Origin of the sequence: Roseiconus lacunae (genome assembly GCF_008312935.1) — a bacterium.
Taxonomy (GTDB): domain Bacteria; phylum Planctomycetota; class Planctomycetia; order Pirellulales; family Pirellulaceae; genus Stieleria; species Stieleria lacunae.
On record NZ_VSZO01000079.1, the window covers coordinates 346029 to 403699 of the forward strand.

Sequence of the window (57671 nt, forward strand, 5' to 3'; positions counted from 1 at the left end):
GCGAAGGGCGATGAACAGACTCTCCCTTTAGATCCTTACGACGAAGCGACGTTGTCTCTTTCCCCCCCAGCTAGCACACCGGTCGAAATCGCTCGCTCGCAGGCGCGGTGGGCGTTGGATCGTTTGCGGCGGCAGTTGCTTGAGGCACGACAGGAGGACGGTCACTGGACGGGGACGTTATCACCGAGTGCCCTGTCGACCGCGACGGCAGTTAGCGCGATGTGCGCGGTACTTGCGGATCGCGAAACTCACCCCAAAGCATCCGTCGACCGATCAAGCGTGTCGCTTCGGCAATTGATTCGTCGTGGGATGGACTATCTGCGCCGCCAACAAAACACCGATGGCGGTTTCGGCGATACCGATCGCAGCCATTCGAACATTGCGACAAGCTACCTCGTGCTTGCCGCGTCCACGCTCGCTGACAAGCGGGGATTCGATGCACTCGACCCTGGACAACTCGAACGCTTGAATGGGTACCTCGATCGGAGCGGGCGACTGAATGGCTTGCGCGCACGCTATGGCAAAGACAAGACGTTCGTCGTCCCCATCATGAACAACATGGCGATCGCGGGACTGATCTCCTGGGACGATGTCGCGGCACTTCCTTTTGAAGCGGCGATCTTCCCGCAGTCAATGTACCGTTTTCTGCAGATGCCGGTCGTTAGTTACGCGATTCCGGCGCTCGTCGCGATCGGACAAGCGAGGCATTTCCTAGGCCGAAAAACGGTGTTCCCGCTGCGGTTGCTCCGATCGATGTCAATCGGTCGAACCCTGCGTGTCCTGCGACGAATGCAACCCGAAAGTGGCGGCTATCTCGAAGCGACCCCTCTAACCGCGTTTGTGGTGATGAGTCTTGCGGCGACAGGTCGTAGTGGTTTGCAAGTGGTCGACGAAGGGCTGAAGTTTTTGCAAGCCTCGATTCTGGACGACGGAAGCTGGCCGATCGATACCAACTTAGCAACTTGGGTCACATCACTTTCGGTTCACGCGCTTGCATCCGATCCCGAAGACAATGGCGATTGGTACAGCGACGAGCTGTTGGATTGGCATTTGGGTTGTCAGCACCAAGAGCGTCACCCGTTCACCGGGGCCGAGCCGGGGGGCTGGGGCTGGACTGATTTGACAGGCGCGGTGCCCGACAGTGATGACACGCCGGCTGCGATCCTTGCTTTGGGGTGTATGCGTCGCTTTGCCGATGCCGCTCGAATCGAAAAATTGGATCAGGCGGTCCGTCAGGGTGAATCATGGCTGCGACGTCTGCAAAATCGAAATGGTGGTTGGCCGACGTTTTGCCGAGGCTGGGGAAAGCTGCCTTTCGATCGTAGCAGCACCGATTTAACGGCCCACGCGATTCGTGCGATTCGCTCGATCGATCACCAAGCGGCGGCCGACAAGGATCGCGTCGCGATTCGATCCGGCATTCGTTTTCTCGAACGCGAGCAACAGGTCAGCGGAGCCTGGTTACCGCTGTGGTTTGGCAACCAGGACCGCGAAGACGAATCCAATCCAATCTATGGTACGGCCAAGGTTTTAGTCGCCGGTGCGGTCTGTTCGAGCCGCCGAGACAAGGGGGTCGACTTTCTAATCCGCCAGCAAAACGCCGATGGTGGTTGGGGGGGCGGCCAATCGCTCTCCGAAAAGATCGCCAAGCTTGCCAAATCGGATCCAGAAATGCGAGAAATCGATCCAAAGTTTTCGCACGAAATCACCAGCAGCGTCGAAGAAACAGCGCTCGCGGTGGAAGCGTTGGCTGCGGTGTTGTTGCAACTAAGATCTGTCGAAAACGACGGCGAACAACCGTTTCAACGGTCCAATTCCGGGGCTCAGGTGTTAGAAAAGGGCGTATCGTCCAGTAATCGAGTCGTTGAAGTGACTGGCGGTGAGCTTCCTGGCAAGCGAAACAACCTTGTCGGCGGGCAAGTGGTTGCCGCTGGGAACGAGCCGGTGATCGAGGCTATACTACGTGGAGTCGAATTCTTGGTGCAAAGTGTTCGCGACCGACGGCACGAGGTTGCTTGGCCGATTGGATTTTATTTCGCGAAGCTTTGGTACCACGAGCGGCTGTACCCATTGATTTTTGCGACGACCGCATTGGGGAAATTCCTGCGGGCAACGGAAACAGAAATCAATCATCACTGGCCAAAGTGAACGAACGCCCGACTTGATCGGCAGGCCAATGGCCAGTCCTACCTCAATGATCCCACACCTCCGCCCATCTACCTTTGACCAGGGGATTCGGTTTGTCGACAGGATTTAGCTCCACCGAAACCAACGCCGGCCAGGATAGCGCGCCGACCGCTGGCAATCAGACAACTGGCAACAAAAGCCGTCGTCGCAAGACCAGTCATTTGAAGGACGTTCCCGAGTCGCTCGCCTTGCGGGAAAGCCTGCGCGATCGCTGCGAACAAGTTGCCGATCGCATCGATCGATCCGTCCCGATGACCAAGGACGAACTCGAACAGGTTGCCCGGCGTACCCTCGAAGAAGCCGACCTGCCCGAAGCCTACTTGGGCTGGATGATGGTGATGATCAGCTCGGCATTCTGGCGCCATGAGCTGAAGTCGATCCCCCCGGAACGACGACTGTTTCTGTTGCCGCATTGTCTAAAACATGCCGAGGGTTGCCCCGCCGACTATGACGAATTCGGCATGAACTGCAAAGAGTGTGGTGCGTGTAGCATCGCAGACTTTCGTGGCATCGCCGAGGAAATGGGCTACCGTGTTTTGGTTGCCGAAGGCTCGCCGGTGGTCCTAAAAATCATCGTCGGTGGCTACGTCGATGCCGTCGTCGGAGTCGCCTGTTTAAATGTGCTTGAAAAGGCGATTGATAAAGTCTTGTTGGCGGGCATTCCCTGCATGGCGGTGCCGCTGCTGAGCAGCGATTGCCGGAACACGCGGGTCGACGAACCATGGGTCGACCAAATGATTCGCACGCCGTATGAACCGGCGCAACAGCAGACTCGCAGTTACGTTCACTTGATGCGTGCCGCGGGGGACTTGTTTGAATCGGAGCGTCTGGAATCAGTCGTCCCACGCACCCGTGGGACCGCGCCGTTCGGCGATGGCCAATTGAATGCCGCCAAGGTAGCCGCAATGGACGCGATCGAAGCGACCGAACACATCGCGTATGACTTCCTGACCCGTGGCGGAAAGCACTCACGACCGTTCATCACAATGGCGGCTTATGACGCGATGACCGGCGGTGATTGCACCAGCACGGCCGGAGCAGAAGCGGTCAAAAACATTCCACCGGCGGTGTTACGATCGGCACTCAGTATCGAAACCTTTCACAAAGCAAGCCTCGTTCACGATGACATCGAAGACGACGACGGCTTCCGCTACGGACAACCGGCGCTGCACAAAGAATTCGGTATCCCGACGGCGATCAACGTTGGCGACTACCTGGTTGGCATGGGCTACCGATTGATCAGTGATCGATCGGCGATGAAGGGGGCCGACGCCTCGGCGCAACTCGACGTACTCGATTGTTTGGCCGCGGCCCACACGCGTCTCGGTGAAGGCCAAGGCGCCGAGCTGATTTGGCGCGACGCCGCGGATCGAAAACTCTCGCCTCTCGACGCACTGAAGATCTACGCCTTGAAGACGTCGCCGGCCTTCGAAGCGGCACTCTTCAGCGGAGTGCGTCTGGGAATGCAAAAGGATGGAGAAAGCGTCAGCGAGGAATCGGTCGAAGAATATCGTCAGGCAATTCGGACGTTCAGTCGAAACCTGGGCGTCGCCTTTCAGATCCTAAACGACCTCGGTGATTTCGCAGGCGATGACGACAATAAGCTCGCCGCCGGTGGAGATACATTCGGCGGTCGGCCCACGCTGCTTTGGGCGCTCGCATTACAAACGCTCGATGACGACGCGAAAGCACGTTTAATGCACTTGGCCGATCCCGACTGTGGTGTCAGCAACCAAGCGAGGCTTTCCGAAGTCCGACGTTTGTACGAACAAGCCGGCGTCTTCGAGACCGCTTTCCGCTTGGTCGACAAGCACCAGGAGCGTGCCGAAGCGGTCGCCGATTCGCTGCAACCAGACGCTTTCAGGCGTTTGCTGTATTTCTTGGTCGACACCGTTTTGGAACGTCCCGAAATCAAAACACCTTCGGTCGTGTCGCTCGGCATTGTCGCCCCGACCGCGTAGGGCCATAAGAAAATTAGTTCAGCGTCGATCGCTAGGATTCGTATTCGTCTGATGATGCGATCGAACGTTATCCGCTAAATCGTTACTTCTCCCAGACCAGCTCCGACCATGACTACCGATTTGTCACAAGAAGACGCCGACGTCAAAATCGAAACGCTTCTCGCGGAGTTCTACGATGCAGAGACGGGGTTTGAAGATCTCGGGCGGTGCAAGGCGGCGAGTGATCTACCGTCGCCCTACAACGAACTGCTCAATCACAACGAACACATGACCGTGACGGTTGAGTCACATCATGGTGAAAGTGTCGACGTCGTGGTTCATCGCTATCACCGGACTACGAACGTTGATGGTGATTGGTACAGCCGTGAAATTACGTTGAAGACATCGAAGTCAGGCAAGGTCGTCCAGTACGGTATCGTTCGATTAAATATTCAAACGCTCGATCCCGAAGTTTGGCGACAGATCGAATCACGCACGATCCCCCTGGGCCGGGTCTTGATTGAGCACAATGTTCTCCGGGAAGTCCAGCTTTGTGGACTTTGGGAAATCACCGCAGGTCCCGCATTGGCGTCACTGCTCGATGCAAGCGAAGGCCAGACTCTCTACGGACGAACCGCACTGATCTACTGTGATGGTGAACCCGCGATTGAGCTTTTAGAAGTTGTCGCCCCTTAGCAGCCTGTTGATTTTCTATTGTCGACTTTCACTCCGTGAACGTAGCGTTCGTTCCGGCGAATACTGCGAAGCGGTTCCAGGGGAATTGCATCCGAAGTTTTCGTCGTACCGATGCCTTCGTCTGACTCGCTGCCATTTGGGAGTATCATGATGGGTACAAAGTTGGGGCTGTTTGTCTTATTGGTTCTTTTCGTCGGCGTGTCAGTATTTGCCCAGCCGCCGACGGAAGATCAAACTCGCTTAGCCGAAGAGGCTTTCGAAGCCCTCCGCGAGCTGAAGTTCGATGAAGCGGCCAGTGCCGCCGAAAAATTAGCCGCGTCCCAACCGAAGTCCATGCAGCAAACAAGCTATGCGGCCGACGTGCTACTGCGAAGCGGAAGAATCGAACCGGCGATTGAGCTGTTCGACGAAACGATCAAGATGCGGCCCTTCATCAAGCCTCATCTTTGGCAACGGGGGATCGCCTTGTACTTTGACAAAAAATTTGACGAAGGTGCCGAGCAGTTTGAAATCCATCGAGAGGTGAATCCGAACGACGTCGAAAACGCAGCTTGGCATTTTCTTTGTGTGGCGAAATCCAAGTCGCCGCAAGAAGCAAAAAAGCTATTGCTTCCCGCACCCGGTGACCCGCGAATCCCAATGAAAGAAATCTTGCAGTTGCTTGATGACGGGGATATGGACCCGGTGATTGAACGAATGGAGTCCGTCGATGTTAAAACTTCGGGTGGGCGTTCGGCTCGGTTCTATGGTCATCTCTACCTGGGGCTCTATGCCGATGCCGTTGGCGATCTACCCAAAGCTCGCCAACACTTAAAGCAGTCCGTTGAATTTGCCCCTAAGAATTACATGGGCGATGTCGCCCGGGTTTATTCAAACCATCTTGCTCCAACGCCAGGGCCGTCAGAACCAAACGCGTCCAAAGAAGATCCCGAAAACGAATAGCGCGATGGGCGGCGGATCTTAGAATTTTGGTCGCCCTATCCGCCGATGGGCATTCGCGTGGCTGTTGCAAGGAAAACGCGACGAACGCCATGCGGCAATCCAAAGACCAGGCATTGCCAGAGCAGCCTGGACTTTCTTGAAACGCTATTGAGCGGTCGCTTGTGGGGCATAACCGAGATCGGCGAGGTGCTTCGCAGTCCGCTCGACCGTCAAACGAATTTGTTCGTCGGTATGCTCGCTGGTAATAAAGAACCGCAGCCGCGCGGCGGATTCATCGACCGCAGGATACAGGATTGGCTGGACGTTGATTCCGTCACCTTTCAAACGATTGCTCAAGCGTAACGCAACGAGCGAGTTGCCCGTGATGACTGGAACGACCGGTGTCTTTTCACTGACGCCGGTGTCCAATCCTGCGTCTTGGCAAAGTTTCAAAAATAGTTCGCTGTTATGACGTAAACGCTCGACGCGTTCGGGTTCCTTTTCCAAAGTCTTCAGCGCCTCCAAGGCCGCCGCTACTTGGGCCGGAGGCATTCCAACGCTGAAGACAAACCCGGGCGCGGTGTATCGCAGGTATTCCACCAGTGCGTGACTGCCCGCGATGTAGCCGCCGCAAGAAGCGGCCGACTTGGAGAGTGTGCCCATCCAAATGTCGACGTCCCGAGCGTCACAGTTCCAGAACTCAGCCATCCCATGGCCGGTTTGGCCCATCGTGCCAAAACTGTGCGCCTCGTCGACCATCAGCATCGCGTTGTGGCGTTTTTTGACGGTGATGAATTCAGGCAGGTTGCTGAAGTCACCATCCATGCTGTAAACGCCTTCGATGATGATCAGCACCCGGCGGTACTGCGACCGAACTTCTTGCAACGTTCGATCAAGTGCCTTGAAATCGTTGTGCGGGAACGGGCGCCGACGCGCACCCGACAAAAGCGCACCTTGAACAATGCTGTTGTGCGACAAAGAGTCGTGCAGAATCAAGTCATCTTCGCCAACCAAATGGCCGATCGTTGTTTCGTTCGTTGCGTGTCCACCGACCATCAAGATCGAGTTATCGACACCGACAAAATCCGCGATGGTTTGTTCGAGCTGACGGTGGATTGGTTTTTCACCGGAAACCAGCCGGCTTGCCGAAACGCTAGTCCCGTATTTTTTCACCGCATCGGCGGCCGCGGCGGAGACTGCCGGGTGCCCGCTTAAGCCGAGATAGTTGTACGTCGCAAAACTGATGAGCTTGGTCCCGTCGACTACGGTGGTGTCCGATGCGATCCCGTCGTGGACGGTGAAGTACGGGTTGGGAACACCCGTCATCTTCATCTGTTCCATCGTGGCTTTCAGACGACGGTACTCGGCAAAATCTTCGACGCGGCTTTCCGGTTCGACGGCGATCGTTGGCGAAGCGACGGGAGCGGTAGCCGGAGCGGAATTTTGCTGGTGGTTGCCGGAGACATTCCCCGCCAGCATCGCTTCGGCGCGGGCGTCCGCACCGGCAGGCAGGTAGCGACTGATCGCGATCGCGGTTTCTCCGATTGTTTCGATTTCGTCCAGCACCTGCTCGGGGAATCGACCGCCGAACGTTCGTTCCAAGTTGCGTGCGATTTCAAGTCGTTCGAGACTATCCAGTCCGAGATCTAGTACGATGTTGGTCCCTAGCGTCAATTGCTTGGCACGTTCGCCAGCGACCGATCGAACGTGATACTGGATCGCTTGGACGATCAATGGGTTCACGTCGGCTTCGCTGACCGAGGAGGCTGAAGCCGACGCGGCTTGCATCATCGGACGGGCATCTGCCGATGCGAACGAACCGCCAGAGGATTCTTCCCAGCGTACCCATTTGGCAATGAGCTTAAGCTCGTTATCACGAACGGCATGCAAGCACGCGTGACGCTGGATCTTTCCGCTACTGGTTTTCGGAACGCTGCTGTTACGAACCAAGAACACCGCGTCTGGCGGAAGCTCGTGTTCATCGGTCACGGCACGACGGATCGCTTGAATTTGCGAGTCCCAGTCGATATCTCGCAGCCGCGCGACTTCGGCGACAATTGCTAACTGTTCGCGGCCGTCCTGATCCATTGCAAAGGCGGCGACGGCACCGGCTTGAACGACGTCGCTCGCCCGTTCGACGGTTTCTTCGATATCTTGCGGGTAACGATTGACGCCGCGAACGACAATCATGTCCTTCAAACGGCCGGACACGTAAAGTTGGCCGTTATAAAGAAAGCCCAGGTCACCGGTTCGCAGGTAAGGTCCCTCGCCTGCCGAAGTCATTGCGTGGAACGTTCGTTCGGTGGCTTCTTTTCGGCCGTAGTAGCCGGCGCCGACCGAGGGGCTGCTGACCCAGATTTCGCCGATCTCATCGGGGGCCAAGACGTCACGCGTTTCCGGATCGACGATCAGCACGGTTTCCGATGGCAAGACTTCACCGCAGCCGACCAGTTTGCGTGCCGCCGCGTCGCCATCTTTCAGTGGAACGACGCGTTTGTGATCCAATTCACTTCGATCGAACGACTCAAGAATCGGCCGCGGGTTCGTCGGTCCACCGGTGACGATCAGCGTCGTTTCCGCCATCCCGTAACACGGCAAACTTGCCGCGGGGTCAAACCCGTACGGTTCGAACTTGCGGCGGAAGGCGTCCAGCGTCGCCGCCCGAATCGGCTCGGCACCGTTGAACGCGATTTGTAACGAACTGAGGTCCAAGCCTTCCATTTCGCTTTCAGAAATTTTGTCCACGCAGAGCTGGTAGGCAAAGTTCGGTCCGCCGGTGATCGTGCCGCCGTACTTTGAGATCGCCCGCAGCCACCGGGAAGGACGTTGCAAGAACGTCATCGGGCTGAGCAACACGTTGTTACAGCCGATGAACAAAGGAACCAAGATTCCGCCGACCAACCCCATGTCGTGATACGTCGGCAACCAAGAGATCCCGATTGACTTGGCCCGAGGTTCGAAAGCGTGCCAAATCAGTTCGGCGTTTGCCAGCAAATTCCGTTGCGTCAACATGACGCCCTTGGGCGAACCAGTCGAGCCAGAGGTGTATTGCAGCACCGCAAGGGTATCGCCGTCGATCGTCGGCCGGCGATACGCATCCAGGTTGCGGCACGCCGGATCGTCGGTGCCGAGAATTTGGACGCCCATCAAGTCGTCCGGGCGATCATTCCCCCCGATTTGCTCGGCTTGTAGATTTGTCGTCAGGGCCCATTTGGCCCCGGCGTCAACGACGATTGAACGAATCCGCGAAGCCTTGCGATTCCGACGCGGCGGGAACGCCGGCACGGCGACGGCGCCGGCTGCGTGGCACGCAAAAAAGCCGACAATAAAGTCTAAGCCGGGCGGATACAGCAGCAACACTCGATCGCCGGGGCGAATTCGACAGCGGCTTTGCAAGTGCCCGGCGAGCGCGCGGACCTCACGCCACAGTTGCGCATGCGTGATTTTCACCTCGAATTCTTCGACGTCCGTAAAAATGAACGCGACTGAATCGGGTCTCAGACCGGCCCAATGCTCGAGAATCGAGACATAGTGGTCGGTGGGGGGAATCTCGTTACCGAAGTACTGCTGGAAATCCACGAAGCTAACCAACGCGATGGAATAAAACGCCGATCGGGCAACTCACATCCTGCGTTATCTGTGATCCCTGTCCGTTCGGGGACCGACGTTTAGAACGGTCGACCTTCGAACGGAATCGGACAGTCCGGTGGCCGAGAACATCGCCCGCTTCGTCAGCCGGGCACATCGGCGTGTTTCGGGTCCGGAAATATGGACTAGGTCGATTGTGACGAAGTCCTACAGGATAGCCGCAAACGGGGTCACTTTACGACGCCCCCTCATCATAAAACTCGATCAAGCCGTGGGGGCAGAAGGCCCCCGTGAGAAGAAACGCCCAAGACAAGCGTCCAGCCGGCGTTCTGGTTCATTTGTACGAACCGCGAAGACTCTCCGGCGTTCCTCCCCCAATGAGGTCGTGCAGTTTTAGGTTATCACCCTCCTGGCAGAAGGGTCGAGTGCAGCGAGGGGAGGTCGAACGGTGAATCGCCGAACAAACTTTCGTCTCTCGGTCGCATCGAATCACGAATCACCCCTCCCCGCGTCGTCGCAAGCTCCTCCGCGACCTTCCTGGAGGGAGGATGAAGCCGTAAGCGCCTGCTAAGTCAGTGGTTAAAAACTGCACGACCTTCAATGAGTGGGCGATGGTCCCAGCGTTAAACCTATCGGCTGCGATTCACTATTGTGCTTGAAACGTGGGCAGCGATGGTACTGCCTGATTGGGATCGGGGTGTGTTGGAATCGCAAGTCGCGTCGGAGCTGGATAGCTTGATGACGAGGAAAGCTCTGGCCGCGTGAACAGGAAAGTCGCGCCGCCGACATCAATCCCGTCGGCTTTCATCTTGTCCAAGGTAATCTTGGCATCCACCCACTTTTCGACCGCCGCCTCACGCCGTTCAATTTCCTCACGCAGCTTCTTTGCCCGGGTTTCAATCTCACTGACTTTCAAATCCTGATAGGCGGTGTCGAGATCAAACCGCAGTTGATACAGAAATCGCAAGTCGTCGAGGATCACCGATTGCTCGTCGGTGCGTTTGTCATCGAGGAGTTCTTTTTTAACGTCCGTGAGCTGTTGCTCGATCTTTTGAATGATCTGGATTCGAACAGTCTCGACGGAGTGCTTTACTGCGAAGCGAGCTGTTTGCGGGGCGAGTGTTGTCACAATCGCTGGGGCTCCTGACTCGTCTCGTCCTCGCATCTGAACAAACCGTCGAAGACTCGTCCCATTGACCTCCAGTTGAATCTCGCCATTGAGAATCTGCTGCAACGTTTCGATGGGCCAACTCGGCAGCGATTTTCCGTCTTCGTCTTTAGGAAGCTTTTCGCGATTCAACAACGTCTCGAAGTCCATCTTCTTTGATTCATCTTCCGCGTCTTCTTCTGCGGAACTTGGTTCCGGCGGAAGGCTTGGTGGCGCGGCCGGCTTTGCCGGCTCTTCGTCTGCCGGTTCGAATTGTTGTCCGCTGACCGAAGAGACTCCGCACGGCAAGCAGAGTATCCCGACAGCGAGCAACCGACGAAATTGAGCGTTCATGATCATGACCTTTGAAGACAAGGAAACGTTGTAGTGGAACCGATCGTGGATGGATTGATAGTCGCCTTTCGCTCCGCCGAAAGTAGCGAAACGCGACGCTACTTTCGACGGAGCGAAAGGCGACGATTGGGCAACATCAGGCGAACACTCTTTACGTGGGAGAGTGAAAAGACTTAAGCCGAATCATTCGTGTTCAACGGATCAGTAGCTCACCGACGGTGGTGCAGCCGGTGCGGTCGATCGCATGAAGCGTTCGGTGTCACGCAACAACGCCTCAACGGCTTCGATTTCTTGCAGCGTCGGGTCCGTTGGTGGCGTGTGACTCAAGCCTCCTGCGAATGCGTGGGGCGGCAATGCCATGCCACGGAGTTCGCTGTCTGTGTTGTCAGTACGCTCCAACTTGGCTGGCGATCGGTCATTCGGCTTCGCGGACGGAGCCCATTTGATTGGCGGAGGTGCCCATTCGGTTGGTGAAGGTGCACTTGCAGTTAAGAGTTCCTGCGACGGAGCCGGTTTACTGATCGTCGGCTCTGAATAAGTCATCGCTTTCGGGACTTGGGGAAACGATTGGTCGTATTCATTTCGCGTTTCAAACGTCGTGTTCGAACTTGCCGCGTATTGGGACACCGGCTCCTGTAAAAGTTCAAACGGGACCGTAGCGTTCGCCGTCTGTTTGATTTTCGGAGCGTCCGGTAAACGCCCCAGCCCTAGCAGCAGACAAGCGGCCACCGTCACGAGCGACGTGATCGGGGCGACGAACCACGGGCGACCGTACCAGGCCGTCTGACGCAATGCCGTTTGACTGTCGCCGGTCAACGGTGGCTTGGTGTCGGCGGGATAGGATTCGGGATTTTGCATTTCGCTGAGCACCCGTTCGAGTTCAGTTTGAACGTCCGCGGCCGAAGCCGGGCGGTCGGAAACATTTTTGGAGAGCAAGCGATCGACCAGATCGCTGACTCGGCGCGGGATCTGGGCGTTGTATTTCCAGAGCGGGCGATGGGGCTGGCTGACGATTCGGTGCAGCACGGCTAGCGAACGCTCGGCACGCCAAGGTGGCCGTCCCGTGAACATGAAGTACATCACCGCACCCAGGCTGAACAAATCGCTTCGCGGTCCGATGTCACCGCCGCGTGCCTGTTCGGGTGACATGTAGTGCGGCGTGCCGGCGATAAAACCGGTCCGCGTCAGGCTGGCATCGTCAACGGCGCGGGCGAGCCCGAAATCGCTGATCCACGTCCGGCTGCAGGTGTGGTTGATCAAAATATTCGCCGGCTTTACATCGCGATGAATGATGCCTTGACGATGAGCCGCTGCCAGGCCCGTCGCCGCTTGTGACGCAATCCGCAATGCATCAAACACCGAGAGCGGACCATAAAGATCAACATGCCGCTGAAGCGAAATTCCATCGACGTAACGCATCACCAAATACGGCAGCGTGGCCGTCGTGTCGACCTCGTGAATCGCGACCACATTTTCATGAACGACGGCGGCGGCCGCACGGCCTTCGCGAATGAAGCGTTGCTTTGCCGTCCCGCTTCGCGCCAAGTGCGGCGCGAGCACTTTGATCGCCACCATTCGATTCAGTTCCGAATCATGCGCTTTCACGACGACGCCCATCCCGCCGGCACCGATTTCACGTTCGATGGTGTAGCGCCCGAGCTGCCCCAACATTTCGGGATGCCCGGCCGGTTCGATCGCACCGATAGACCGAAGCTGTGACATGGGATCGTCATCGTCGAACAGTCTTGCATCACATGACGACGAGTCGGACGCATCACATTGCGGGTCGGAGAGAACGCTTTCGTCTAAAAATCTTGATGCGTCGTTCCACCAATCCCGGCTCGCGGTTTGTTCCTGCAGACGTCGGCGACACGTTTCGCACTGGGAAAGGTGTGCCGCAAGCGATGCCTCATGTTTTTCAACGAGCTGGTCTTCGGCAGCCGCATCGACCCAATCGATCGGACACTTCATCGCAGTTCTCCTTCAATCGCTTCAAAGCCATCGCCGCTGACTTCTTGGACCAAACGTTTCAATCGACTCATCACGCGACTGCGAGCCAAATAGACCGATCCAATTTCGACGCCCAAATCCTCCGCCACGTCGCCGGCCGATTGACAGTCGACGGCGGTTCGCGAAAACGCTTCCCAAGTCGTCGGCTGGACCGACTGACGCACTCGCCGTGCAGCCCAGCGGAAAGCGCGACGGCGAAACGCGGTCGTGAATTCCTGCTCGAGCGACGTGGGGGCGGCGACTTGGTCGAGCTGCTTGAATGCTTCGCTGCCGCCGGCCGGCTGTGGTTGCCCGCGAAGCGAACGAAGCTTATTCAGCGAGTGGTTTCGTGCGACACCGAAGAGCCAACTGCGAAACCGTCCCCGCTGCTGATCGGGCTTGAATCGTTCGATCGACTGGGCGACCGCCAGCAGGACTTCCTGGACCAAGTCGGTCGCATCGGTCGGCTGCAGTCCGTGTCGCCGACCGATGCCGTAGATCAATGGCTCGTAAAGCTGCACAAACTCCAGCCACGCCGTCGTGTTGGCATGGTCGGGCAGTCGGGCAATCAAGCTTTCGCGGGTTTCCGGTTCCATCATTCTGATTCCTCTTCATGCGTTGACTAACGCGAGCGATCAGAATCTATCACGAGAGGGATAAAATTTTTGCCGTGAAACTGATCTTGACGCAAAATCCCAAGATCGTGAAACTCCTCCAGCTCGAATGCGAAACACCATTTGACCTGCACCCAGTGGCGCCCGCGTCGCTGATAATTGCAATCAAATGTGTTACGCTGCAAAGGAGTGCGTGTGATCGAAATTTGCTCGACTGTCCTCTGGGAGAGGACGTTGCCGGCCGCTCGGGGAATCTCAGCGAAAGGCACGGGTTGACCGATCCGGATGGTTTCGCAGGCCCCTGCGCGATGACCTTCCCGTGCGTTTGCTTTCCGTCAGCTCAGCCGACGGTTAACGACGCTCGTGGGACCATCAAGCGGGTTTATTTCAGCGAGTCGCTGCGTCCGCAATGTTGGACCTAGATCTCAAAGAACGTGTGCGTGCAGCCGTCGACATTGTCGACGTGATTGGCGCTTCGCTGACATTGTCGCCGAAAGGGCGGATGTTGGCTGCGCATTGCCCGTGGCACGATGACCGCTCGCCCTCGCTGACGGTCAATAAAGAACGCCAGACCTGGAAGTGCTGGGTTTGTGATATCGGTGGCGATGTTTTCAGCTACGTGATGAAACGCGAAGGCGTCGACTTCGTCACCGCACTTCGAATGCTCGCCGACGAAGCCGGGATCGAATATCAAGTCGGCCCCAAAGTCGAACCCGGATCCAAGGACGACAAGGCGACGTTGCTGTCGGCCGTCAAACTGGTCTGCGAAGCGTACTTCGATCTGCTCGATTCCCCTAAGTCTGACGATGCCCGGATCGCTCGCGATTACTTGGCCGAACGGGGAATCGACGACCAGCAGCGCCGAACGTTTCAAATCGGTTTCTCGCCCGACTCCTGGGATTTTGCCACCGGGCTGCTCGAGAAAAACAAGTTTCGTCCCGAGATCGGACCCGCCGCCGGTGTCGCTTTGCAGCGGCGTGGCGGTGGAAGCTACGACCTGTTCCGTGGCCGATTGATGTTCCCGATCCATGACGCTCAGGGAAAGCCGATTTCGATGGGCGGTCGAGTCATCCCGCCGATCGCGGCGAGGCATGGGGACAAGGCGGGCGGCAAATACATCAATGGCCCCGAGACGAAGCTGTTCCGCAAGTCGCAACAGCTTTATGCCCTCGACAAATCTCGCGACGCGATCCGCAAAGCCGGCCAAGCTTTGGTCATGGAAGGTTACACCGATGTGATCGCGGCGCATCAAGCTGGCATCGAACCGGCAGTTGCCGTGCTCGGCACCGCGTTGGGTGAAGGTCACGTCAAACTACTCAAACGGTGGACCGACCGAGTCGTTTTGGTCCTTGATGGTGACGCGGCCGGACGGCGACGGGCCGACGAAGTATTGGAGTTGTTCGTCAAAGCCGATGCCGACTTGCGAGTGCTCACGCTGCCCGAAGGCATGGACCCGGCCGACTACCTCGCCAAGTACGGTGCCGCGGCGATGGAGTCGCTGATCGGTGAAGCTCCCGACGCACTTGAGCACAAGCTGGCTTCGCTGACCGATGGGATCGATGTCACCAACGACACGCATCAGGTGATGTCGGCGATCGGCACGATGACTTCAATCCTTGCTAGGGCTCCAAAACTCGATCCGCTCAAGCAAGACCAGATCATGCTGCGGCTGTCGCGAACCTTTGGCATCGGTAAAGAACGTCTCGAAGACAGTTTGGAGCAAAAGCGGCAAGAAGAAAAACAACGCAGCCAAAACGCCGAGCGCTTCCGCCGGCAAAAAGAACAAGCCGATCGCAAGCAAGCGGCACAGAATCGCGCCAAGCAGAACAGTGCCAAGCCACAGCCTTCGCGTCAGCGACCTCCCAACCAGCATCCAAACCCGCCGCGTTCAGCCGGACCGGTCGACCCAAATCAGTTGTTGAACGAAGCGGCCGAGTTTGATGTCGACGCGTTCGATCCCGGGGGCTTTGACTCTGCTCCACCAATCGATGCTTACATCGCAGACGCGCCCGACACCGACAGCTATTTTCACGGCGATGGTTATGGCAGCGAGGACGACGAACCTTCCTTCGGCGCGCCTGTCTCTCATGCGGCCGAACCGCAAGGTTCTTCGTCACCTAGACAAGCCGACGTTCCATTGAGTTCGATCGATCGTGAATTGTTTGAAACGATGATTGAGTCACCCGACTTGGCCGGCCGCGCCGTCGAAACAGTTGATCCAGAATGGCTTGATACCTATGCCGCGAAGATGTTGTTGGCGGCATATCAAGAGTTGGATTTAGAGGGGCGCGACCTGAGTGTCGAGACCCTTTTGCTATTACTCGAAAACGACTTTTTAAAAAATGAAGTCGTCACGATGCAGTTTCGACTAGCACGCCGTGAAGGGCGCAGTACGCTATCGCCCGAACAACGATTCCAAAGTGTTCTCAAGCAGTACCATGATCGCGAGGAGAAAGCTGACAAGCTAAGGAAGATTGCTCAGCTAGAATCGTCGAGCTTGGATGAAGAACAAGAATTGGAAGTATTGAAACAACTTTTCGACAGCATGAAAACGAGTCAGCAACTCGATCGCTAGGAGGAGCGAAATCCCTTTCCGCACAATCTGTTCCCAGATTTAAATCACTGCCGCAGCGTCCCGAAGCAGCAAAGCGGCAGCAGGACCCAGCACCCGCAAACGCCCATGAGGGGCAACTCAAACACGAGGTTTTGAATCATGCTTTTGATGGATCAAGAATTGGCTGAATTGGTCGAACGTTTCCACGAGCAAGGTTGCTTGACGTACGACGAAGTGAACGCCTACCTGCCCGACGAAGATGGCAGCCCCAAGAAGCTTAACCGCCTGATCGAAGCGATCGAACGCTTCGGTATCAAACTGGTCGACGGCGATACGGTTGCCGCACGTCCCGCCCGCAAGCCTGAGCCTAACCTTCGTGACCAACGCCGCCCGGTCGAGCGTGACGTTGATGACAACGACGCAGTTGAAGAAGACATCACCGCCGGTCTGACCAGCGCCGACCTGCCAAAGGCATCCGACGATCCCATTCGGATGTACCTTAGCCAGATGGCAGAGATTCCGTTGTTGTCCCGTGACGAAGAAATCTCGCTGGCAAAGAAGATCGAAGTCACCCGTCGGCAATTCCGTCGCTGCTTGCTGGAATCCGATTATGCATTGCGGCACACGGTCGAAACACTTCACCGCGTTCACAGTGGTGAGTTGCCGTTCGATCGCACCATCAAGGTGTCGCTTACCGAGCACCTGACCAAGGATCAGATTTCGGCGCGGATGCCGCATAACCTGCGAACGCTTGATCAATTGATCGCACAAAATCGTGAAGACTTCGAAGCGATGGTTCGCAAAAGCACACCGCCACGTCTGAAAGCCGAAGTCCGCCGCCGATTCATCGCACGCCGCAAAAAGGCACTCGAATTGGTCGAGGAGCTTAGCCTGCGAAGCCGCCGCGTGACCCCAATGTTGGCTCGCTTGGAAGAATTCTCGCAGCGAATGAACTATATTCGCCGGCGATTGGCCGAACTTGGCACCGATGCGGTCAGCCGGGACGAAGCCGCCGATTTGCGACAAGAACTTCGCGAGTTGATGATGCTGACTCAGGAGACGCCCGAAAGCTTGCACAAGCGGGTCAGTAGAGCACGTGAATACTTCGAACGGTTTGAAGCAACCAAACGACAGCTCAGCAGCGGAAACCTCCGCTTGGTCGTTTCAATTGCCAAGAAGTATCGTAACCGTGGCCTTTCGTTTTTGGATCTGATTCAAGAAGGCAACACGGGGCTGATGCGGGCGGTCGACAAGTATGAATACCGACGCGGGTTTAAGTTCAGTACCTATGCGACTTGGTGGATTCGCCAAGCAATCACCCGTGCGATCGCCGATCAGGCTCGCACGATTCGGATTCCCGTGCACATGATTGACGTGCTCAGCAAACTACGCCAAGCACAGAAGAAGTTGGTTCAACAATTGCGACGCGAACCGACCTACGAAGAAATTTCGATCGCGACCGAAGTTCCACTCGAAGAAGTCCAGCGAGTGATGGACATCGGCCGCCACCCCGCGAGCCTGGACCGCCCGGTCGGCGAGGGCGAAGACAGTAGCTTCGGCGAGTTCATCGAAGACAACGATAGCCTGAACCCAGTTCACATGGCAGCATCGGGAATGTTGAAAAGCAAGATCGAAGAACTGCTAAAGACCTTGACCTACCGCGAGCGTGAAATCATCCGTTTGCGCTACGGTTTGGTCGATGGCTACAGCTACACGCTCGAAGAATGTGGGCGGATCTTCAAGGTCACCCGTGAACGCGTGCGACAGATCGAAGCCAAAGCGGTCGCCAAGCTGCAAAGCCCAAGCCGCGCCGATCGACTCGCGTCGTTCATCAAAGTCGCCGCGTAGCAAAAGCCGTCGGCTTGTTAATCTTGATCAGCCGCAATCGCGATAGCGTGCGGTTTTCTTGCTTGACGGCTCGTTAATTTTGATTAGCCGCAATCGCGATAGCGTGCGGTTCTCCCGCGCACACCGGGACGAATGCCCGTCGGATGATCAATCCGTCGCTGCGTGCGATTCAATCAACAAGCCGTTGACGAGTTGCGCGACGCATCGAAAAGCAAACATCGACGAAATGTTAAACGTTTGCCGAATCGGTTTCGAGTGATTCGATCGCGGCGTCAATGCTGACGTTGATAGGTTTGCGGTTCTTGAAGTATCGAACTTCTTCGTAACCGGCGTCCTTCAATAGCCCCATGGCGGTGATGTATCCGTCACCGACACGTTCGGGAACGTGGGCATCGGCCCCGAGTGTCACCGGGATGCCACGCAGGTTCATTTCCCGTAGCATGTCGGGAAACGGGTTCATCTCAGAAATCCGTTTCAGCACACCACTCGTATTGAGTTCCATCGCAACACCGGTTGCCGCGATTCGATCAAGCGCCGGCCGGATGAACTCGAGGGCCACCGAGGTGTCCCAGGCTTCTTTGGTAAAGTTCTTGATTAAATCGGGGTGGGAGACGGAATCGAACATGCCGGTCTCGGCTGTCTTGGCCAGCAAGTTGAAGTAGGTTCGCTGAACTTCTGTCAGGTCATCTTCCCAATACTTTTTCCGCCACTCGGCGATCTGGGGGTGAACCGAACCGAGTACAAAATGAAAGTCGGCGCTGCCGAGTTGTTTCTCAAGAAACGCTTCGTAGCCTTCGAAATAGTCGGCTTCTAATCCCAAGCAAACGTCAACACGTCCCCGGAACTCATCGGTCGCTTTGGCAACTAGGTCAACGTACTCATCGAATTCATCCAGGCCCATCCGCACGTTCGATGAAAAACCATCCGGCATCGGGTTGTGGCAAGTGACGTGTAAACCGGAAAGGCCCCGAGATTCGGCGACGGCAGCGTACTCCACCGGGTCTCCGGTCGCGTGTTTGCAAAGCGGCGTGTGCGAATGCGATTCAAACAACATGGATTCTGCGTTCTCGAATGAAACTAGAAAATTGTGGACGTGCTGGATCAGCAGCTTTTATGGTCGGTTGGAATGGGAGACGGCCTAGAGCGAATTATCCGATCCGTCGACCGGATCGCTGCACCATTTCTTAAGCGCCGCGACGACATCGTCACGACCTTTTTGGCTGGTCCAAAGTGACTCATCGGCATCCAATCGGACTTCGTAGTCACCTTCGCATTGGCAGTCCTCGTCGCCGCAGTAATGCGGCAAGTCCGAGACCCACACGATGCGGTACAACGGTACGTGTTTGTCGTCGATTAGGATCAGGGGGGAATCCACTTGTTAAGCTCCGATTGCTGTAAATTGAACTCGATGCCAACTCCATGCCGCTTGTCAAATCAGCACGCTCGTGTGGCTTTTCGCTGTCGCAATGTTCCCACAAATCATCGAATCGGCAATCCGTAGCCCCCCACGATGAAGTAAAATGCCACGTCTCCCTCACACCTTCATTGTAAGACTCATGCCGAAGCATGCCGCTTTTATTGGCGTAAAACCCGTGGTTTCCCTCACCGCTTTTTTAGGTCGAATGGTTTCCCCGAAAGAAGACAGTAGCGTGCCTTCGCCTTCCCAAGGCATTCGATTTATCCCGCTTGCGATCTTCATCCTGTTTGTCGTCGCCGCGATACCTTCGAGAGCAGAGACCCTTCCGGAGTCGATTGAGGTTCGCGGAGATTTGAGCGGTAGCCAAACACGATTCCAATCTGGATCCGGTACGGTCGCGTTCATGGGTGGTTCGATTACCGAAATGAACGGCTATCGGCCGATGGTGGTGGAATCGCTGCGGCGGCGATTCCCCGAGACTGAATTTGAATTTATCAACGCGGGGATCTCGTCAACTTGTTCGCACACCGGTGCGTTTCGGTTGGAGCGAGATGTGCTATCGAAGCAGCCGGACTTGCTGTTGGTCGAATTCGCGGTCAACGACGATCAGGATGCGGCGCACTCGTATCAAGATGCACTTCGCGGTATGGAAGGGATCATACGGGCGGCAAGGTTGAGGCGACCGCAAATGGATATCCTGATGGTACATTTCGTCAACGAATCGATGCTCGAGACGACTCGCCAGCGAAAAACTCCCGTCAGCATCGCAGCGCACTCCGCCGTAGCCGACCACTACGGCGTCTCGACGTGCAACGTGGCGGTCGAACTGGCCAAACAAATCGAATCCGGGGACATGACCTGGGAAGTTTATGGTGGTGTTCATCCAAAGCAACCTGGCAACCGAGTGGCCGCCGATCTCGTGGATCGAGTCTTTGATGAATTGAAGTTTGACTCCGATCCGCCCGATCGATCAAAACACGTGCTTGCCGACCGATCCGGCGCGGGGCGACGGGAAGTTCCTGCGGCGCTGGACCCTCATAGCTTCTTTGCCGGACGGTTCCTTGCCCACGATTCGGTTGAATTGGCCGCAGGCTGGGATTGGACGCGTCCGGATTGGTCCGCAATACCCGGTAGTTTTCGTTCTCGCTATGCCGATCGCGACCTGCTGGTATCCGGTCAACCTGGCGCGGTCTGCGAGTTCCAGTTCGAAGGCCAAGCGTTTGGAGTATTTGTGTTAGCTGGCCCGGATGCCGGCATCGTGGAATATTCCGTTGACGGTGGCCCGTGGAAAACACGCGATCTGTATCACCGTTATAGCCGCGGGCTGCATTATCCGAGAACGATCGTTTTGGAGTCCGGTCTGCCAAATGAAACGCACCAAGTCCGGCTCCGTGTATCAAAGCAGAAGAACGATGCGAGTACCGGGCACGCGATTCGTATTTTGGAAGTGACCGCGTCTTAACCGATCGTGTGGGCCTCACACGTTTGCAGATCGGTCAGCAATTTAGCGTGCTGCGGTGGCATACAGCACTCGATCGGCGCCGGCAGACCGGGCCACGTCATAGGCTTTGACCGCTTGCTCCATTTGGACGGCGCCTTCCGGGTCAATGATGACTGGAGGTTGGACGCCAAGCTCAATGATTTGCGTCAAGCGTTCTCGTAGCTCTTCGAATGAACCGACTGGGTCACCGGCCAATTCGATTTTCACCAATCCGTCACGGTGGAGCAGGCGGATGATGATTTCATCGAAGGGTTCGACCGGAGGCGGCGCGTCGGTATTTGCCGCACTGCCGCCCTCGGGTTTTTCCGCGATCGCACCCGGCAAATCGAACTCGGGTGTTTCGAAGCTGCTGGTCCAAACGAAGAAGATCAACAGCAAGAATACGACGTCGATCATCGGCGTCATCTTGACTTCCAATTCACCGGTCGCACGAGAGGCGGGCAATCGCATCGCCGAAGCTACCTCGGGTCTTTCACGGCTAGTTTGATGTCCAAGACTCCGGCAATGGCGGCGGCGTGCAGCACGGGTTCGACGACCTGATACGGCACGACGGCATCGGTACGAACACGCAACGACGCAGCACTGCCGTCACGATTGCGAATCTCGAGAAGCAGAGGCCGCAGGGCTTCGATCGCGATGGGCGTTCCACCGATCAGGATCTGTTGATCTTGATTGATGGTCACGGTCATCGAAACCGGTTCGAGATCGAGAGGTGCGTGACTTTCGGCCACCGGTAATTCAACTGGCAGCCGAGATTCTTGTCGCGCTAAATGGCTTGAAACCAGAAAGAAGATAATCAGCAGGAACACGACGTCGATCATCGGCGTCATGTTCGCCCCGGTAAACGGTCGATGCTGCTGATTGGGAACTTTCAAGGATCAGCCGCCGGCCGCTTTGACAACTGCTTCGGCGGTGATGCCGAAGTGCTCATAAACCAACGCGTAGGGGCCACTGGCACCGTAGCCGTCCATGCCGATGAACTTGCCTTCGAATCCCAGCCAGCGATCCCAGCTCATTCGTAGGCCCGCTTCTACGGCGACACGCTTCGTGACCTCGGGTGGCAAAACTTGGTTTTGATACTCGCTGCTTTGTGCGGCGAACAGGTCCAAGCAAGGCATGCTGACGATGCGGACTTTCTTGCCGGCTTCGGTCAGTTTCTCAGCCGCAGTGACGCAAAGGTTCAGCTCGCTGCCGCTGCCCATCAAGATCACATCGGGAGTGCCTTCGCAGTCCGATAGGATGTAGCCGCCTTTGGCACAGCCTTCGGCCGATGCGTACTTGGTTCGGCACAAGGTCGGCATGTTTTGACGGGAAAGAACCATCGCGGCGGGGTGGTCACTGATGAGCATTGCCGTCCGGTAGCATTCGGCGACTTCGTTAGCGTCGCCGGGACGGAATACGTTCAGTCCGGGGATGGCGCGGCAAGCCGTCAGGTGTTCGATCGGTTGGTGCGTCGGTCCGTCTTCGCCGACGCCGATCGAGTCGTGCGTCAGGATGTACAGCGTGGGCTGGTGCATGATCGAAGACAATCGCATGCCACCACGCATGTAGTCGGTGAAGACAAAGAACGTCGCCGCGTAGCCGCGTAGGCCTGACAAGCAGAGCCCATTGACGGCACCGGCCATCGCGTGTTCGCGGATTCCGAAGTGCAGGTTGCGACCGCCGTAGCTGCCCGGCAAGAATTCGCCGGCGCCTTCGAACTTCAGATCGCTCTTGTTACTCGGGGCCAAGTCGGCAGAACCACCGATCATGAAAGGAACGTTCTTCGCGATTGCGTTGAGAACCTTGCCGCTGCTGTTTCGTGTCGCATCGCCCTTTTCGGAGGCTTCGAAGACGGGAATGTCTGCGTCCCAGCCGGCGGGAAGTTTGCCGGAGAAGACGGCTTCCAGTTCGGCCGCTTGCTTCGGGTTGGCGGCTTTGTAAGACGACCAGACCGAGTCCCATTGCGAGTAATCGCTCTCACCGCGTTTGCCCAAGTTGTTATCAAAGTGCTCGACAACTCCCTCGGGGATATGGAACTTCTCTTCCGGTGGGAAGCCGTATGCCTTCTTGGTCAATTCGACTTCGTCCCAACCCAGTGGAGCACCGTGCGCTCCATGTGTATTGGCCTTGTTAGGCGAGCCCCAAGCGATCACCGTTTTACAGATGATGATGGTTGGCTTGTCCTTGCAGGCCTTGAACTGTTCAATCGCGTCGGCAAGGTTCGAGAGGGTGTTGACGTCAGAAACGTGAATGACGTTCCAGCCCAAGCCTTCGAAGCGTTTGCCAACGTCTTCGGAGAACGAGATATCCGTGTCGCCTTCGATGGTGATTTTGTTGTCGTCGTAGATCCAGCAAAGGTTGTCTAGCTTGAGGTGCCCGCCCAGCGACGCCGCTTCGCACGCGACGCCTTCCATCAGGTCGCCATCGCTGCACAACGCGTACACGTTGTAATCAAACAATTTGTGGTCGTCGGTATTGTAGGTTTCAGCCAGCCACTTTTGAGCCATCGCCATCCCGACGCTGTTGCTGACGCCAGCACCCAGAGGGCCGGTGGTCGTTTCGATACCTGCGGCTTCGGCGTACTCGGGGTGACCCGCGCAAACGCTTCCGATTTGACGGAAGTTCTTGATGTCGTCCAGCTTAATTGACAATTCGTCCAGGACGTTGCCATCCTTGTCGGTGGCTTTCACACCTGCCAAATGCAAGACGCTGTACAACAGCATCGAAGCGTGTCCGCATGACAAAACAAAGCGATCGCGATTAGGCCAGTTTGGATGGCTCGGATCGTATTGCATCGTGTGGTTGAACAGTTGATACGCGATCGGCGCCAGCGCCATGGGCGTGCCAGGGTGACCGCTGTTAGCAGTCTGAACCGCGTCCATACTGAGCGTACGGATGGTGTCGACGGCAAGGGTATCGATATCGGTCGATGCAACACTCATTGGCGTATATTTATTGATGCTAAGAGGGGGACGAAATTGACTCGCTAATTTCCCAAAAGGGTAGCGTTCTTGCCCCATTTTCGGAAGGGACGTAACCCTGAACCTACGCGAATGCAACCCGAATATCGGCCCAATGCGGTCGGAAACGCCGTCAACAATCGGGCTCAATGCGTCCCAGTGACCGTGCGGAATCGATTCGAGCAGAATTTGCGAAAACCCGCCAGAACGCCCAGTTTTCCATCACATGGGCTCGCGATCACTTCGACCGCTGAGTTTGGGCCAATTGCCGGTAGACGACGATTTCCTGAAGCAACACGATTGCGTAACAAACCAAATGTCCGACGATCAGCCAGCCAAACTCGGTTCGGAACTCTTCGATCAATGCGGTCGACGCGATCGCAATTACCGCGCCGACGATCATTGGATGCGAGATCACTCCGAACGGGGCCTTTGCGATTCGTGCCGGAGGTTCGAGCCCCAGTTCGGACGAATAAAGGGTTCGCGTCATGCCTAGCACTTTCGCCGCCCAGCCGGCGAGCGAGAATCCGCCGACGATTCCGCAAGCGGCAAGGATTTCTTGCGTTTGTAGTAAACCCCCGCCATGTGATCTCCCGCCGAACGCGGTCCAGCCGCATAGCAGCAGCAGTTGCGACATGGAGAGCGATTTAAAGAACATTGCGTCGCGACGAAACCGCGCGAACGCGATGTTTCGTCTTTCGTGCAACGTGCCAATATAGATCGCATAGTGCACAAAGCTGGTTGCGGCGGCAAAACATGCCACGCCTGCCGAGTGCGAAATCAAGCCAACGACAACCGAAAGCAATCCGATTAGGACGACGTAAAACAGATTGGTCCATCCGATGTGTTGGACCGTCAACTCAAAGATTTTTGTCCATGCGAGGACCCAGCGGGCTTTGATCGCCGCGGTCCAACTGTTGGGATCAATGGTCTGAAGGAACAACGCCCGCGCTTTGATGTCGTAGGTTGTCGTCAACCATTCGAGCATGCCGCCGTATTTGCGACATGTTTTTGGATAGGCGACGAAGTGCAACTTCAGGTTGATCCGTGGTTCGCGTTGTTCCGTATTGTGCTCGCGGGTGATGTAGTGCAGTTCTCGATTAAAGTCAAACATCGCCGCATCCCCGTATTCCAAGCGATAGCTGACCGGTTGCCGTGCTGAAAGTCCTGCCATCGGATAGTGCGTCGTCACTTCTAAGTTTTCGTTAAGTGCCAGCATGCAACGATAGAGCGATGCCCCGGGGTAGACGGACCATGGTCCGTCGACGTGCCCCATGTAGAACACGGTATCGGAGGAGACTTTCTTGGGGGGGCCGGTCACATAGACTTCGTTCATTCCGAGTGCCGGTTTAACTTCGTAGCCGGTACCATGAAAGCGTTCGATGGTGCGCATCAACTGTGGGTTCTCGCTTAATCGCGAGAACGCTTCACCGGCTTCGCCGTCGAGGTCGTGCTGCCACCAGTGCGTGCTCGATTCCAAAGTCGGCGTTCGCTTCCGAACCCAATCGAGCAGAAGATCGAAGTCGCGTCGGTACTGATCCGGACAAAGCTTTGTTGTGAGGACCGCCTGGCGCGCGACCACGATTCGCAGCGGGCAACTCTTTCGACGTGTCGCCGAGATGATCAACAGGGGAAGCAACAAAATCGTATGATCGACGAATTCTTTAATCCAACCGTTCGACGATCGGTAACTGCTTTGGAAGGTCGCTTCACCGGTAACCCAATGTGCCGCTTCTTGACCGAGAAAGCCGACGGCCAGCAAGACCAAGCCTAGGACCGGTTGGTCGGGAACAAGCCAACCGACGGTCGCCATCGCCGCGATCAAGATTGCACTGACTAAAGACAAACTTAGGGGGGCCAGAGCCGCGATCCAAACCGTATGGGCGATCGCGATCGAAATCATCGCGACTGGATGAATCCAGCTAACCATCAGGTACACGCCGATGATCGCCATCGGCGTGGTGAGGCAATGTAACGCCACATTCAACGGGCGAGCATGATAGCGGATGAAACCTCGACAAACGCTTACGAACGAAGAATACTCAGCCGGTGAATGATGAGGGTTTCGAGGTGCGGTCGCGGAGCGTTCGACGCGTGTGCCGGGATTCGACGTCGCGATGGAATCGACGGTCGCTGTATCAGATGTCATAACAAACGGCTTCAGGAAGCCGCCTCGGCCTTTCGTCCAATGAAAGTGTAGTACGGCGCGCGAATCAAAGGCATGTAAGGAACCTTGCCGAATCGCTCGCTGAAACTGCCCACTTGAAAATAGTGTTCCAACATCGCCGGGTGATCCGAACTGAGATAAACTCCGTCCGCCGAAAACCAGTTGGTCCAAAACAGTCGCGCCAAGGACGAGTGTCTGCGATGTCCCACGTCAGGGTACTTCCGAGACACATAAAAGTCTGCGACCGCGATCGTACCACCGGGCTTGAGAATGCGATGTGCTAACTCGATCGCCGCAAACCAGTTTGGGATCATAGTGAGTGAATAAAAGAACGTCACGATATCAACGCTTTCGGCTGGAAGATTCAGCATCGTCGCATCGGCATGCAAGCAGGACGCGTTTTCGATTCGGCGCTCCTTCAGTTTTTCGCCGGCGACGTTTAGCATCGATTGCGATAAATCGACGAGCAAGACTTGCTTGAGGTCCGTCAATCGATCGGCCACTTGCAACACATTGCGACCGGTGCCGGCACCCATATCCACCCATGACATGCCCGGGCTGAATTGAAGGTGTTCGAGCACATCATCTCGGCCGTGTAGCAACCGCTCCCGAAAGGAGTCGTAATCGCCGGCCTGGCCTCCGTAGAAGCTCTCTAGGCGGTCTTCGTGCGTCCTGCCTTTGACCGGGTGCAGCATCAAATGCCAGAGCACACGCAGGTCCGAAAGTCGCCCCTTCGCCGATGCGGCGTGATTGATCGGTGCCGATTCGCTCACGCCGCTGCCCCAATTAGATCTGCGATGTAGAAGCTGCCGTAGGTATGGACGCGATCGGTTTGATGCAAGCGGTTGGCTAAGTCATCTTGGTAACGCAGCAAATCCCCGACGCGGGTCTCCCTTCCTTCGGCCGCGATGACCAAAGGGTCGACAAAGTCAACTTCAAGAGCCGCACTGCGCCAAAGAATACGAGCCTCGGGGGTGGCACTTTCGATAATGCGTTGCCATTCGGCGGACAGTGATTGCGGATGATGTTCGTACAACCAGTCCATATGGTCGAGCAAGACGAACCGTGAAATCAAACCATCATGTGAGCTTAAAAACGACTCGACCGTCTTGGTGTGTGTGGAGATGCGGTCGGCCAAGCCATTCGCCAAGGAGTTGAAACCGGCTTCGGTCAGATAGTCCGGACAGCAGTCTCGCGCGTAGCTGCCAGTCAGGTAAACTCGCCAAAAGTAGTTGTCGTGAAGCGGAATCCGGGTGAAGACGTGTTCGATCCGATCCTGGATAAACTTGCCGATCCCTCCCGGGTAACCACGGTCAAGTTGCAGGCGCTGGCTTCGCGGTACGCCAAGCATCGCCATCACACTGTCACGCCGTAGGGCCCAACGCATCGGGCGTGAGAAAAGCATCTTTTCGACGCCACGATCGCGATAGATTTTTGCTTGCTCCTCGACTGTTTCAGCCTTCAAGATTTCATGGACGGCTTCACGTAGGCCACGGGGGCGGTCGATGTAGCCGTTGATCATCCAGGCAAATAATCCCGAGGTACCGCGAAAGTAAAAACTTCTTCGCCGGCCGCTTCCATCGAAGAAGTTCTGACGTTTATCCCAGATCGACGCGACGTCGGCAGTCAAATGGGGGCGTACTTGATTGCGATATAAGGTCGCCCAGCCGGTGTGAAACCCTCGCCCGAATACTTGGAAAAAGTCGTCGAACTGCAGCGATTTGATCGCCGCCTTCTTAAGTTCCAACAGAGCGTTTTGCAGCGGGTTCATGTCGACCGCATGAACCGCTTGAGGATCTTGCAGTGCGTAATCGAGTGCGTTGCATCCAGCCGACGTGATCACGAGAACCGAATCTTCGCGGGTCAATTGCAAAGCTTCACGATCGAGACGCGGATCTTCCCAGCAAGTGTTGTAGACTAGATTGCGACCATGGATCGCAGAAAAGCAACGTTGTCCTATCCAATTTCGAATCATGCGACAGACATCTCCATTTGCTCCAAGTTCCGATTCTCGGGCGTTTGTGTGAGTTCCAGGGTTTGGTGCTTTCCGTAGCGACTGACCAACTGCAACGCACCATCATGATGCTCAACAATTCCGGTGCAGTTCTCGACCCAGTCGCCGGTATTAAAATAAAACGAGTCCGCCGAACGCTTCAGCATCGGCGTGTGGATGTGGCCGCAGATCACTCCGTCACATTCTTTTTGTGAGGCATGATTCATGATCTTGCGCTCATAACGGCTGATAAACTTGACGCCCCGTTTGACACGCCCTTTGATCGCCGCGCAGGCACCGTAGGGATTGCGGTGGTCGCCGAGGAAACGACGCTGCACCCATCGGTTGAAACTGAGGCAGGCGTCGTAAAACGCCGAACTGCCCTTGGAGATCCACTGTGCACGCGTTTCGAAAAGATCAAACAGGTCACCGTGGATGACAAGCATTCGGTAGCCATGGAGAGTTTCGAAGACAAACTCATCGGCAATGTTGACGTGGGGAAACCCTGCCGGGAGCAGCGACCGGAATGCTGGCCCTCTTAAAAACGAATCGTGATTCCCCGATGCGTAGTGGATTCGTGTGCCTTGATCGACCAGTTCAACAAGGTGCTTGATGATTCGGTCGCAATGTTCCGGCCAGTGCCACCCGGAGTTGATTTTCCAAGCGTCGATGAAGTCACCGATCAGATACAAATCATCCGGACGATAGCCCGTGATGAATTTGAAAAATTCTTCGGTCCGTGCATGTTTGCAGCCCAGGTGAACATCGCTGACGAGCAGCGTGCGAACGGACTTTGGCCCCGAATCCGGCTTCGCCGTGACCGGCGCCTTTGACACCGGGACCGTCGCTGGATTCGGTAACACGGCCGTGGTTGGCGCGGTGGTAGATGGGGAATCACCAATCGCCGCCGGCGTTTCTAAACGCATGGCACCTGCCCCTCTCCTTCATGGAGGTGTAAGTAGAGTGTCTTACGGATTGGTGCAGAGCATAGCGATCGATTGTTGATATCTTGTTAATACACCAAACAGGTTGCCGTAAGAAATGGTGTTGAAAACATCATCTTCACGAGCCCCATCGTCGCTTGACGGGACAGGTCTATTCATGCCGCTCGTGCTCCGTCTAGACCCAATGCTCGGTTTTGGCTCGTCAGCCGACGGGCGTTAGCCCCGGTTATTGCACCGAAACCGTGGCTAACGCCATGCGGCTAATCCTAAAACCAAAGGTTGGCGAGGCACGAGAGAACAACTCGCATTTGAAGTCGCTACGAATCGTATTTCACCAGCACAGAAGTAGGCTTCCCAGACGCCGGAAATGCATCAATGAGGTCTGTTGCCGCCAGCCGAACTGATGCGGCATGAGAAAGAAAGCGACGGTGAGCGTTTGCCGGTACGTTACTCTTGAAGTTTGTCGGCAAGCTTGGATTGGGCGACGTCGATCAGCGGTTTTAGGTCCGAATTGTCGCCGTATAGTTCGACAAGGCTGTACCAAATATTTCGTGCTTCGACCACGCGTCCTTCGGCCAGAAATTGATCGGCTTCATCCAATCGATTTTGCACGATCTTACGGGCATCGCTGTCCTTGCCGGCCTGGTCCTTCAGGATCGCGATCTTATAGCGAGCGGCGTTGACGGCGGTTTCGTATTCCGCATCTTCGCCCAGGACCGTTACCATGCTGCGGTACTTGTCGATCGCTTCGGCAAAGTCGCCATTGTTTTCATACGCTTGGGCTTGCTTATGTAGCAGTTCGCCTTGGTTTTTGATCGGGAGGTTATTTTTAATTTTCACTTTCAACTGATGCAGAAACTGAATCACGTTGATCCGATCGATCTGCTGTTGAGCCCATTCGGCGTTGGGGCTATCGGGAAAGCGAACGATTAATTGACGCAGTGGATGACTTTCCGCTTCGGCAAGCGCCGAGCGCGTGTCGATCGCGATTAAATTTTCCGCTTGTTTGCGTAGCGTGGCTTCACTGGCCGGCCATGCGACGTAGGCCAGCAGGATTAAGATCGCAACTAGGCCACCGATCAAAAACCAAGGCTGGTCATGCCAAACCGTAGCGTCGGGGATCTCGTCGTCGTCTTCCTCGATCGCTTTCAGGTCGACGACATCCCGACCGAGTAGCTTGCGTGCTTCATCCTTATCTTGCTGGTTGGTCACCTGCAGCGGACTGAATCCGCTGCTGACGTGTTCGGCCACCCCGGCTCGTGAGAGCGATCGTTTCCGAACCTCGGCCAACTGCAGCTTGACTGCCGTTGCCGATGGCGGTCGATTGACCGGATCTTTCTCGAGTAACTGCATGATCAGTTTGTCAAACCAGACGGGACACTGCAGAACGATGCTCGCCGGTGACTCGGGAATCTCGGACTGCACCGCGGCGCGAACTTGTTCGATCGAGTCGCCTTGGATAGGAAGGCGTCCGGTGATGGCGTGATATAACAGCGCACCGAACGCATACAGGTCGGACGCCGGGGTGCATTGATCGGCGGCGCCGGCGACACCCGGTGCGGCAAGTTCGGGGGCTTGTCGGGCGACTAGATCCAGGCTTGGCGGACGTGAGGTGCGAAAGGGGGAACCAAAGCGATCCAGACGCAGATCGACCAACACCGGTGCGAAGCCCGCGACGACGATTTTGTCGGGAACGATTGCCCCGTGCGAAACGTTTTGGCTGTGCAGGTACTCGAGCGCTTCGGCGATCGCTTGGCCGACCTCCAGGGCATTCTCCCAACTCAATCGACCGTTGCGTTCGATTTGCGTGGCCAGCGTTTCGCCCTCGATCAATTCGTAGGCGAGGTATGCGTCGGCATCTTCGAATCCGCCGCCATAGCAGCGTGCCAGCCCCGGATGGGAAAGCAGTTTTAGTCGTTCCCATTCGTCGGCAAACGCTTGCCGGGCTTCGGGGGTACCACCAAAGGGGGCACTGAATACCTTTACCGCAACGGCTTTTTTTTGCTGCACATGGATCGCACGCCATACCGAACTGGTCGAGGGATGGTCTCCCAGTTTGGACTCGATGGCTAACGGACCAAGTCGGCTACGCGGCATTGCGGATCTTTTAAAAGGTAAGTCTTAACAGGTATGGCAGAAACCGCGCGGTCGGTTCACGGTGTCGTTGGCACGGTGCGGTTAGCACTGGGCGATCTTACGTCGTGAAATTGCCGAACCGTGGCGAACACGAATGGGCTCGTCCCGAGTTTGGATTTTGACGAGGCTCTAGCATAGACGCAATTCAATGCATTGTGGATGTGTGGCGGCAAGACGGATCGTCTGGCGGCATCGAGTGGTTCTGCAGGGGGTGTTCGGACAGCGGATCTCGCGCGTGGCAGAGCTGATGGGAATCACAGAAGGCCCTGCCAACTGTGAGCTACGTTTTCGATGTCTATCAGTTCGAACGTTGCTCGACCGCAAGCCCACTCTCTGCCCGTCATGCATTGCTTACACTCGTTTCCGCGTTTGCCGCGCGTTTTTTCGATCGTCTTTATCGCCGCGGTCGTTTCCCAATCCGCCGTTGTCGCGCAGACGAACTGGATTTCGGCGAAAGCAGGAAAGACGGACTTTCAACTACATCCGGCAAAACCGGTTGATCCTAGTTTGGTGCTCGGCAACGAATCGTGTGTCAAATGTCATGCCCCCGAAATCACCGTTTGGAAGGCGACACCCCACGCAAAGACATTTGATCAACTGCACCGACAGCCCGAAGCCAAGCAAATCGCTGCGAAGTTGGGATTGCGATCGATTAAGCACTCCGGCCGCTGCGTCGCTTGTCACTACACGCAACAATCCGCCCCGCGTGAAAGTCCGCACGTGATCGCCGGGGTGTCGTGTGAGTCTTGTCACGGTGAAGCGAAGCACTGGGTTGACGTGCATCATGACTACGGCGGTCCCAATATCTCTCGCCTCGCCGAGTCGGCTGGGCACAAGGCCGATCGGATTGCCAAGAGTGTTGCCGCCGGTATGCGGAATCCAGTGAATGCCTATTTGGTTGCCCAAAGCTGTTTGCGCTGTCACACGACGGCTGATGAAGAACTGGTCAACGTCGGTGGGCACTCCGCCGGTTCGCTTGACTTTGAATTTGTCTCTTGGAGCCAGGGGACCATTCGGCACAATTTCGTCGCCAGTGAAGGCAGATCAAACGCGACGCGATCGAGCGAAAAACTTCGTGTGATGTTTGTCGCCGGGATGATCGCGGAACTGGAAGCGTCCCTTCGGGCGACCGCCGTCGCCACCGAAAAAGCAACCTTCGGTATCACATCCGCACAGCGAGCGAGCCGGGCGACCAAACGGATACAAAGCGTGGCGCAAAAAGTCGATGAGCCGATTCTGAGCGAGATTTTGGAGGTCGTCGCGAGCGTCAAGCTGAAACTGAACAACCAAGATCAACTCACCCAAGCCGCCGACCGCGTCGCAAAGCTAGGGTTTCGGTTCGCGGAGAAGAACGACGGAACAAACCTTAGCGCACTCGATCCTTTCGTTCCCAAGGGACGCAAGTAAGCACGCTACTTGCCCAACACCACCGCCGTCGCACTACCTTCGGTGGTGTGTGTGACCACTAGGACCACTCCGGCTTCGAGGTCGGTCGCCTTGGCGGAGAGTTTGACGTCGGCGTCGAGCGTCGCATGCAGGGCCGGCGGGATTTGCTTATTGGCCAAAATCAGTGTTCCCGTTGCGATCTCCATCATTCCCGATGCGGCACCGGTGTGGCCGACCGAAGCGATCACGGGAAGGACCGGGGCAGAGATGTCGCATTGCCGAAACGCTTCTGCTTCGCCGGCGTCGACTTGGCGATCACCCATGGCATGCGAAACCACCACGGCGACATCGGACGCCGACACATCGGCTTGGCCTAAAGCGGCTTCGATCGCGGATCGGATTGCGCTCGCTGCGTTTCGCGACTGGTTGGGATTCAATGAATTGTCTCGATCGAATCCTCTCATCGCCGCAGTGGGCGCGAATCGCGAAGCGACCCCAAGGATACGAGCGAGCACGTTTGCACCGCGGTCATGGGCATGACGATCAGTCTCGATGATCACTGAAGCGGCACCTTCCCCGCCGACAACGCCGGTCGCACGAGGGTCAAAGGGACGCGACGCGTCAGAGACGGCGTGTTCACCGCGATTGACGGTCGGCAGATCACCGGTGTATGCCATTCGCATGGAAGCGATACGGGTGCCCGTCGCGCCGACCATGCTGATATCCGCGATCCCACGATCCAAGTAGGAGCATCCTTCCAACAGCGCCGCCGGTCCTGAGATATCGCCCAAGACCAGCGAGTTGTTTGGCCCCTGTGAATTGATCGAGATCCCGACCTGGCAGGCCGGCATGTTGGGCAGATATTTCAGCATCCATAGCGGGACGACTTCTTTCCGAGCCGCTTCGCCAAACCGGCCAACTCTAACGTCACCATTTTCATCAACGCAGCGGCGGATCGATTCAAGCAATTCGGTCGGCGGGTTGAAATAGATTTCGCCGCCGTAAACGGTGCCCAATCGTTGCGGTGCCACCGTGCCTTCGTCGCTCGCCGGAAGATCATCATCCAGCCCCGCATGTGCGACTGCCAATTGAGCCGACGCGAAGGCAGTTTGGATCTCACGGCACATCACTTTCAACGCTTTCCGTGGACGCACGAACTGTTTCGCTTGGAAATCGACGATCGGGGCGCCGATCCAGACGCCATCTGCCGGATCGCCGTCCGACGGTTTGGCTTCGTCATCGGTGCGGTCCTTGAGCGAACGAATGCCGCTGGTTCGATTCATCAAGGCATCGAAGAACGCTTCGTGACCAATTCCGATCGGGCTGACAATGCCGACTCCAGTAATCACGGCGGGTGGACGTGGCATGGCAATCGGCGAAAAGCAGCGAAAAGACGGACGGTGAAAAACGGTGTGCTATCGGTGCAAACCGTTGACGATCAGCGGCAAGAGTATGAAGCCTGGCGGGGGATGTGACCAGAGGTTGGTTGGGCGATCAGAGCTTGCGATCATAAATCCGCTGAGTCTTCGCCCGCCGCGCCCCGCCGCGTTCGATGGTACCGCGCGAAAGTGAATTGCTCTCCAAGACCCACGAGAATTCGCCCGTCTGGATCCCAAAACGAATCGCATCGGGGAGGATTCGCGCCAGCGTTACCAGCCCGAGCCCCCATTTCTGGTATTCGGGCAATACGTTGGTACTGACCAGTCGTAATCGCGTGATTTTGCGTTTTCCGAGCATCAACTTTAGCCAGCCGAAGGGCAGTAAGTGCCCATTCATCTTTTTCAAGACTTGGTTGTAATCGAGCAATCCGAATCCCGCGCCGACCGGTTCACCGTCGATTTCGGCGATGCTGGTCAATTCAGGAACGATCAACAGTTTCAACTGACCAGCCTGGTGAACCAATTCGTCATCGCTCATTGGGACATATCCCCAGGTGCGTTGAAGCGACTGGTTGTAGATCTTTAAGAACGCCTTGACGTCGGCATCGAAGGTTTTGCGGCTAATCGGGCGACAATTGACTTTGAATCGCTTCGTCGCCTCGTCGATCACGAACTGCAGTTTCGGATCCAAATCATCCAGGTCATCGATGCTCGCGTCATAGCAGAAGAGGTCCTGAGTTTTTTCAAATCCAGCCGCGGTGACCAGCTTTTCGTAATACGGATGGTTGTAGCTGATCAAGAACGTCGGCGGCGAATCGAAACCGTCGACCAACAAGCCGCATTCGTAATTCAGGCTTGGGTTCACCGGACCGCGAACATCGGTCATGCCCTTCTCTGTTAACCAGCGACACGCTTCGTCGAGCAATGCCTTGGCAACCGCTTCGTCGTCAACGCACTCAAAGAATCCGAAGAAGCCACGTTTTTCATTGTGGTAGCGATTGTGGGCATGATTGACGATCGCGAGAACTCGTCCGCAAACCTTACCGTCTTTGGTCGCCAAAAACGCTTGGCATTCGGCGTTGTTGTAAAAAGGATGCTTGCCCGCGAAGGCGCACAGTTGTTTGCGTTCGCCCCATAGCGGCGTCACCCAGTGAGGGTCGTCTCGGTACAATTCCTTCTCAAGCCGCAGGAATGCTCTTTGGTCGCTTCGACTTTCCACTCGGTGGCATTGAATCATTTGGCTCATGGAAATAAGTCGTGAGTGGTGGGGAGTAAAAAAGACAAACCGCACTCTGATGCGAAGGATGAAGGCAAAAAAAAACGTCGCACGGAAATTAAATTCCATGCGACGTTCTTAGTGACCCCTACGGGACTCGAACCCGTGTTACCGCCGTGAAAGGGCGATGTCCTAGACCGCTAGACGAAGGGGCCGGGATGGTGTCAGTTTCGCTGAGAAGCAGTGGCTGACGCCAGTGAGCGGAGTTGTACCGAAGACCACTAAGGACCGTCAAGGGTTCAGAGAAAAACCTGACGAAATTCTAGAGACGCACCCTCCGCAGTGGTGCAACGTCACAGCCCGATCCCGTGATAATGAATTCCAATCGAGTTGAATTCACGTCGGCCGATGCTTAACGCCTGTCTTCTGGTGTTATGCATCGACCGGAGCGTCGCCGGACTCCAGCGATTTTTTGATCGCATCGTAGACTTCGCGGCGGTGCACTGGCACTTCGCGTGGAGCTTCCACCCCGAGGCGAACTTTGTCACCACGGATTTCGACAACAACGATCTTGATGTCGTTGTTGATGACGATACTTTCGTTCTTCTTTCGAGATAAAACCAACATGTTTCAGTCCTTTCGTTAACCGGCCTGAGATTTCTTTATTGGATGCCTACGGTGCGAGTCAGATCGTCCGACGGGAGGGTCACACGGTTCGGGTCGCTGTAGGCCGGTTCAATGTGGGGCTCGTTTGGGAGGTAGAGCCTCCACTCCTACCAACAAACTCTAAAACAAAATTTGTGGCGGTCAAGGAATTCCGACTTGACAAAACTGCTTTTCTAACCTTTTCGCCACCGAATTGTTGCCTTCAACCGTTAAAGTTTCTCAGTTGGGGGGCATTCTGTACAGTTTGGTGACCGTTCACCTCGGGGCTAGACGTTGCAATCAGAACCAAAAATCGCCCCGGTATTTGGCGTCGGACTTCCAACCGGATCGCGTCATCACAGTGTTTTCGATGACGGTTTTCGCCGCGGGGTCTCAACAGATCGAGCGAGCGTATCAAACTCACCCGGTCGACGAACGATACCTAATGCTAATTAGTTTCATTGAATACTACGGGTGCGAGTCTTCATTCTTCATCCGTTGGCCGTCTGTCCCGGTTATCGCAGGGAACCCGGTTTCCCAAGGAGCCGTGGCTAAGGCCATTCGGCAAATGCTGGGCGGGAACCGTGGCTAACGTCAATCGGCTAATGCTGGTCGGGAACCGTGGCGACTAAGGTTGTTCAAAGTTTTAACGTCACGCTATGCAATTGTCCGCGTTCGTCAAGTGCGGGAAATCTTCGGACCGGTTTGGTTTCTCGGGTAAGCCTGATTGTGAAGCAGGTAGCATAACCTCGATCCACATCGGCGCAAAAAAAACGCGGCGGGGCCTTTTGAGGTCCCGCCGCGTCTGGCGTTTCTATTCTTCCAACGATTCGCTAACGATTCGATTGATAACCTGTTTGGGCGAATTCTTCTTCCTCTTGGATGATGATCCGCGGCGTGACCATCAGCATCAAGCTGGTGGCGTCACGTCCAACCGCGACGTTGCGGAACAGTCGGCTGAGGTAAGGAATTTTGCTCAGGACCGGAACGCCACGTTCGGCGCGACCTTCACTCAATCGCTTGATCCCACCGAGTAGGATCGTACCGCCATCGGGGACACTGACGGTCGTGCTGACCGAGGTGAACGCGAAGGTCGGCAATTGAACCGTGGTACCGGTGATGATGTCTTCGGTCTCGTCGGTGTCGACCGCATCATCATCATCGACCACACCGTCACCGTTGGTGTCTTCTTGGTCGGTGCTGCTGCTGCGGGTCGTTCGAGAACCTTCGAAGGTGAAGGTGTCGACGTCACCGATTTGGCTGAAGAACGGTACCAAAGTCATACGGACGAATCGTTTGTCGTCACTGACAATCCCTTGAACGTTCAGCTGCGTACCTTCGTTAAGCACCACGATCACGGGTTGTTGAGCGACGGCGAAGTCACCGACGACCGGTGTGATACTGGTCACGAAGGGGCGTTGCGATTGGTCATTGATCGAAGCGATCTGACCGTCGAACAAGGTCACCTTCGGAGCCTGCATGACGTTCGTTCGTTCGTCACCTTGCGCGGCTTGCAAGAAGAAGAACGCTTCGATGTCTGACAGGATAGCGAATCCGAGCGTGGACAATGATCCTGGGTCGGGAGCACCGAAGGCCGGTGTCACCGATAAGGAGTTGTCCAGTCGAATGTCAAAGTCACTCGTCGGCACACCCAAGCCGGTCAAGCCAACGGTCACACTTGGGCCTTCGTCGTCGCTTGGTAGGTTGGTCACGTTGTCATCGAACTGGACGTCAAAGTCGACGCCGATTTGCTCGAAGAACGTGTCCGACAAAGTGATGAAGCGAACTTCGATCGTGATCTGCAAGTTCTGCAGCGATCGCAGCGATTCGATCAAGTCGACGATCTGGTCATGAACATCACTGGTCGTGCTAACGATCAGACTGAGGTTCTGTTGATAGGGAGCCATCGTGCTGTTACCGCCCAAGGCTTCCCATGTGTCGGGCTGAACCGTCGTTTGAATCAGTTGGATCAACGAATCAAAGTCGGCGAACGCACCACCACCGGCGGCACCGGGAGGATTCTGAGGGCCGAAGCCACCTTGCGATCCCATTGGGCTGTACTGACCGAGCACGCTGGGCGACATCTTCGATGGGCTCATCATGTTCGCTTGGCGGGTGGCCAAGTCGGTCATCGAGACCGGCATCATCTGGACGTCCAGACGTGGGTTGGTCATTTGGTAGGCGGCCCGCAGGGCACCGGCCAAACCGTCGTCATGACTGGAAACAAAGTTCGGAATCGGGGTCACCAAGTCGGCGACTTTGTAGACCCGCGTGACCACATTGGCACGCTTGGCGTCCGCACTGGTGATCTGCAGAACTTCGTTGTTGATCTCGTACGCCAAGTCCAGATCTTGCAGGATCAGATTTAGGGCACTTTTCAGTTCGATCGGGTCTTTCAGTTCCAGCGTCACCGAGGTGTCTTCTTGGACGTTGACGGCCGCCAAGGCGCGACGGTTCAGAACCATCGGGATGCCGGTGACGTCCGACAGGTCCGCGATCACTTCGCCCAACGGACGATTGCGATACTGGACGTTGACTCGCGTCGTCAGCTTTGCCTTGAGCTGTTGCTCTTGGACGGTGCCGAATAGAGAGCTCGAATCTTGGGTGCGTCGGATCGAAAGTTCATGCCAGGATTGTGGATCACGGTTGAACGACATCGGTTGATCGGGATCGTAACCGGCAAATTCTGATGCCGAACGCTCGACTTCCATTAAACCGCCTTGGAAGACTTCTTCCTTGCCGGCTTGGATGTCTCGCATCATTTGATCACGTGACGCGAACCGGCTCTTAAGGAACATGTTCGTCGCGATGGTTGATCCGGGCTTCAGTTCGCCGACTTGTTTGGCGACGACTTCGGCTTCGGCAAAACGCTGATCACGGACCAGTTCGTTGAACGTTTCCACCAAGCTGGAAATCTCTTCGTCGATGCGAATTTCACGAGCGGCTTCGTTCGCCATCTCGGTCCGGACCGCTTCGTTTTGAAGTTCAAGTTCGATTTCCGAACGATTGGTTTCGACGTATTGCTTTTGCTTTTCAAGTTCACGATCGACCATACGGACGAGCGCGGCCTTGTTGGCTTCGGGGACGTTCGAGCCGTCGACGCGCCGTCGCAAGCGATTCAAGCTGTCGAGTGCGTCAAGCGGAGCCGATTCTTTCATCTCGGCGGTCTTGGCGAGTTCGGCAGTGATCTCGCGATACAGTCGCTGCGTCAGTTCTTTGGTTTCCAAGTCGACGCGTTCGATCGCCGTCATCTGGGCTTTCTCGGCGGCGGTCGGCAAACGCTTCGGCTGCAATAATGTCAGCTTGTCTTTAAGCGCGTTGCGTGTCGCTAGGTCGAGTTGGCTTTCGTACTTCCAAGCTTCGACAAAGTACTTGCGAGCGGTTTCTTGATCACCGGCTTGCAAGGCGTTCAGGCCCGCTTGGTAGTCGGCTTGCGGGTCGGCCGCGTTTCCCTGAGGAAGGGGAGCACCGAGTGCTTGAACTTGCTGAACAGCACCGCCTCCGGCCGGAGCGCCGGCTTGGCCTTCGAACAGCATTTGTTTGATGAAACCGGCTTCGTCGCTATCGATCCCACCGGCACCACCGGCGAGGGCGATTTGAGGGTTCAGCGTTCCGGCTCGCTTGGCCGCCGATTCTGCATCCAAGACGAATTCCCACACCCGTGGCTCGCCTGGGGCGAAGGCAGATTCGGGAACGTTCAATTGTTGGGCTTGTCGGGCGAACGTCAGTGCACCTGCCGTGTCTCCACGGTCAAGTGCCAAACGGCCTTGTGCGATCAAACGCAACGCTTCGCCTTTCGCAGTGGCCGGGTTGCCGGCAACCGCAGCTTTGGGCATTGGCAGCGGCTGCACCGCACCGGCTGGCGGGGCGGGCATGCTTAGCAGCCCGGCATCGATACCGGCGATTTGTAGGTCGACGCGAAGCCGAGCGACGTCGGACTTCAGATTCGGATCGACGTTCGCGGCCGACAAGGCGGCGCGATAAAGTTGGACGGCCGATTCGAATTGCTTGGCATCGAGTGCCGCGCGGGCTTGGCTGACAATCGCCTTGCCGTTTTGAACACCGACGGCCGCCGGTGGATGGTTGGGCGCCGAGGCGATCGCCCCTTGCGCGTAAGAAGGAACGGCACTCGTTGCCGCGCCTGAATTTTCTTTGGATGGCAGGTTCAATCCCGGCATCGATAGCTGTGCAGAGACGGTGGACGTCCCTACAAGGCACGCCATCACGGCGGCACCCCAACTCTTGGGGCCAAAAAGTCTTTCGTGGCGTTTCAACGCGACACTCCTTCTTCGCGGTGAGACTTTGTGAATACAAACGTGCTCTCGCCTACGTGCACGAGATCACGACGTCAAACTAGCCCCACGGCACGTCGGTCCAACCGCATCGGACTGACATGGCGCGTGCGTTTCACAACGGCTGAATCCGGAACGACCGCAAAACCATTCCGCCTTCATGCCTGTGAAATGGCTCCGACGCTCGCCGCGATTTTGGGCGGAAGTGCCGGGAGCTAATAGACACGGAAGCGGGGATACGGTCTTTTCAAACCCGGCGTCAAGCTCGTTTGAGCCCGGTTTTTAGCTTTTTTTTGAATTGAAGCACCCGTCGGCAGAGGGCAGCAGGGACTTCAATGAATCTCAAAAGAAGTTGACAAAAGTTCTGTCAATCTGGGGTGTCCAGGTAAGGATCTTGCCCGATTTCACGCTGCATCTTCTTGCGTTCTTTCTCATGATGTAGCAACACCATTCGATCGCGGAAATGCTTCTTTTCGACTTTGCGTTGTGCCTTGCGAAATAACTTGGCATATGAGTCGACCGAGCCTTCCAGGTTTTCGCCGCGTGATTTCAATCGTTCGGCCTTATCCGGGCCAAGGCCGCCTTTGAGGATGTCGTCGTCGAGCGAAAGGTATTGACGATAGGACCCCGGATCGCCTTGACGACCACAACGACCGATCAGTTGGCGGTCAATCCGTGCCGCGTCGTGAAGCTCGGTACAAATGACATGCATCCCGCCCAGGGCGACGATGTCATCGGAAAGTTTGATATCCGTCCCACGTCCGGCCATGTTGGTTGCCACCGTGACTCGTCCTAGCCCACCGGCTTCGGAAACGATTTCGGCTTCGCGTTCGACGTTGTTCGCATTGAGCACTTCGTGTTCGATCCCGATTTCGTCTAACATCCGCGACAGGATTTCGCTCTTGTCGATCGAACGCGTTCCGATCAGGATCGGTCGCCCGGTGGCATGGATCTCCTTGACCTCGTCGACGATCGCGCGGAACTTCGTTAGCAGAGCACCGAAGACGCGGTCGGAGAGTTGTTTCCGTTGTGGCGGCCGGTTCGTTGGAACACGTAGCACCGGCGTCCGATAGATCCGGCGCAATTCCCCGGCGCTCGTCGCCGCCGTCCCGGTCATGCCGGCCAAGTGGTTGTAGCGTAGGAACAAGTCTTGGACGGTGATCCGGGCGGCTTGCCCTGTTGGCACGCTGATATCCAAGCCTTCTTTTGCCTCGATCGCTTGGTGAATCCCATCACGCCACTTCCGTCCCTCTGCCAATCGGCCCGTAAACTCGTCCACGATGACGATCTCGTCCTCACCTTTGTCGCCGGGACGAACCACGTATTGTCGATCGAGCAAGAATTCACGATGGACTTTGACCGCCCGTTCGGTGTACTCGTACAAGTCGACCAGGCCCATCGTCCGGACCAAGTCGCTTTTGGGGAGCGAGCGAACCTTCTGTCGACCACGAGCGGTGAGTTCGTATTGTTTGGTGTCGTCATCGATCGTGAAGTGATCATCGAGTTCGTACTCGGACGCATGCTTGGACGCCCAACGGTACGTTTCGACGATTTGGTCGCGGACCGTGTCTTCGATACTTCCGATGATCAGTGGTGTCCGGGCTTCGTCGATCAGAATGCTGTCCGCTTCGTCGACCAGACAAAAATGCATGCCTCGCATCACCGGTTTGTCGCCCGAATCGGTAAATCCGCCGCCACCGTCGCCCAGCATTTCAGTTTGAATCCGGTTTTGTGCTCGCAACAATAAACGGTCACGAAGGAAGTCAAAGCCGAATTCTTTGGCCGTCCCGTACGTGATCGCAGACGAATAAGACTTGCGGCGTGACCCTTGATCATCGGGGGTTTGAATGATTCCGACACTGACGCCTAGCATGTGAAAGATCGGCATCATCCACTCGGCGTCACGTTTCGCCAAATAGTCGTTGACGGTCGCCAAGTGGGCACCTTTGCCGACCAACGAGTGGATATAAAGGGGCAGCGTCGCCGTCAGTGTTTTGCCTTCCCCGGTCTGCATCTCGGCAATGCTGCCCTCGAACAGCGAGATCCCGCCGATCATTTGAACGTCGTAGTGACGCATCCCAAGTGCTCGCCGGCCTGCTTCGCGGACTAGGGCGTAGCCTTCCGGTAACAGCTTGGCCAACTTTTCGCCTGCCATCGCCCGGTAGCGTAAGGCGAGCGAACGCTTCTTCAACTCGCTATCGGAATCTTGTTGTAACGTCGACTCCCAGCCACCAATTTCTTCGAGCACCCGCATCCAGCGCAGCATCTTCGGGGTCTTAAAACCCGAAAAGAGCGAGACCGACTTGGCCCCCGTTTGGAAGCGTTCGGGGGCGATCGTGGCGGTCACGCCCGCAGGTGGTTCATCACCCGCGGCGAGCGCCGTCGGCTCAGTGCCCGCGGCGAGCGCCGTCGGCTCAAGTTGGGGTGTTGGCGGAGCGCTGTCTTGCGAGTCGTTGGCGCTAGCCGCGGGCGCAGGACCAGCCTCGGGCATCGGCACCGGTGGATCGGCCGGATGATCACCCGTTGCCGCTGAGGTCGATTCAGATGGATCAATTTCTGGCTTGCGCTCTTGCGAACCGGGCACGTCGGTTTTCGACGCTTCGTTCTCAGGTCGGCTTGCGTTGGACATCGGCGATCCGGTAGATGCAGTCGGCGCGGTCGCATCTGGCGAGGCGTCCGCGTGGGTTTGCGAGTTGTCTTGTTGGGTCATTCCACTTCTTTGAAGGGCCGATTTTGCAAAAACTTTTACGCCAATCACACCTGTCGGTCAGGGGCCGGTCCGTCATTGTACTGCCCGATAGGACCATTTCCTGTGAAGATGCGCAGCCGTGGAAGTCTGTGCTGTCAAGACAGGTTATCTAGGTTGACTGTGCCGCTCCTGAGGGAGGTTCTCGATATGACGGCCCATTGCGTCGATCGACTTATACCAGTCATTCCAGTATTCCCGGACTGCGCGAGACTTCAAAAATGAAAAGAAACATTCGAGGCATGACCCTGGCGGCAATGTTGCTGTCTGCCTCCGCAAGTGTTCATGCCGGCGACCAAGAGTATGCCGATGCGGAACAAGCTTCACAAGCGTTTGTTGGTGATCTAGGCGTTCAGCAAGTCGCACACAATTCAACACACGTCGGTAATCTATCGAGCTATTCACCGGTCACCGTCGGAGATATGCAGCTCGGGTCGACGGTCAGCCAAGCCGGTTGCACCTCGTGCGATTCGTTTAGCTGTGATGGCGGTTGCGATTCGTCTTGCGACAGTCGATTCGGCAGCGGCAAGCGATTCGGGCGATTGTTGAATCTGTGCGACAAGGATGGCTGGATCCGTGCCGAAGGCATGATCATGTTCATGGAAGCACGGACGGCCCCGGCGTTGGTCACCACCGCCGATCCGACTCAGTTTCCCGTGCTGCCCGATCCGAATAACGGTGCGGGTTCCGGCGCGACGACCCAAGTCGTATTCGGCGAAGAGCTTGACGGTGGCGTTTCCGGTGGGACGCGCTTTGACGTCGGTCGCTACTTGTCGGATAACTTCGGCATTGGTGGTCGCTTCATGTGGCTCAGCGAAAACGGTGACGACTTTTCGGCAAGCGGCAACGGAACCGGTGATTCGATCGGACGTCCGTTTTTCCAGATTCCTCTGGCAGCCCCCGGAACGGCTTCGGAAAGTGCTCTGATCGTCAATCAGTTCAGCACCAACCCCGGGATCAACAGCCAACGCGGTACCGTCAACGCGAGTTTCAGTACCGATCTGCTTTCTGCAGAGGCGTATGCCCGCATGATGTACTGCAAAAACAAGTCATCACGTGTCGAATTGATCGGCGGTTATAGCTTTTTCCGAGTCGACGACAACGTTTCCATCTCCAGTCGCACCACGGACGTGGTGACCAACACGTTCCTCGCCGACTACAGCGACTTTGATACTCAGAACGAGTTTCATGGTGGCCAGATCGGTTACGAATCGCTTGTCAGTCGTGGTGCCTGGACGGTTCGCATGTTGACCAAGGTTCACATGGGGAACATGAGCCGTACCGTGACCAACTATGCCCGTACCGATGTGGGTGTCGATACGACGATCACCAACACGTACAACAGCAGCCTGTTGGTGGACGAGAACCAGGGCACCGAAGAGGAAAGTGATTTCACGTTCATCCCTGAGTTGAACCTGACGCTCGGTTATCGCTTCCGCGACCATGTCTCCTTCACCGTCGGGTACAACTTTTTGTACTTCGACAAGGTGGCATTGGCCGGCGAGCAAATTAACCGTAACGTCGACGGTACCGACGGCCCGCGTAACATCGATCCGGCCGACTTTGATTTCGACATCGTCGACGGCAGCTTGTGGGTCCAAGGCATCAGCCTAGGAACAACCATCGATTACTAAACCGATTGGCTGGCTCGGCCAACTGGAGTGAAGACCGAAGGTCACGATTCTGTCTGGCGAGAAGCGATTCGCATCGTCCGGGAGTATCGACGCTTCCCCACAGAATCTTCCTAACGTCCCATTGAAACGCGTGGTGATTTTCACCACGCGTTTTTTTTGCGCCTCGGGGGGGGGCTGATCGGACGGTCGATGGTTTGCAAGTTGCAACGTTGCTCGGCGTGAAGCCCCTAACGTCCCACCCCGAAGATCAAACGTCGCCCAGCGTCAATGTGCCGTGATTGCAACGTTTGGACCGTTCAGCGTTAGCAACGATTGTTCCACGAAAACTTTGGTTAACGCGATTCGGCTAATCCTCATCCATGTGCTAACGAAACTCGATTGCCGGCCGGTTGGGCCCAGTTCCGAAGTTCGGCAGAACGCCAACGTGACACGTGATGAGCTTCGAGGCATCTCCGCTACAAACGTTTTGGCCCCTACAAGCCTTGCGGGCCCGAGAATCGTTAATGTCGCGCCAAATCGATTCCGATACGTAAACCAACGGACTTCAGTGCGCGAGTATTGAAGCCCACCGGTGTGCCGAGGGGGGCACATCCGGCCGAATGGCAGATTCCAAGCCATTTGACCCTAAAACACCGGACCAGGAACGCAGTATGCGTGCATCGAGCGTCAATCACACGGCAAAAAAAATCGGCTCTTCCAACCGGCTCGCCAAGCGAACCATGCTTTTGTCGTTGGTTCTGGCGTCATCAAGCCTGTCGTCCAGCGAAGCGCAGCAACCGAGTCCAGCTCAGGGGCAAACGCATGCGGCTGGCCTGATTCAACATTCGGATTTTGCCAGATCCTACGGCAACCGTGTGGTGTCGAGGGTTCGGCAAAATACGGCTCGCGGTGGCCAGGTTCGCTCGAACCCGTTCTTCGTGCCCAGCCAGACTCGTCAGGTCACCGGTGACGTTCAATTAGCGAGTCAAAACGAAGCTAATGTCCGCGGAAATGCGGAGACGGACGGTCGAGCAGGTATGGTCGCCACTTCGCGACAAGCTGGCATCGTTGGGCGGACAGCGTCGCACAACGCGGGTAGCGAAAATCGATCCACCGAGTACCCCGTTGCCGGCACTCACCCGCGTCGCAACGAATCAGCAGGAAACGCTTTCGCGCAGCAATCGACGCGCCGACAAACGTCGCGTTTGCAGACCGTCGCGGCTCCGTTTTTGCAACCGCTCGAAACACACACATCGGCGGCTTACACCAACAATCAGATTCGACCTGTCGCCGAAACGCGTGACGCAGACGCTGTCGCCGAATCGGCACAGCCGATCGTGTTTTCGTTTACCGACGATGCCAAAGAGATCGCTTCACCCGATTCACTTGAGGTTACAACCGCCGCCGCCGATGCGATCGAAGAACCGTCGCTCGATGCCATCGATGAAGCAATTGAAACGATCTCGACCAACGCCGCATTGCAAGGCGACACAAAAACGGGTGTGGTGGACGACGCCGAGGTAGTCGACGAAAGCGTCGGCGAATTGCCCGAGGGCTTTGTGATCCAAGAAGCCCCATTGATCGACTTCACAAAGTCACTGCCCAAGGCTGTTGCCCCGGTCGCGGAATCATCCGACGGAATCTCGCTTTCACTAAGTGACGAAACGGAGGATCGTCTTGAGCCGGAAACGCCGGACGATTCATTCGCCGATCCCACTGGTTCTGGCGAGTCAATGGAAGTCGGATCATTAGCCGTCGACGCATTGGAAGTGGATGCGTTTGAAGTTGACGCGCTCGAAGTCGACGCACTCGAAGTTGACGCGCTGGGGGAAACTTCTACGGATCTGGCGGATATCGGATCCCCGGTGATGTTAGCACCTGTGGTCGATTTGGCTCGCCAAGTGCCCTTACCGGAAGAACTCCATTCGGTTGACGACACGATCCGTGTGAATCCGAATGTCCCTGCATCGGAAGTTAAGCCCCCTTCATCGGTCGGCGCGATCCAGGTCAATCGCGCCAAGAACACCGTCCCATTGGTCAGTCAAGAGGATGGCCGGGCCCCGGTGACGGTTGCGATGCCGCCGATCGAGATTGAAGAAACACTCGAAGCCAGCGCCGAACAACACACCCCGCTCCTCGCGGCGGTACCCGAACCAAGGATGCTGCCGGGGCTGGGGGCAGAATCCGCCGCTTCTGAGCCGGTGGAGTTGGCTGTCCCGATCAATCTAAACGGCCCAGTCGGCGAGACTGCCCGTGACGACTTTGCAGCGCTGCCGGAACTACCGCCACCGACGGCGTCCGCTCCCGAAAAGTCGTCGCCAGCGATCGTTCCAAACCAAAGCGACTCGGTTGCACGCACGCCAACGTCGACGAGTCCACTGACGGTAAATCCGCGTCGGCCGGCAACATCCACGCCCAACGACGCCGTGATTCCGATGCCGGTGTTTGCCGATCGTCCTCCATCGATCACGGAACTGACTGAGCCCGACCAAACCCCGCTAATCGGATCGCCCGTCGAAGTCGATCCGGCACGAAACTATGAATCTCCGCCGGCCAAAGCGATTTCTGCGAAACAGAAAACGCCGGAGCCGGACTTCGCCTCGCCTGCCGAGTCCGGAAACGTCAACTTGGCATCGATGCACCGTCGTGGTGACAATCGCGGCATGGGGTTCCCGCGGCCGACACCGACGCTGCAGGCAGAATCAACGACTGATGCGGAATCGCTGCCTCAGTTGCCGAAGTCGCCGGCTGCATCCCAAAGCAACCGTCAAACGGTCGTTCGTCCCGAAGCGACCGATTCCTTTGAGCCAAATTCGTTCGAGACGGCAGGCAATCAAATTGTCTTGCGGTTACGACGTGGTCAAGTTCGTTCGATGACCATCGGCGGAACTTTGCGTGGCGTCAACATCGCGGATAAGGAAACATGCCAAGCCTTTGCGGCAGGGGCCAACGAGTTCAAGCTGATCGGGACCGGCCTTGGGACAACTGAGCTGACCGTTTGGGCCGATGTTCGATCGGGAAAGCCGACTCAAAAACAAACATTCCGAATCGTCGTCAGCGAATCCTTGGATGCGACCGGTGACCAAGTCACCGAACGCACCGATTTGTTGAACGATTCAATCCAGCAAGCCTTTCCGACGGCATCGGTCTTGGTCACTCAACGCCAAGGCCAACTGTTTGTCGAAGGTGAATGCCCATCGGAGTCCGTGGCGACGCAAATCATTCGTCTGGTTCGCAAGAGCTGTTTGATTCCGGTGCAAGACAAATTAGTGGTTCGCTAATGCGATGTTTCATCTCAATTTTAGGATTAGCCACGTGGCGTTAGCCACACTTGTGCCGCAATCGCCGGGGCGAACGCTCGTCGGCCGATTGATCACAACTGAGTCCTTAGATGTAACGACGCACTAGTGATGCGATTGCAAAGGTGTCTTGGCGTTCCAAGGCATCCGTACGAAGACTACCCATTGAATTCCAGCGGAAACGTTCCGCCCCGATTTTGTCAACGAGGTTCGACATGAACATCCGTCTGATCCAATCTGTCACCTGGCGCCGCTGTGCCCGTGTGATGACGATCGCTACCGCCGCCGCGATGGCTGCGCTTGGTGGCGGTGTCGCTTCCGCACAAAGCAATCAGTACGGGCTGATGACGAGCGATCAATGGGGCCCCGAAACACAGGTCGTACCCGCATCCGCGGTGGCGACGGCTGCCGACGTGAGTGGCTCGCGTTTGGCCCCGGGATCGATCTCCCAAGCATTTGGTACGTTCTCCGGTGGATCGGCCGATTCCCAGTTCGGAAATGTTGCCCAAGTCAGCTTTGGCTGCCAATCGTGCTCGCAAACGGGATGCTACGGCGGCTGCAATGCGTGCGGCGGTGGTCCCCTGGCCAACCCCTGTGGAACACCTTGCGATCCCTACCGATATGTTTTTGTCGAAGCACTTTATATGCAACGACAAGGCAGCGACGGGTACGGGCTGATTCGCAACGCAGACCTAGAGGAGTTCGACTTTGAAATCGCACCACGGATCACGATCGGCAACCTGCCGAATTGCGTCACCGGGTACGAGTTCACTTTTACCGGACCGATCGAATCAGATCGCCGTTTGACCGTTTCTGATCCCGGAAGCCGCGTGACGACGACGCTGCTGGGGAGCAACGCGATCAACCAACAAGCGATCGACCCCTTCTGGAATGCAAATCTGCAAACCTTGACTTATGACAGCGACTACTGGAGTGCCGAGCTCAACAAAACGATGGTTGGCTGGGACGTTGCCAAGGTCTTGTTTGGTGGCCGTATGATTCGCATCGACGAAGACTTGGTCTACACCACTCAAAAAGATGTATTCGGAAGCTACGGTTCGCTGACCAGCCGCCCCGAAAACACACTCGCCGTGATTCAAGGCGGTCTGGACCTGCTGTACCCGGTTCGCCCTCATCTTTACACCGACTTTCGGGGACGTGTCGGGGGCTACGTCAACTTTGCCGAATCGAACATCCGCCTGACCAATACCGGCAGCAGCCTGATCCACAACGTTCGTGATGAGGAAGAGTTTGGTGCGATGATCGAGGTCGCTTTAGGCTTCCGCTACCAACTCGGCGAAATCCTTTCCATCCGAGCGATGGGCGAAATGTGGTACCTCAGCGAAGTGGCGACGGCATCCGACCAAATCAACGGTGTTGTTTCCGAGCGATTGGGAACAGAGCTGCACTACGAAGACCTGTTCTACGTCGGCGTTTCAGTCGGTGCGGAAGTCAAATTCTAGTGCAATGACGCCCGCCTTCGATCGCCCGAGCTAAGTTCAGGTGATCGAAACAAAGACACCCAGTAGCCGCCGGTTTCGGACCTGAAAAGGAAAGGAACCCGCGGCTATTTTTGTTTGCGGGCGACCTTTTTCTTGAGCCAGTTTTGAACACTCCGCTGGCCTTCATCGGCGGCCGCCGATGGGGTCGGCTGGGGCTTCGTGGGTGCGACCGAGGTCACTGCCGTTTTCACTTCGCGCGCCTCGTTCGCACCAACATCACGCAAGCAATGTCGGCAGCTGACCGGTGGCTTGGGGATCTTCTTTCCGCACCCGGGACAGTAAAAGACGATCACCGGTCGATACGCCGCTTCAAATAAACCGCCCACTTCTTTGGCCGGGAACCACGCCGAGTCATTCTTGCGGAGCATCGTCTCGGGCTTGATGTCCCCCTTTCGGACAAGCTCAAGCAGTTCCTTCGGCTGCAAGGGGCCGACTTCTGATTGAACGTTGCCTTCAAATCGCTGCAGAAACCAAACTGACACGGTCGATGCTCGCTCCGTTGATCAACGTATTTTGACGAGGATGTATTGTGAATAAGAAACTGAATCGCTATGCCGTCCGCCACTCGATGTGGCAAACGCTCAATCGTAACCACGGGATTGGGTTGACTTGCCAATCCCGATTTTCGAGTTTGCAAATCTGTTCTGGCTCGCGTTGACTGCCGCTTTGAATCGTTGACGATGCGCTCTTCGCTGTGAGACGAACATCAAGCTGAACGAATCACGGCTGCATTTGCGTTTGAGAACATTGAATCTCTCACGAGCGGAAGGGTGAAGCAGAGTCCACAACTTCACCGCTACGATACCGGGACACGGCAGACGCGACCGTGATCCGCGGAAATCCAGCTGTTCCGTGGAGTTCCATCGGGGGGCACCCAGTCTACCAAATTACTGCCTAGTCGACACTTGAATTTCGGGCTTCGATCGAAATCAAGCCAGGCATCCCTATCGTTGGGCGTGATCTAGAACGCATGTCGGACTTGTTTTTTCCCAAATTTTTTGGACATTGTTAAGACAAATCCAATCTCCGCCGAGCGACGTTTTTCTATGCGATGCCCCTTTTGCCACTCTGATGATGACCGAGTGATCGATACACGGTCTGCGGAGGGAGGTTACATGATTCGCCGCAGACGCGTTTGCAGCAACTGTAGCCGGCGTTTCCAAACCGTCGAAAAAATCGAGCAACAAGCGTTACGGGTGGTCAAACGAGACAACACCCGCGAACCGCTCGATCGTGAAAAAATTCGTCGTGGGATCGAACGAGCTTGCTCGAAGCGTCCCGTGACCAGTGATCGTATCGAACAATTGGTTCAGTCGATCGAGTCAAATATCTACAACGACTATGAAACGGAAATCCCGGCCAAGGAAGTGGGGGAAATCGTGATGGGACACCTCGCCAAGTTAGACGAGGTGGCCTACATCCGATTCGCGAGCGTCTATCAGGAGTTTCATACCGCGAAAGATTTTATCCACGAAGTGGCGCGGTTGACCCAAGGACCCATCCCGTCCCGCTCGTAAACAACTGACGCGCGTCAGCCCCGGCTTTTACTCGAATACCGCGGCTAACGCCATTTGGTGAATCCGGGTTTCGATTGTCGACGAAACATGCGTTTCGCTTCCAAAGTGACAAGTCGAATGGGACCCGTGTCGGGGCGCTCTACTTCTTTGCGATCTTGGTCTCGGTCACGAACGGATTGTTCTTGACCACGCCCAACTTCGGCGCTGCTTTGATCTTGGCGTGGCTGACGCACGGATTCGCAGAACAGGTCGGGCAAGCCGGGGCCGGCTTTTCGTATTCAGGGTAAACGAATTCGTTGGTCAGGCGGCCGCGGTATCCGGGACCTGCTTCAACCATCGGCGGGGCCGCAAAAGGGCTCATCCCATAAGGACGCGCGTGTCGTGCTCCGTAGTAGACCGGTGGGTTGAGCGCAAAGTACGGCGGGGTTTGCAATGTCGACCCGTATTGGGCACCGTAAGGCTGATAAATCCCGTAGGGCACAAAGGGGTAACCGAATGGAGAGGTGGCAGAAGCCTGCTGGCTGCTGCAAACGATCATGGCGGCGAAGGCGGCCGCGACGAATGCGAAGCGTTTCATGGAGTTTCGACCTGTTGTGATGATGATTGTTTGAGAGTTCCCCCCAATCACATCACGCTAGTCAGCCAAATCGGCCATGCAACCGTTACCAGCGTCGAAAAACACGAAAGCCGCAAAGTGATTGCGGGTTGTGCAGTCCGTCGACCCTCACTCCGAAAACGACTTCTCAAACGAGAAAACTTCCGCCCGGTCGACGTTTGTGAGCTATCGCTTCGTGTTGACGTTCGTATGCGATGAGCCTTCGCGAGCCAATTCGACTGACGGTACCACTCGCAGACTAAAGTCGGACGCGAACGTGTTCGGTTCCCCGTTCGAAGATCGAGTTTAGAGTTGTGGCGTACGTCGCGGTCAGATGTAGAACATCGTGCCGTCTTCAGCGGAGGCTCGTTCGACGATTTCGGCAAGCGTGATTCCGCTCAGGACCTTTCGCCAAGCATCGCCGGCGCGGTCCCAAGACGATTGCAGCTCTCGATCCAGCAGCGTCTTCTCGGTACCCGCAGCCTCCTTCGGGGCCGCACCGTCGGCGCATCCGATCGCTTCGGCGATATCCAGAAGGGTCAATTCACTGGGGTCGGCGAGCAAACGGTATCCGCCCTGACTGCCGCGAATACTTTGTACCCAACCGGCGCTGCGAAGCGTCTGCAGAATCTGAACTAAAAAAGGTCCTGGAATGTCATGCTTTGCGGTGATTTCGCGGACCGCGACCGGAGCCGACTGAGTCTTGCGGCGAGCCAATTCGGAAAGAGCTATCGAAGCGTAGTGAACCCGTGCTGAAACCAACATGGTTAACCTCACTGTCCCCTTGTAAACGATCGCCTAGTTGTGGAGCCCGCACTCAGTTTTCTGGAAACCACTCCAACGTCCCGCCCGTTCGTCTTCGCCAAGCTGAACCGCCCGTGTGCAAGGCCAGCAGCCGACGCTGGGGTATCCTTGGTCGTGGAGCGGGTTGTACGGGATGTCGTTGTCGAGGATCAGCTTCCATACATCGGCTTTGGTCCAATTGGCCAAAGGACTGACTTTGACCAGCTGAAATTTTTTGTCCCAGCCCACGATCGGGGCTTTCGCACGATCAGGACTTTGGTCACGACGAATCGCACTTGCCCACGCGTGCAGGCCTTTGGCGGCCTGATGCAGGACTGTTAATTTCCGCGCAAAGCAGCAACGATTCGGATCCGTTTTATAGACCGGACCGTTATTGGCTGCTTCGTACTCTTCCACCGTCGTGACCGGGTATTTGAATTCCACTTCAATTCCGTAGCGATCCTTGACTCGCTCGCGTAGTTCCAAGGTTTCCTTGAATTGGTAACCGGTTTCCAGATTGAAGATCGGTGTCTCGGGGGCCACTTCGCTCAGCATGTGAATGATCGTCATCCCTTCGGGACCGAACGCGGTCGCCATCGAAAAACGTGGCGCGAATCGCTCGACCGCCCATGCCAAAATCTCCTTTGGCGTGGCCGATTCCAAACGCGCGCTGTGATCAGCAAGCTCGGCTAGAAAATCTTCGGTCGGATGCAACGGTGGATCGGCAGCCAAGGCGCCCTGGGGCCCTTGGTCGATCGACAGATCGTTTCGCGGTGCATCGTCATCGCCAGGTTGTGCGACCGGCAACATGGTTCAACTGTCCTAAAAGAAAATCCGGAAATATGGTGGTTCTGTAACTACCGCCGAAGCCGCTGGTACGACTCGACAGTTCCCCGCTACCGCGGTGCGAGTCCGCTTCTTCAATCGTGAACTCCGCCGAGGTTTGCTTGGTTCGGCGTCAATCGCACGATCAACACGTCACTTCGCGACTTGCGTTTCGTCACCATCTGAAATTGGGGGTAGCCGCTTGGCGTTCGCCACGATTTCGGTGCAATAACCAGGGTAAACGCCCGTCGGCTGATGAACCGAACCCGAACATTTGGCCGACACGAAGCGATTTGTGTGCCCTGTTAGGCGTTTTCGTAGATCCAAAACGTTCTCTCGACCGTAGTCTTGGGATGAATAGTACAAACCTGATCGGATTAGTCAACATTGGTATCGGTCAATCATAGCGATCGCGTGAGCCGATTTACCTTCCGAGCTATAATTGCGGTGTTTGATTCGCCTTTCGTTCAACTTTGGTGACTTCGATGAAGTTCCTCTCTTTCACCATCCACCGGTCCCGGTGTTGCCATAGCGCCTGTGGGTTGCTTCGCCGCGGCCACTTTTTGGGGGGGGCTCGCCGACTTCAATTGATTTTGATTGTTGCGGGAATGCAGGTCGGAGGTACGCCGAGAACGAGCGTCTTCGCCGACACGGTGGAGCTGCGCGGTGGTGCGACCGTCGACGGCGTCATCCTGGGGGACGGTGATGACGAGCAGCGACCGGTAGTGATCGAAGTTGATAACGATCTAAAGGTCGCGGTGCCACGCAGCCGCGTTCGCAAGACAATGCAGGGGCAAGACGAAGATTTGCTATGGTATCGCACCGAACGCGCCAAGTTGCCGGCCGATGCCGAGGCCCATTACCAATTTGCTCGGGCATGCAAGTCGCGACGCCTGAATGCGCAGTGCGACTATCATTTTCGCCGCGCGATTGAGATTGACCCCAATCACACGCGAGCCCGATCGGCGCTTCGCTATGTCAAGGACGGCCAAACCTGGGTCCGCTTTGAAGACGAGCAGCGGAAACGTGGTCTGATTTTGACATCGAAGGGGTGGCAGGTCCCCGAGGTCTACGTCCAAGAAGAAGCACGCGATGAGGCGCGAGGCCAAATCAAGCGTTGGGAGACGGAGCTTACAAAGCTGCGGACTGCGGTTCGACGCAACAACAAACGTTCGGCCGAGGCTCTTGAGACGATCAAGACGATCAGTGATCCACTCGCAGCGAACGCGTTTGCGGAAGCCTTGAAGGATTCTCGCAAGTCGTCTGATCCGCCGGCGATGCGACGAATTTATTTGGACCGGCTCGCCTCATTCAAGACGTCAACCTCGGTTGCCGCATTGGTCGAGTGCGGGATGTTTGAACCAGATAGCGTAATCCGAGACGAAGCGCTTCATCACTTACAAGACTACGGCGCCCAGTCGGCCGTGGCGAGTTATTTGCAAGTCGTTCGCAATTCGAAGTCTAAGCCAGCCGATGTGACCGCGGCACTGCGTGGGCTGACGTATTTCCCCGATCCGGAACTTTGGGAGGATTACGTCAATGCACTCAACACCCAATACAAAACCGTCACCGCTCCTGGGCCCGGGATGCAGGTCGGGCGTAGTAGCACCGGCGGGATGGGGATGAACATGGGCGGCAAGCCGCAAGAAAAAACGGTGAATCAACAGAACGCCGATGCCCTGGCCTTGCTCAAGCAAATCGCGCCGGACGCAGATTTCCGCTATGACGAAATGAGCTGGCGTAAGTATTTCGCCGATCGCTTGATGGGGACGGTCAAGGATCTCCGCCGTGACCCTTAGCCGCCGGTCGCTATGACAGATCGTTATTCGATTTCGGATTGAGGACTGACTCGCAGGGGCGGAGCACCGCCGCGTCTGCGTAGCCAATTCGCCGCGCGTAAAATCGAGCGTTGACGGATCAGACGTTGTTCGAGCTTCCGTTTGCCCGGGAAGTCCATCAGCAGAATGGCGACCGCGATGGTCAGCAATCCCTGGCCTGGAAGAACCAGCATCAAGATTCCCAAGATCAACAGGATTGATCCGAAAAGATTTTTGGCAATCAAGCCAAACCACCGAAAGATTGGGTGTCGCCAAAGGGTATTGGAATATCGGTGACGCGGTGAGACGAAATAGTCCGCAGGGATTCGGACGATCAACCAAGGCACCACGATCAGTCCACCGACAAAGACGGCAAACGAAAAAAACATGACCCAGCCGGCAAGGTCAGCGTGGTCCGATAGGTAGCGAAACATTTCTTTCAAAACGATTGGGCTTCAGTGGCGGTATCCGATGTTCGCAACGCCGACCCCGCCGGAACACCGAAGGAACGAACCGATGACGATTTCAATTTCCAACGCCGTCGACTTTCGAAAAATTAAAGAACATCGCTTGGTGTTGACTTCGATCGGGATCCCCAGTCAAACGATCCAAAAAAACGGTGGCTGGCATCTGCTCGTTCGCCCCGATGATCGCGACGTTGCGCTACGGGAGCTGCAAGATTATCAAGCCGAAAATGTCGGTCGTGAAGTGGTCAACCCGGTTGCCCTAAACGCGCCCGGCGCTGTTTGGGGATCGCTTTTGTATTGCTTTGTCATCGGTACGATTAGCACGATGGCGGCTTCGTGGGGGTATGGGTATCGGCTCGCCGATGTTGGCACGTCGGTCGCCGGTGAAGTCGCCGCCGGTCAGTGGTACCAATGCGTGACGGCGCTGACGCTGCATTTGGACGTCGGACACTTAGCTTCGAATTTGCTATTCGGCAGTTTCTTCGGATTCTTGGTTGCACGATCCTATGGTGGCGGTTTGGCGTGGCTTTGGATCGTCGCGGCAGGCTTCTTCGGCAACTTGGCCAACGCTTATTTTCACGCCGCGACGCATCAATCGATCGGGGCATCGACGGCAGTGTTTGGTGCGCTTGGCATCATGGTGACCGACGCGTTCGTCGGCTGGAACGGGCAAGAACGCTTTCGAAAATGGACGCCGATCGTAGGCGGCATCATGCTGCTATCGTTCTTGGGTGTCGGTGGCGAACGGACCGACGTGATGGCTCATGTGTTCGGCTTTATCGCCGGAACCATGCTCGGCGTGGTCGCGGTAAAAATTCCCGCAACGTTGCGTGAGCGTTTGCTAGTTCAATGGGTTGCGGGGGCAGCAGCGTTTGCCATCGTATTCGGATGCTGGGTGCTGGCGATCGCCTGAAGCCGCGTTCACATCCGGTTTTAAAGGAACGCCCGCGAGGCGGGCGATTGGTCGTTGTGTGGAAACCGTAGCTAACGCCAATCGGTCGATTTTTTCGACCAGAAGCGTCACGGTCACTGAGTCTTCGGCGGAGCCTTGTCAAACGCAGACAGCCTCAGGAAGGCTTCAGCGGTTTGGGGGGCGCGACCTGCTTAGAGGGACGACGTTTGATCGGCGCCAAGGCGTGTTGCGTTTGAAAGGCGACATCGGCGATCAGGCTGTCGACTCGGTTTCGTGCGATTGCGTATGCCGCGAGCGATGGGATCGCGACGATTAACCCACCGACGGTCGTCACCAACGCTTGATAAATGCCTTCGGCTAAGTCGCCCGCGCCGGCCGCACCGCGTGTGGTCGCGACCTGTTGAAACGCAAAGATCATCCCTGTGACGGTTCCCAGCAGTCCGACCATTGGGGCGATGTTTCCAATCACCGAAAGGTATTCGATCCGCCGCATCATCCGCGAGGATTGTTCGGCGAGGGCATCCTCGACTGCCTTTTCCACTTGCAGCCAACCGAACTCGATTTCCGCTAGGCCGCTGAGTAGGACGACGCTCAGTACACTCGGTTCACGACGACAGGCCGCGTCGGCTTCCGCCAGCCGTGACGTCAGTAAGGCTTGCCGGACCGATTCACCCAAGCCCTCCGGTAGGACTTCACCACGGCGCAGCGTCATCACTTGATCGAACACCAAGTAAGCGGCAAAGAAGCTAAGCGCCAAAAGCACGATAAGGATCAGTGCGCCGGTGATCCCGCCGCTCAGAATGACATCCATGATCCCGGCCCGTTCGACTTGGCTGCCGTCGTCTTGCCAAGCCATGACGGTCCAGGATGATTGGACAGCGTCGGCGAGTGCATTACCAAGGTTCATATCGATCGAGAAGTTGGCGGTGGGAAAGCAAGACAGGATTGGCCTTCGAAGAACGCCACCCGGGACAGATGCTCGAAGGAACCGCCCCGCGGCGAACGCCTCACGCACGCAGTCTATCGGATGTGGCGTTTGGGTTACATCCTACCGGCCGACATCAAAAACTCTGCGTCCGATAGCAGCGGCTCGTCCCAACGCAGACACAGCACACCCTCACGTTGCAACGAGCGGATTGCTTCGTCATGCTGATCGCGAATTTGTTCAATCGCCGCGCCGGTGCGTTTCTTCGATTGCGCCGCCGAAATAGCAAACATGGCGAAAATCGCGGTGGGCAGAATGGACAGCACCAAACTGGTCAATACCATCGCAAACTCCGGTTTCGGAAATCGTTCCATCACGTGTTCGTGCAGTTGCCCCGTCGTCGCCAATGAATCAAAGCTGGCCGCGATGTACTCCTTGTAAAGCGCGACGAACGGGCCCGCCATCAAGGTCCAAAAGATCAACGTTCCGACCAAGGCAAACGGTGTCGCCCAGCGGATCGCATTCTGTTCGATCGCGGCTTCAAAGATTGAATGCGAGCGTTCCTGCAACGCTTCGATCCCCGAGAGTGACGCGACCTGTGCTTCGTTCGATCGGGTACTGCCGGGCATCGCCGAAGGCGTTTCTGAATCGGACGTTCGCAACAGCTCTAGCTCGTCACGGAACTGCCTTGCCAATGGCCCGAGCCGGTCGCTAACGGCGGCGGAACTGCGGCGTTGCAGTCCGGTGCGAATCTCTTCGCTTGCGTTGCGGTCACCGGCAAGCATCTTGGTCGACGTGTAAATCGTACTGACC

Annotated in this window: 42 protein-coding genes and 1 tRNA gene (1 of these 43 only partly in view); 15 read left to right on the forward strand and 28 right to left on the reverse strand. The window is 56.4% G+C overall.

Annotation, left to right across the window (positions count from 1 at the left end; translation table 11 throughout):
* Nucleotides 1–51: 51 nt before the first annotated feature.
* From FYC48_RS26915 to FYC48_RS26925, 3 genes are all read left to right on the forward strand, one after another.
* Entirely contained in the window at nt 52–2148 is a 2097-nt protein-coding gene (locus FYC48_RS26915; RefSeq protein WP_315853789.1) for a prenyltransferase/squalene oxidase repeat-containing protein, read from the forward strand.
* Nucleotides 2149–2240: 92 nt separating this feature from the next.
* Nucleotides 2241–4148, forward strand: coding sequence for a DUF116 domain-containing protein (locus FYC48_RS26920; RefSeq protein ID WP_149499879.1), 1908 nt, complete (start codon nt 2241–2243; stop codon nt 4146–4148).
* 108 nt (nt 4149–4256) lie between these two features.
* The gene (locus FYC48_RS26925) at nt 4257–4823 is read left to right on the forward strand and encodes a hypothetical protein (protein ID WP_149499880.1); all 567 of its coding nucleotides are present in this window, start codon (nt 4257–4259) and stop codon (nt 4821–4823) included.
* Here the strand turns inward: FYC48_RS26925 and FYC48_RS28040 are convergent.
* Nucleotides 4820–4972 carry a hypothetical protein gene (locus tag FYC48_RS28040; protein WP_160149792.1) on the reverse strand — a complete coding sequence of 51 codons (153 nt, stop codon included), beginning with the start codon at nt 4970–4972 and terminating at the stop codon, nt 4820–4822. The two genes, FYC48_RS26925 and FYC48_RS28040, sit on opposite strands and share 4 nt — an antisense overlap.
* 1 nt (nt 4973) lies before the next feature.
* Here FYC48_RS28040 and FYC48_RS26930 point away from each other — a divergent pair, with 1 nt between their 5' ends.
* Nucleotides 4974–5765, forward strand: a complete 792-nt coding sequence (locus tag FYC48_RS26930) for a tetratricopeptide repeat protein (RefSeq protein WP_160149793.1) — start codon at nt 4974–4976, stop codon at nt 5763–5765.
* 144 nt (nt 5766–5909) lie between these two features.
* Here FYC48_RS26930 and FYC48_RS26935 read toward each other — a convergent pair whose 3' ends face one another.
* The 4 genes from FYC48_RS26935 to FYC48_RS26950 all read right to left on the reverse strand — a co-directional run bounded on the left by FYC48_RS26935 (nt 5910) and on the right by FYC48_RS26950 (nt 13421).
* Complete coding sequence (locus tag FYC48_RS26935; RefSeq protein WP_149499882.1) at nt 5910–9323, reverse strand: aminotransferase class I/II-fold pyridoxal phosphate-dependent enzyme; 3414 nt, start codon at nt 9321–9323, stop codon at nt 5910–5912.
* Nucleotides 9324–9978: 655 nt separating this feature from the next.
* The gene (locus FYC48_RS26940) at nt 9979–10833 is read right to left on the reverse strand and encodes a hypothetical protein (protein WP_149499883.1); all 855 of its coding nucleotides are present in this window, start codon (nt 10831–10833) and stop codon (nt 9979–9981) included.
* Between the two features lie 201 nt (nt 10834–11034).
* The gene (locus tag FYC48_RS26945; protein ID WP_149499884.1) at nt 11035–12804 is read right to left on the reverse strand and encodes a serine/threonine-protein kinase; all 1770 of its coding nucleotides are present in this window, start codon (nt 12802–12804) and stop codon (nt 11035–11037) included.
* Nucleotides 12801–13421 carry an RNA polymerase sigma factor gene (locus tag FYC48_RS26950; protein WP_149499885.1) on the reverse strand — a complete coding sequence of 207 codons (621 nt, stop codon included), beginning with the start codon at nt 13419–13421 and terminating at the stop codon, nt 12801–12803. The genes FYC48_RS26945 and FYC48_RS26950 overlap by 4 nt, the downstream gene beginning before the upstream one ends.
* 424 nt (nt 13422–13845) lie before the next feature.
* Between FYC48_RS26950 and dnaG the strand changes: the two genes are divergently transcribed.
* Both dnaG and FYC48_RS26960 read left to right on the forward strand, forming a co-directional pair.
* On the forward strand, nt 13846–16011 hold the full coding sequence (gene dnaG, locus FYC48_RS26955; RefSeq protein ID WP_149499886.1) for a DNA primase: 2166 nt from the start codon (nt 13846–13848) through the stop codon (nt 16009–16011).
* A 138-nt stretch (nt 16012–16149) separates the two neighbouring features.
* Entirely contained in the window at nt 16150–17838 is a 1689-nt protein-coding gene (locus FYC48_RS26960; protein ID WP_149499887.1) for a sigma-70 family RNA polymerase sigma factor, read from the forward strand.
* A 229-nt stretch (nt 17839–18067) separates the two neighbouring features.
* On the opposite strand, the gene FYC48_RS26965 is transcribed toward FYC48_RS26960, so the two are convergent.
* Together FYC48_RS26965 and FYC48_RS26970 are read right to left on the reverse strand one after the other, a co-directional pair.
* On the reverse strand, nt 18068–18892 hold the full coding sequence (locus tag FYC48_RS26965) for a histidinol-phosphatase HisJ family protein (protein WP_149499888.1): 825 nt from the start codon (nt 18890–18892) through the stop codon (nt 18068–18070).
* 84 nt (nt 18893–18976) lie between these two features.
* Nucleotides 18977–19213, reverse strand: a complete 237-nt coding sequence (locus FYC48_RS26970; RefSeq protein ID WP_149499889.1) for a hypothetical protein — start codon at nt 19211–19213, stop codon at nt 18977–18979.
* Between the two features lie 247 nt (nt 19214–19460).
* Here FYC48_RS26970 and FYC48_RS26975 point away from each other — a divergent pair, with 247 nt between their 5' ends.
* The gene (locus tag FYC48_RS26975) at nt 19461–20717 is read left to right on the forward strand and encodes an SGNH/GDSL hydrolase family protein (protein WP_160149794.1); all 1257 of its coding nucleotides are present in this window, start codon (nt 19461–19463) and stop codon (nt 20715–20717) included.
* Nucleotides 20718–20759: 42 nt separating this feature from the next.
* Here FYC48_RS26975 and FYC48_RS26980 read toward each other — a convergent pair whose 3' ends face one another.
* From FYC48_RS26980 to FYC48_RS27015, 8 genes are all read right to left on the reverse strand, one after another.
* Entirely contained in the window at nt 20760–21206 is a 447-nt protein-coding gene (locus FYC48_RS26980) for an ExbD/TolR family protein (RefSeq protein WP_149499891.1), read from the reverse strand.
* Between the two features lie 8 nt (nt 21207–21214).
* A complete protein-coding gene (locus tag FYC48_RS26985; protein WP_160149795.1) occupies nt 21215–21631 on the reverse strand; it encodes an ExbD/TolR family protein in 417 nt (138 codons plus the stop codon).
* Nucleotides 21632–21634: 3 nt separating this feature from the next.
* Nucleotides 21635–23680, reverse strand: coding sequence for a transketolase (gene tkt / locus FYC48_RS26990; RefSeq protein WP_149499893.1), 2046 nt, complete (start codon nt 23678–23680; stop codon nt 21635–21637).
* Nucleotides 23681–23936: 256 nt separating this feature from the next.
* Nucleotides 23937–25847, reverse strand: coding sequence for a methyltransferase (locus tag FYC48_RS26995; RefSeq protein WP_149499894.1), 1911 nt, complete (start codon nt 25845–25847; stop codon nt 23937–23939).
* An 11-nt stretch (nt 25848–25858) separates the two neighbouring features.
* Nucleotides 25859–26638 carry a class I SAM-dependent methyltransferase gene (locus FYC48_RS27000; protein WP_315853790.1) on the reverse strand — a complete coding sequence of 260 codons (780 nt, stop codon included), beginning with the start codon at nt 26636–26638 and terminating at the stop codon, nt 25859–25861.
* Nucleotides 26635–27840: a DUF3419 family protein gene (locus FYC48_RS27005; protein WP_149499895.1), complete on the reverse strand. Its 1206-nt coding sequence runs from the start codon at nt 27838–27840 to the stop codon at nt 26635–26637. Before FYC48_RS27005 ends, FYC48_RS27000 begins: the two co-directional genes overlap by 4 nt.
* Nucleotides 27837–28784, reverse strand: a complete 948-nt coding sequence (locus FYC48_RS27010) for a UDP-2,3-diacylglucosamine diphosphatase (RefSeq protein WP_149499896.1) — start codon at nt 28782–28784, stop codon at nt 27837–27839. The genes FYC48_RS27005 and FYC48_RS27010 overlap by 4 nt, the downstream gene beginning before the upstream one ends.
* Before the next feature lie 465 nt (nt 28785–29249).
* Nucleotides 29250–30899 carry a serine/threonine protein kinase gene (locus FYC48_RS27015; protein ID WP_149499897.1) on the reverse strand — a complete coding sequence of 550 codons (1650 nt, stop codon included), beginning with the start codon at nt 30897–30899 and terminating at the stop codon, nt 29250–29252.
* A 330-nt stretch (nt 30900–31229) separates the two neighbouring features.
* Here FYC48_RS27015 and FYC48_RS27020 point away from each other — a divergent pair, with 330 nt between their 5' ends.
* On the forward strand, nt 31230–32345 hold the full coding sequence (locus FYC48_RS27020; protein ID WP_235034458.1) for a cytochrome c family protein: 1116 nt from the start codon (nt 31230–31232) through the stop codon (nt 32343–32345).
* A gap of 5 nt (nt 32346–32350) precedes the next feature.
* Here the strand turns inward: FYC48_RS27020 and FYC48_RS27025 are convergent, their stop codons facing one another.
* The 4 genes from FYC48_RS27025 to csrA all read right to left on the reverse strand — a co-directional run bounded on the left by FYC48_RS27025 (nt 32351) and on the right by csrA (nt 35546).
* A complete protein-coding gene (locus FYC48_RS27025) occupies nt 32351–33691 on the reverse strand; it encodes a beta-ketoacyl synthase N-terminal-like domain-containing protein (protein WP_149499898.1) in 1341 nt (446 codons plus the stop codon).
* 127 nt (nt 33692–33818) lie between these two features.
* Nucleotides 33819–34949 carry an N-acetyltransferase gene (locus tag FYC48_RS27030; RefSeq protein WP_149499899.1) on the reverse strand — a complete coding sequence of 377 codons (1131 nt, stop codon included), beginning with the start codon at nt 34947–34949 and terminating at the stop codon, nt 33819–33821.
* A 112-nt stretch (nt 34950–35061) separates the two neighbouring features.
* Nucleotides 35062–35134: transfer RNA gene (locus FYC48_RS27035), tRNA-Glu, on the reverse strand.
* Nucleotides 35135–35351: 217 nt separating this feature from the next.
* On the reverse strand, nt 35352–35546 hold the full coding sequence (csrA, locus tag FYC48_RS27040; RefSeq protein WP_149499900.1) for a carbon storage regulator CsrA: 195 nt from the start codon (nt 35544–35546) through the stop codon (nt 35352–35354).
* Nucleotides 35547–35934: 388 nt separating this feature from the next.
* Between csrA and FYC48_RS28045 the strand changes: the two genes are divergently transcribed.
* The gene (locus FYC48_RS28045) at nt 35935–36156 is read left to right on the forward strand and encodes a hypothetical protein (RefSeq protein WP_160149796.1); all 222 of its coding nucleotides are present in this window, start codon (nt 35935–35937) and stop codon (nt 36154–36156) included.
* A 241-nt stretch (nt 36157–36397) separates the two neighbouring features.
* Here the strand turns inward: FYC48_RS28045 and FYC48_RS27045 are convergent, their stop codons facing one another.
* Nucleotides 36398–39400, reverse strand: a complete 3003-nt coding sequence (locus tag FYC48_RS27045) for a hypothetical protein (RefSeq protein ID WP_408014881.1) — start codon at nt 39398–39400, stop codon at nt 36398–36400.
* Between the two features lie 823 nt (nt 39401–40223).
* Nucleotides 40224–42566 carry a preprotein translocase subunit SecA gene (locus FYC48_RS27050; protein WP_235034460.1) on the reverse strand — a complete coding sequence of 781 codons (2343 nt, stop codon included), beginning with the start codon at nt 42564–42566 and terminating at the stop codon, nt 40224–40226.
* A 257-nt stretch (nt 42567–42823) separates the two neighbouring features.
* Between FYC48_RS27050 and FYC48_RS27055 the strand changes: the two genes are divergently transcribed.
* The 3 genes from FYC48_RS27055 to FYC48_RS27065 all read left to right on the forward strand — a co-directional run bounded on the left by FYC48_RS27055 (nt 42824) and on the right by FYC48_RS27065 (nt 48977).
* Nucleotides 42824–44236, forward strand: coding sequence for a BBP7 family outer membrane beta-barrel protein (locus tag FYC48_RS27055; RefSeq protein ID WP_149499901.1), 1413 nt, complete (start codon nt 42824–42826; stop codon nt 44234–44236).
* A 599-nt stretch (nt 44237–44835) separates the two neighbouring features.
* The gene (locus tag FYC48_RS27060) at nt 44836–47496 is read left to right on the forward strand and encodes a pilus assembly protein N-terminal domain-containing protein (RefSeq protein WP_149499902.1); all 2661 of its coding nucleotides are present in this window, start codon (nt 44836–44838) and stop codon (nt 47494–47496) included.
* 233 nt (nt 47497–47729) lie between these two features.
* Entirely contained in the window at nt 47730–48977 is a 1248-nt protein-coding gene (locus tag FYC48_RS27065) for a hypothetical protein (RefSeq protein WP_149499903.1), read from the forward strand.
* A gap of 104 nt (nt 48978–49081) precedes the next feature.
* Here FYC48_RS27065 and FYC48_RS27070 read toward each other — a convergent pair whose 3' ends face one another.
* Nucleotides 49082–49498 (reverse strand): GYF domain-containing protein, encoded by a 417-nt coding sequence (locus FYC48_RS27070; RefSeq protein WP_149499904.1) that lies wholly within the window; start codon nt 49496–49498, stop codon nt 49082–49084.
* 564 nt (nt 49499–50062) lie between these two features.
* Here FYC48_RS27070 and nrdR point away from each other — a divergent pair.
* A complete protein-coding gene (nrdR, locus tag FYC48_RS27075) occupies nt 50063–50533 on the forward strand; it encodes a transcriptional regulator NrdR (RefSeq protein WP_149499905.1) in 471 nt (156 codons plus the stop codon).
* Between the two features lie 139 nt (nt 50534–50672).
* On the opposite strand, the gene FYC48_RS27080 is transcribed toward nrdR, so the two are convergent.
* The 3 genes from FYC48_RS27080 to FYC48_RS27090 form a co-directional block, all read right to left on the reverse strand.
* On the reverse strand, nt 50673–51110 hold the full coding sequence (locus tag FYC48_RS27080) for a hypothetical protein (protein WP_149499906.1): 438 nt from the start codon (nt 51108–51110) through the stop codon (nt 50673–50675).
* A 348-nt stretch (nt 51111–51458) separates the two neighbouring features.
* Entirely contained in the window at nt 51459–51893 is a 435-nt protein-coding gene (locus tag FYC48_RS27085; protein ID WP_149499907.1) for an RrF2 family transcriptional regulator, read from the reverse strand.
* A 33-nt stretch (nt 51894–51926) separates the two neighbouring features.
* Complete coding sequence (locus FYC48_RS27090) at nt 51927–52721, reverse strand: phosphoadenylyl-sulfate reductase (RefSeq protein WP_149499908.1); 795 nt, start codon at nt 52719–52721, stop codon at nt 51927–51929.
* A gap of 500 nt (nt 52722–53221) precedes the next feature.
* Here FYC48_RS27090 and FYC48_RS27095 point away from each other — a divergent pair, with 500 nt between their 5' ends.
* Nucleotides 53222–54535, forward strand: coding sequence for a HEAT repeat domain-containing protein (locus FYC48_RS27095; protein WP_149499909.1), 1314 nt, complete (start codon nt 53222–53224; stop codon nt 54533–54535).
* Nucleotides 54536–54558: 23 nt separating this feature from the next.
* On the opposite strand, the gene FYC48_RS27100 is transcribed toward FYC48_RS27095, so the two are convergent.
* Nucleotides 54559–54987, reverse strand: coding sequence for a PGPGW domain-containing protein (locus tag FYC48_RS27100; protein ID WP_149499910.1), 429 nt, complete (start codon nt 54985–54987; stop codon nt 54559–54561).
* Between the two features lie 82 nt (nt 54988–55069).
* On the opposite strand from FYC48_RS27100, the gene FYC48_RS27105 reads away from it, so the two are divergent.
* Nucleotides 55070–55933, forward strand: coding sequence for a rhomboid family intramembrane serine protease (locus FYC48_RS27105; RefSeq protein ID WP_160149797.1), 864 nt, complete (start codon nt 55070–55072; stop codon nt 55931–55933).
* A 154-nt stretch (nt 55934–56087) separates the two neighbouring features.
* On the opposite strand, the gene FYC48_RS27110 is transcribed toward FYC48_RS27105, so the two are convergent.
* On the reverse strand, nt 56088–56840 hold the full coding sequence (locus FYC48_RS27110) for a MotA/TolQ/ExbB proton channel family protein (RefSeq protein ID WP_149499912.1): 753 nt from the start codon (nt 56838–56840) through the stop codon (nt 56088–56090).
* Nucleotides 56841–56974: 134 nt separating this feature from the next.
* Nucleotides 56975–57671: the final stretch of a GTPase domain-containing protein gene (locus FYC48_RS27115; RefSeq protein ID WP_235034461.1), read on the reverse strand. It continues 1142 nt past the right edge of the window; 697 of the gene's 1839 nt are visible here — the last part of the coding sequence; its start codon lies off the right edge, out of view — the gene reads right to left on this strand; it ends in the stop codon at nt 56975–56977.

Coding starts and splice junctions, on each gene's coding strand:
- FYC48_RS26925 (WP_149499880.1), top strand. CDS start 4,257: ATGACTACCGATTTGTCACAAGAAGACGCCGACGTCAAAATCGAAACG.
- FYC48_RS28040 (WP_160149792.1), bottom strand. CDS start 4,972: ATGATACTCCCAAATGGCAGCGAGTCAGACGAAGGCATCGGTACGACG.
- FYC48_RS26930 (WP_160149793.1), top strand. CDS start 4,974: ATGGGTACAAAGTTGGGGCTGTTTGTCTTATTGGTTCTTTTCGTCGGC.
- FYC48_RS26940 (WP_149499883.1), bottom strand. CDS start 10,833: ATGAACGCTCAATTTCGTCGGTTGCTCGCTGTCGGGATACTCTGCTTG.
- FYC48_RS26945 (WP_149499884.1), bottom strand. CDS start 12,804: ATGAAGTGTCCGATCGATTGGGTCGATGCGGCTGCCGAAGACCAGCTC.
- FYC48_RS26950 (WP_149499885.1), bottom strand. CDS start 13,421: ATGATGGAACCGGAAACCCGCGAAAGCTTGATTGCCCGACTGCCCGAC.
- dnaG (WP_149499886.1), top strand. CDS start 13,846: ATGTTGGACCTAGATCTCAAAGAACGTGTGCGTGCAGCCGTCGACATT.
- FYC48_RS26960 (WP_149499887.1), top strand. CDS start 16,150: ATGCTTTTGATGGATCAAGAATTGGCTGAATTGGTCGAACGTTTCCAC.
- FYC48_RS26965 (WP_149499888.1), bottom strand. CDS start 18,892: ATGTTGTTTGAATCGCATTCGCACACGCCGCTTTGCAAACACGCGACC.
- FYC48_RS26975 (WP_160149794.1), top strand. CDS start 19,461: ATGGTTTCCCCGAAAGAAGACAGTAGCGTGCCTTCGCCTTCCCAAGGC.
- FYC48_RS26980 (WP_149499891.1), bottom strand. CDS start 21,206: ATGCGATTGCCCGCCTCTCGTGCGACCGGTGAATTGGAAGTCAAGATG.
- tkt (WP_149499893.1), bottom strand. CDS start 23,680: ATGAGTGTTGCATCGACCGATATCGATACCCTTGCCGTCGACACCATC.
- FYC48_RS26995 (WP_149499894.1), bottom strand. CDS start 25,847: ATGACATCTGATACAGCGACCGTCGATTCCATCGCGACGTCGAATCCC.
- FYC48_RS27005 (WP_149499895.1), bottom strand. CDS start 27,840: ATGATTCGAAATTGGATAGGACAACGTTGCTTTTCTGCGATCCATGGT.
- FYC48_RS27010 (WP_149499896.1), bottom strand. CDS start 28,784: ATGCGTTTAGAAACGCCGGCGGCGATTGGTGATTCCCCATCTACCACC.
- FYC48_RS27015 (WP_149499897.1), bottom strand. CDS start 30,899: ATGCCGCGTAGCCGACTTGGTCCGTTAGCCATCGAGTCCAAACTGGGA.
- FYC48_RS27020 (WP_235034458.1), top strand. CDS start 31,230: ATGTCTATCAGTTCGAACGTTGCTCGACCGCAAGCCCACTCTCTGCCC.
- FYC48_RS27025 (WP_149499898.1), bottom strand. CDS start 33,691: ATGCCACGTCCACCCGCCGTGATTACTGGAGTCGGCATTGTCAGCCCG.
- FYC48_RS27030 (WP_149499899.1), bottom strand. CDS start 34,949: ATGAGCCAAATGATTCAATGCCACCGAGTGGAAAGTCGAAGCGACCAA.
- csrA (WP_149499900.1), bottom strand. CDS start 35,546: ATGTTGGTTTTATCTCGAAAGAAGAACGAAAGTATCGTCATCAACAAC.
- FYC48_RS28045 (WP_160149796.1), top strand. CDS start 35,935: ATGACGGTTTTCGCCGCGGGGTCTCAACAGATCGAGCGAGCGTATCAA.
- FYC48_RS27045 (WP_408014881.1), bottom strand. CDS start 39,400: ATGCCCAAAGCTGCGGTTGCCGGCAACCCGGCCACTGCGAAAGGCGAA.
- FYC48_RS27050 (WP_235034460.1), bottom strand. CDS start 42,566: ATGACCCAACAAGACAACTCGCAAACCCACGCGGACGCCTCGCCAGAT.
- FYC48_RS27055 (WP_149499901.1), top strand. CDS start 42,824: ATGAAAAGAAACATTCGAGGCATGACCCTGGCGGCAATGTTGCTGTCT.
- FYC48_RS27060 (WP_149499902.1), top strand. CDS start 44,836: ATGGCAGATTCCAAGCCATTTGACCCTAAAACACCGGACCAGGAACGC.
- FYC48_RS27065 (WP_149499903.1), top strand. CDS start 47,730: ATGAACATCCGTCTGATCCAATCTGTCACCTGGCGCCGCTGTGCCCGT.
- nrdR (WP_149499905.1), top strand. CDS start 50,063: ATGCGATGCCCCTTTTGCCACTCTGATGATGACCGAGTGATCGATACA.
- FYC48_RS27080 (WP_149499906.1), bottom strand. CDS start 51,110: ATGAAACGCTTCGCATTCGTCGCGGCCGCCTTCGCCGCCATGATCGTT.
- FYC48_RS27085 (WP_149499907.1), bottom strand. CDS start 51,893: ATGTTGGTTTCAGCACGGGTTCACTACGCTTCGATAGCTCTTTCCGAA.
- FYC48_RS27090 (WP_149499908.1), bottom strand. CDS start 52,721: ATGTTGCCGGTCGCACAACCTGGCGATGACGATGCACCGCGAAACGAT.
- FYC48_RS27095 (WP_149499909.1), top strand. CDS start 53,222: ATGAAGTTCCTCTCTTTCACCATCCACCGGTCCCGGTGTTGCCATAGC.
- FYC48_RS27100 (WP_149499910.1), bottom strand. CDS start 54,987: ATGTTTCGCTACCTATCGGACCACGCTGACCTTGCCGGCTGGGTCATG.
- FYC48_RS27105 (WP_160149797.1), top strand. CDS start 55,070: ATGACGATTTCAATTTCCAACGCCGTCGACTTTCGAAAAATTAAAGAA.
- FYC48_RS27110 (WP_149499912.1), bottom strand. CDS start 56,840: ATGAACCTTGGTAATGCACTCGCCGACGCTGTCCAATCATCCTGGACC.